Annotated in this window: 37 protein-coding genes, 1 tRNA gene and 1 pseudogene (1 of these 39 running past the window's edge); 16 read left to right on the forward strand and 23 right to left on the reverse strand. The window is 71.7% G+C overall.

Annotated elements, in window-relative coordinates:
• Both ACFVDM_RS28890 and ACFVDM_RS28895 read right to left on the reverse strand, forming a co-directional pair.
• A protein-coding gene (locus ACFVDM_RS28890) for an ATP-binding protein (RefSeq protein WP_383646555.1) crosses the window boundary here: on the reverse strand, position 1 shows a 1-nt sliver of it. Its footprint begins 1394 nt before the window's first position; only 1 of the gene's 1395 nt is visible here; the start codon is cut by the window's left edge — 1 of its three bases falls inside, at position 1; its stop codon lies beyond the left edge, outside the window.
• Positions 2-16: 15 nt separating this feature from the next.
• The gene (locus ACFVDM_RS28895; RefSeq protein ID WP_383646558.1) at positions 17-709 is read right to left on the reverse strand and encodes a response regulator transcription factor; all 693 of its coding nucleotides are present in this window, start codon (positions 707-709) and stop codon (positions 17-19) included.
• A gap of 327 nt (positions 710-1036) precedes the next feature.
• Between ACFVDM_RS28895 and ACFVDM_RS28900 the strand changes: the two genes are divergently transcribed.
• The 8 genes from ACFVDM_RS28900 (at position 1037) to ACFVDM_RS28935 (ending at position 7358) form a co-directional block, all read left to right on the forward strand.
• Positions 1037-1822, forward strand: coding sequence for an amino acid ABC transporter ATP-binding protein (locus ACFVDM_RS28900; protein ID WP_383646561.1), 786 nt, complete (start codon positions 1037-1039; stop codon positions 1820-1822).
• A gap of 69 nt (positions 1823-1891) precedes the next feature.
• The gene (locus tag ACFVDM_RS28905; protein WP_383646565.1) at positions 1892-2737 is read left to right on the forward strand and encodes a glutamate ABC transporter substrate-binding protein; all 846 of its coding nucleotides are present in this window, start codon (positions 1892-1894) and stop codon (positions 2735-2737) included.
• 74 nt (positions 2738-2811) lie between these two features.
• A complete protein-coding gene (locus ACFVDM_RS28910) occupies positions 2812-3477 on the forward strand; it encodes an amino acid ABC transporter permease (protein ID WP_383646668.1) in 666 nt (221 codons plus the stop codon).
• Positions 3474-4364 (forward strand): amino acid ABC transporter permease, encoded by an 891-nt coding sequence (locus tag ACFVDM_RS28915; protein WP_383646568.1) that lies wholly within the window; start codon positions 3474-3476, stop codon positions 4362-4364. Before ACFVDM_RS28910 ends, ACFVDM_RS28915 begins: the two co-directional genes overlap by 4 nt.
• Positions 4365-4604: 240 nt before the next feature.
• The gene (locus ACFVDM_RS28920) at positions 4605-6218 is read left to right on the forward strand and encodes an FAD-dependent monooxygenase (protein WP_383646571.1); all 1614 of its coding nucleotides are present in this window, start codon (positions 4605-4607) and stop codon (positions 6216-6218) included.
• A 32-nt stretch (positions 6219-6250) separates the two neighbouring features.
• Positions 6251-6337 (forward strand): putative leader peptide, encoded by an 87-nt coding sequence (locus ACFVDM_RS28925; RefSeq protein ID WP_311307652.1) that lies wholly within the window; start codon positions 6251-6253, stop codon positions 6335-6337.
• A gap of 77 nt (positions 6338-6414) precedes the next feature.
• Positions 6415-6951 (forward strand): cysteine dioxygenase, encoded by a 537-nt coding sequence (locus tag ACFVDM_RS28930; protein ID WP_383646574.1) that lies wholly within the window; start codon positions 6415-6417, stop codon positions 6949-6951.
• A 32-nt stretch (positions 6952-6983) separates the two neighbouring features.
• Positions 6984-7358, forward strand: a complete 375-nt coding sequence (locus tag ACFVDM_RS28935; protein ID WP_383646577.1) for a rhodanese-like domain-containing protein — start codon at positions 6984-6986, stop codon at positions 7356-7358.
• A gap of 27 nt (positions 7359-7385) precedes the next feature.
• Here ACFVDM_RS28935 and ACFVDM_RS28940 read toward each other — a convergent pair whose 3' ends face one another.
• Together ACFVDM_RS28940 and ACFVDM_RS28945 are read right to left on the reverse strand one after the other, a co-directional pair.
• Entirely contained in the window at positions 7386-9941 is a 2556-nt protein-coding gene (locus tag ACFVDM_RS28940) for an ABC transporter permease (protein WP_383646580.1), read from the reverse strand.
• Positions 9938-10690: an ArsR/SmtB family transcription factor gene (locus ACFVDM_RS28945; protein ID WP_383646583.1), complete on the reverse strand. Its 753-nt coding sequence runs from the start codon at positions 10688-10690 to the stop codon at positions 9938-9940. Before ACFVDM_RS28945 ends, ACFVDM_RS28940 begins: the two co-directional genes overlap by 4 nt.
• Positions 10691-11023: 333 nt before the next feature.
• Here ACFVDM_RS28945 and ACFVDM_RS28950 point away from each other — a divergent pair, with 333 nt between their 5' ends.
• Positions 11024-11764: a hypothetical protein gene (locus ACFVDM_RS28950; RefSeq protein WP_383646586.1), complete on the forward strand. Its 741-nt coding sequence runs from the start codon at positions 11024-11026 to the stop codon at positions 11762-11764.
• 86 nt (positions 11765-11850) lie between these two features.
• Here ACFVDM_RS28950 and recX read toward each other — a convergent pair whose 3' ends face one another.
• The 4 genes from recX to ACFVDM_RS28970 all read right to left on the reverse strand — a co-directional run bounded on the left by recX (position 11851) and on the right by ACFVDM_RS28970 (position 15636).
• Positions 11851-12597, reverse strand: a complete 747-nt coding sequence (gene recX / locus ACFVDM_RS28955; RefSeq protein WP_383646589.1) for a recombination regulator RecX — start codon at positions 12595-12597, stop codon at positions 11851-11853.
• A 4-nt stretch (positions 12598-12601) separates the two neighbouring features.
• Positions 12602-13726 carry a recombinase RecA gene (gene recA, locus ACFVDM_RS28960; protein WP_383646592.1) on the reverse strand — a complete coding sequence of 375 codons (1125 nt, stop codon included), beginning with the start codon at positions 13724-13726 and terminating at the stop codon, positions 12602-12604.
• A 227-nt stretch (positions 13727-13953) separates the two neighbouring features.
• A complete protein-coding gene (locus tag ACFVDM_RS28965; RefSeq protein ID WP_383646671.1) occupies positions 13954-15210 on the reverse strand; it encodes an AI-2E family transporter in 1257 nt (418 codons plus the stop codon).
• A 231-nt stretch (positions 15211-15441) separates the two neighbouring features.
• A complete protein-coding gene (locus ACFVDM_RS28970; RefSeq protein WP_383646597.1) occupies positions 15442-15636 on the reverse strand; it encodes a DUF3046 domain-containing protein in 195 nt (64 codons plus the stop codon).
• A gap of 79 nt (positions 15637-15715) precedes the next feature.
• Here ACFVDM_RS28970 and ACFVDM_RS28975 point away from each other — a divergent pair, with 79 nt between their 5' ends.
• Positions 15716-16630: a hypothetical protein gene (locus ACFVDM_RS28975; RefSeq protein ID WP_383646599.1), complete on the forward strand. Its 915-nt coding sequence runs from the start codon at positions 15716-15718 to the stop codon at positions 16628-16630.
• A gap of 34 nt (positions 16631-16664) precedes the next feature.
• On the opposite strand, the gene ACFVDM_RS28980 is transcribed toward ACFVDM_RS28975, so the two are convergent.
• From ACFVDM_RS28980 to ACFVDM_RS28990, 3 genes are read right to left on the reverse strand one after another with little or no spacing between them, the layout of a single operon-like run.
• Positions 16665-16970, reverse strand: a complete 306-nt coding sequence (locus ACFVDM_RS28980; protein WP_383646602.1) for an AzlD domain-containing protein — start codon at positions 16968-16970, stop codon at positions 16665-16667.
• Positions 16967-17767 (reverse strand): AzlC family ABC transporter permease, encoded by an 801-nt coding sequence (locus ACFVDM_RS28985; protein WP_383646605.1) that lies wholly within the window; start codon positions 17765-17767, stop codon positions 16967-16969. The genes ACFVDM_RS28980 and ACFVDM_RS28985 overlap by 4 nt, the downstream gene beginning before the upstream one ends.
• Positions 17768-17777: 10 nt before the next feature.
• A complete protein-coding gene (locus tag ACFVDM_RS28990; RefSeq protein ID WP_383646607.1) occupies positions 17778-18641 on the reverse strand; it encodes an AraC family ligand binding domain-containing protein in 864 nt (287 codons plus the stop codon).
• Positions 18642-18753: 112 nt separating this feature from the next.
• Here ACFVDM_RS28990 and ACFVDM_RS28995 point away from each other — a divergent pair, with 112 nt between their 5' ends.
• The 3 genes from ACFVDM_RS28995 (at position 18754) to ACFVDM_RS29005 (ending at position 25257) form a co-directional block, all read left to right on the forward strand.
• Positions 18754-23421, forward strand: a complete 4668-nt coding sequence (locus ACFVDM_RS28995) for a DEAD/DEAH box helicase (RefSeq protein ID WP_383646610.1) — start codon at positions 18754-18756, stop codon at positions 23419-23421.
• Positions 23422-23626: 205 nt separating this feature from the next.
• Entirely contained in the window at positions 23627-24460 is an 834-nt protein-coding gene (locus ACFVDM_RS29000; protein ID WP_383646613.1) for a DNA-formamidopyrimidine glycosylase family protein, read from the forward strand.
• Positions 24461-24492: 32 nt separating this feature from the next.
• Entirely contained in the window at positions 24493-25257 is a 765-nt protein-coding gene (locus ACFVDM_RS29005) for an SDR family NAD(P)-dependent oxidoreductase (protein WP_383646616.1), read from the forward strand.
• On the opposite strand, the gene ACFVDM_RS29010 is transcribed toward ACFVDM_RS29005, so the two are convergent.
• The 9 genes from ACFVDM_RS29010 to ACFVDM_RS29050 all read right to left on the reverse strand — a co-directional run bounded on the left by ACFVDM_RS29010 (position 25205) and on the right by ACFVDM_RS29050 (position 39630).
• Entirely contained in the window at positions 25205-25552 is a 348-nt protein-coding gene (locus ACFVDM_RS29010; protein WP_383646619.1) for a hypothetical protein, read from the reverse strand. The two genes, ACFVDM_RS29005 and ACFVDM_RS29010, sit on opposite strands and share 53 nt — an antisense overlap.
• Before the next feature lie 273 nt (positions 25553-25825).
• On the reverse strand, positions 25826-26203 hold the full coding sequence (locus ACFVDM_RS29015) for a helix-turn-helix domain-containing protein (RefSeq protein WP_383646622.1): 378 nt from the start codon (positions 26201-26203) through the stop codon (positions 25826-25828).
• 109 nt (positions 26204-26312) lie between these two features.
• Entirely contained in the window at positions 26313-26822 is a 510-nt protein-coding gene (locus tag ACFVDM_RS29020) for a CinA family protein (protein ID WP_383646625.1), read from the reverse strand.
• The gene (pgsA, locus tag ACFVDM_RS29025; protein ID WP_383646628.1) at positions 26819-27616 is read right to left on the reverse strand and encodes a CDP-diacylglycerol--glycerol-3-phosphate 3-phosphatidyltransferase; all 798 of its coding nucleotides are present in this window, start codon (positions 27614-27616) and stop codon (positions 26819-26821) included. Before pgsA ends, ACFVDM_RS29020 begins: the two co-directional genes overlap by 4 nt.
• Positions 27613-29094, reverse strand: a complete 1482-nt coding sequence (gene rimO / locus ACFVDM_RS29030) for a 30S ribosomal protein S12 methylthiotransferase RimO (RefSeq protein ID WP_383646631.1) — start codon at positions 29092-29094, stop codon at positions 27613-27615. The genes pgsA and rimO overlap by 4 nt, the downstream gene beginning before the upstream one ends.
• A 134-nt stretch (positions 29095-29228) precedes the next feature.
• Complete coding sequence (locus ACFVDM_RS29035) at positions 29229-30029, reverse strand: helix-turn-helix domain-containing protein (protein WP_383646634.1); 801 nt, start codon at positions 30027-30029, stop codon at positions 29229-29231.
• A gap of 203 nt (positions 30030-30232) precedes the next feature.
• Positions 30233-33001, reverse strand: coding sequence for a DNA translocase FtsK (locus ACFVDM_RS29040; protein WP_383646637.1), 2769 nt, complete (start codon positions 32999-33001; stop codon positions 30233-30235).
• A gap of 222 nt (positions 33002-33223) precedes the next feature.
• Positions 33224-33898, reverse strand: a complete 675-nt coding sequence (locus ACFVDM_RS29045; protein WP_383646640.1) for a two-component system response regulator — start codon at positions 33896-33898, stop codon at positions 33224-33226.
• Positions 33899-34143: 245 nt separating this feature from the next.
• Complete coding sequence (locus ACFVDM_RS29050) at positions 34144-39630, reverse strand: HAMP domain-containing protein (protein ID WP_383646643.1); 5487 nt, start codon at positions 39628-39630, stop codon at positions 34144-34146.
• Positions 39631-40031: 401 nt separating this feature from the next.
• Between ACFVDM_RS29050 and ACFVDM_RS29055 the strand changes: the two genes are divergently transcribed.
• Positions 40032-42662, forward strand: a complete 2631-nt coding sequence (locus ACFVDM_RS29055) for a SpoIIE family protein phosphatase (protein ID WP_383646646.1) — start codon at positions 40032-40034, stop codon at positions 42660-42662.
• 250 nt (positions 42663-42912) lie between these two features.
• Here ACFVDM_RS29055 and ACFVDM_RS29060 read toward each other — a convergent pair whose 3' ends face one another.
• Positions 42913-43632 carry a hypothetical protein gene (locus ACFVDM_RS29060; protein ID WP_383646673.1) on the reverse strand — a complete coding sequence of 240 codons (720 nt, stop codon included), beginning with the start codon at positions 43630-43632 and terminating at the stop codon, positions 42913-42915.
• Between the two features lie 46 nt (positions 43633-43678).
• Positions 43679-44314, reverse strand: coding sequence for a TetR/AcrR family transcriptional regulator (locus ACFVDM_RS29065; protein WP_383646649.1), 636 nt, complete (start codon positions 44312-44314; stop codon positions 43679-43681).
• 98 nt (positions 44315-44412) lie between these two features.
• On the opposite strand from ACFVDM_RS29065, the gene ACFVDM_RS29070 reads away from it, so the two are divergent.
• Complete coding sequence (locus ACFVDM_RS29070) at positions 44413-45387, forward strand: zinc-binding dehydrogenase (RefSeq protein ID WP_383646652.1); 975 nt, start codon at positions 44413-44415, stop codon at positions 45385-45387.
• Between the two features lie 110 nt (positions 45388-45497).
• Positions 45498-46135, forward strand: a pseudogene (locus ACFVDM_RS29075) (transposase); the annotation flags it as partial.
• A 186-nt stretch (positions 46136-46321) separates the two neighbouring features.
• Here ACFVDM_RS29075 and ACFVDM_RS29080 read toward each other — a convergent pair.
• Positions 46322-46394, reverse strand: a tRNA-Thr gene (locus ACFVDM_RS29080).
• Positions 46395-46662: the final 268 nt, after the last annotated feature.

Raw genomic sequence — 46662 nt, forward strand, 5'->3', positions numbered from 1 at the left:
ACGGGAACGGTCGCCTCTACGCGGACGGGGCGACGAGCCGGTAACCGACACCGCGCACCGTCTCGATCAGGGCGGGCAGCCGCAGCTTGGAGCGCAGTGAGGCAACGTGCACCTCCAGCGTGCGCCCCGTACCCTCCCAGCTGGTGCGCCACACCTCGCTGATGATCTGCTCGCGGCGGAACACCACCCCGGGCCGCTGGGCGAGCAGGGCCAGCAGATCGAACTCCTTGCGGGTGAGCTGCACTTCGCTGCCGTCCACGCTGACCCTGCGGGTCGGCAGCTCGATGTGCACATGGCCCAGGCGCAGCGCGGCGAGCGGGGTGGGCGCGGTGTCCTCGCCGGCCGTCTTGCGGCGGCTGACCGCGTGGATGCGCGCGAGGAGCTCACCGGTGTCGTACGGCTTGGTGACGTAGTCGTCGGCGCCGAGGTTGAGGCCGTGGATCCGGGAGCGGACGTCGGCCCGCGCGGTCACCATGATCACGGGCACGGAGCTGCGCTTGCGGATCTTCCCGCACACCTCGTAGCCGTCCTGGTCGGGCAGTCCCAGGTCCAGGAGGACGACGCCGAAGGGCTCGGTGTCGGTGGGCAGGAGCGCCTGGAGGGCCTCCTCGCCGCTGCGGGCGTGCACCACCCGGAAGCCGTGCCGGGCGAGGATCGCGGACAGGGCGGCGGCCACGTGGTTGTCGTCCTCGACGAGCAGCAGTCTCATGGGCCCCCCTCTCCGAAGGCGTGGTCTCGGTGTGCCGTGTACGGTCGCGTACGCCTCTGGTCACTTCCCCGTATCGGGGCGTTTCACGTCAGGGTGTACCAGGGCATCCACTCCGATGAGCGGTGGGCCAGTCAAGGGCCCGCCCGTTGCATCCGGGTTTCCGTTATGCACCCGGTACGCCCCGGGGGTTCCACGGGTCGTCCCGTTCACGCATAGTGTCCGGTTGCCGCCGGATCGTTATGCTCAATTTCCGCTCAGATGTAATGACGCTGGTCGCACTGCGTCACTAAGGTCCTTGCCAACCGAGGAGGACGGAGCAAGAAGCCGATGAGCGGAGTTTCAGTGACCAAGGGCGTCGAGGACGCTGCACCCGCGGCCGGCGACCTGGTGGTGCTGAGCAACGTCAACAAGCACTTCGGCGCGCTGCATGTGCTCCAGGACATCGACCTGACGATCGCCCGCGGCGAGGTCGTGGTCGTCATCGGGCCGTCCGGGTCCGGGAAGTCCACGCTGTGCCGCACGATCAACCGCTTGGAGACGATCGACTCGGGCGCGATCACGATCGACGGGAAGCCGTTGCCCCAGGAGGGCAAGGAGCTGGCGCGGCTGCGCGCCGACGTCGGCATGGTCTTCCAGTCGTTCAATCTCTTCGCGCACAAGACGGTGCTGGAGAACGTGACGCTCGGCCAGCTCAAGGTCCGCAAGGCGGACAAGAAGGCGGCCGAGGAGAAGGCGCGCGCGCTGCTCGACCGGGTGGGCGTCGGCGCCCAGGCCGACAAGTACCCCTCCCAGCTCTCCGGCGGCCAGCAGCAACGCGTGGCGATCGCACGGGCGTTGGCGATGGACCCCAAGGTCATGCTCTTCGACGAGCCGACCTCCGCGCTCGACCCGGAGATGATCAACGAGGTGCTGGAGGTCATGCAGCAGCTCGCCCGGGAAGGCATGACCATGGTCGTGGTCACGCACGAGATGGGTTTCGCCCGGTCCGCCGCGAACCGTGTGGTCTTCATGGCGGACGGGAAGATCGTCGAAGAAGCCACGCCGGACCAGTTCTTCAGCAATCCGCGCAGTGACCGCGCCAAGGACTTCCTGTCGAAGATCCTGCACCACTGACGAGGCTTCGGCACCGGTCCCACGGACCGGCTGATCACTCACATCGCGTCAACCCTAGGGAATTTCACCATGCAGCTTCGTAAGGTCACCGCCGCCTCGGCCGCCGTGCTCGCGCTCGCCCTGACCGCCACCGCCTGCGGTTCCGACGACAAGAAGGACGACTCGTCCGGTTCGGGCGGCGGCGGGAAGATCACGATCGGCATCAAGATCGACCAGCCCGGTCTCGGTCTGAAGACGCCGGACGGCAAGTACACCGGTTTCGACGTCGACGTCGCCACGTACGTCGCCAAGGAGCTCGGCTACGCCGCCGACAAGATCGAGTTCAAGGAGACGAAGAGCGCCGACCGCGAGACGGCGATCTCGCGCGGTGACGTCAAGTTCATCGTCGCCTCCTACTCGATCAACGACGAGCGTCTTCAGAAGGTCGACTTCGCGGGCCCGTACCTCCTCGCCCACCAGGACATCCTGGTCCGCGCGGACGACAACTCGTTCAAGTCGCCGTCCGACCTGAACAACAAGAAGCTCTGCTCGGTCACCGGCTCGACCTCGGCGAAGAACGTCCACGACAAGCTGGCCCCGAAGGCGCAGCTCCAGGAGTTCGGCGGCTACTCGGAGTGCCTGACCGGCCTGGAGAACAAGGTCGTCGACGCCCTGACCACGGACGACAGCATCCTGGCCGGTTACGCCTCGCAGGACGCCAACAAGGGCAAGTTCAAGCTGGCCGGCTTCAAGATGACCAACGAGAACTACGGCATCGGTCTGAAGAAGGGCGACGCCGACCTCAAGAAGAAGATCAACGACGCGCTGACCAAGATGGTCTCGGACGGCTCGTGGAAGAAGGCCGTGGACGCCAACTTCGGTCCGGCCGGCTACAAGAACGAGGAAGCGCCGAAGATCGGCAACGTCGTCAAGTGAAGCAGGGCTGACCGGGCGCGCCGCCGCTGACGGCGGCGCGCCGTGCCCTCCTACACGTGGAAGCACGGGAGATCGTGTTCGACTTTCTTGAAGGTTATGACCTGTTGGGGGCCTTCTGGGTGACGGTGAAGCTCACCGTCTACTCCGCCCTCGGCTCCCTCATATGGGGAACGCTGCTGGCCGGCATGAAGGTCAGCCCGGTCCCCCTGATGCGCGGCTTCGCCACCGGCTACGTCAACGTCGTCCGGAACACCCCGCTGACCGTGATCATCATCTTCGCATCGCTGGGCCTGAACCAGACGCTGGGTGTGAACCTCGGGGCCAGTGACTTCACCGCCATCAACTTCCGGCTCGCGGTGCTCGCCCTGGCGGCCTACACGGCCTCCTTCGTCTGCGAGGCCCTGCGGTCCGGCATCAACACCGTGCCGGTCGGCCAGGCCGAGGCGGCTCGGGCCCTCGGCCTGACGTTCACGCAGGTGCTGCGGCTGATCATCCTTCCGCAGGCGTTCCGTTCCGTCGTCAACCCGCTCTCGAACGTGCTGATCGCGCTGACGAAGAACACCACGGTCGCCTCGGCGATCGGTGTGGCGGAGGCCTCGTACCTGATGAAGGGCATGATCGAGGCGGAGGCCCAACTGCTGCTGATCGCGGGCGTCTTCGCCTTCGGCTTCATCGTTCTGACCCTCCCGACCGGCCTCCTCCTCGGCTGGGTGAGCAAGAAGGTGGCGGTGAAGCGATGAGTTCCGTCCTCTACGACGCCCAGGGCCCCCGCGCCAAGCGGCGGAACATCCTCTACACGGTCCTCTTCCTGGTCGCCGCGGCGGCCGTGGTGTGGTGGGTGTACGACGGCCTCAACTCGAAGCACCAGCTCGACTGGGTCAAGTGGAAGCCGTTCTTCACCAGTCCCCAGCCCTGGGAAACGTACATCTGGCCCGGCCTGGAGAACACGCTGAAGGCCGCGTTCTACGCGCTGCTCATCGCGCTGCCGCTGGGCGCCCTGTTCGGGATCGGCCGGCTGTCGGACCACCGGTGGGTGCGGATCCCGGCCGGGGTGGTCGTGGAGTTCTTCCGCGCGATCCCGGTGCTGATCCTGATGATCATCGCGAACGCGGTGTACTCCGAGTACACGGACATCAGCACGGACACCCGCCCGCTGTACGCCGTCATCACCGGGCTGGTGCTCTACAACGCCTCGGTGCTCGCGGAGATCGTGCGGACCGGCATCGAGACCCTGCCGCGCGGCCAGACGGACGCGGCCAAGGCGATCGGCATGCGCAAGGGCCAGATCATGGTCTTCGTGCTGCTGCCGCAGGCGGTCACCGCCATGCTGCCTGCGATCGTCAGCCAGCTCGTGGTCATCGTGAAGGACACCGCGCTGGGTGGCGCCATGATGACGTTCCCCGAACTGCTGGCCTCCGTCCGGCCGATGTCGGCGAACTACGGCGCGAACACCATCGCCTGCTTCACCGTCATCGCGCTGATCTACATCGCGCTGAACTTCTCCCTCACCTCGTTCGCGAGCTGGCTGGAGCGCTGGCTCCGGCAGCGGAAGAAGAGCGGGGGCAAGGGGGGCGCACCGACGACGGCCGGTGAGCCGGTGCTGCTCATGGACTCGAACGAGAACTGACGCCGCGTCGGCGGACGTCGCACGAGGGGCAGGGGCACGCACGCCCCTGCCCCTCGCCGCGTCCGGGTGTCACTTGACGCACGCACCGGCAGTAGGTTGCATACGTTCTGTGATCGCGCACCGAGCTCCCGCCGCCGCATCCCCGTCGACACCGCCCCCCGCCCGGGGGGCCGTCACGGCCCCTTCGCTCCGTACGTGCGCCACCCCGCGTCCGGCCACGGGTGACCCGGAGGCCGCGCCGTGGACCCGGTGATCGTCGTCGGTGCCGGGCCGGTCGGCCTGGTGCTGTCGCTGGCACTCGCGGCCCAGGGGGTTCCCTCGGTGCTCCTCGACGAGGACCCGGAACGCGAGGAGATCCGTCCGGCCCGCACCGTCGTGCTGCGCGAGGACACCGCCGACCTGGTGGAACGGCTCGGCTGCAAGTCGCTCCAGGACGAGGGGCTGCGCTGGTCGGGCTGGCGGTCGCTGCGCCGCGGCCAGGTGATGCGCCAGCTGGCACTCGGCACGGGCTCCCCGGACGGCGGGATGCCGGTCGCCCCGGTCCATGTGCCCCAGCACGCGCTGGTCCGCGGGCTGCGGGCTGCGGTCGCCGCGCACGAGCTGGTCCGAACGGCCGGAGCCAGCCGGATCGACACCCTGGAGCAGGACCGGGACGGTGTCACGGTGCACACCCGGGAGCCGGGTTCGACCTGGTGGCGCGGGAGTTATCTGGTGGGCTGCGACGGCGCCCGGTCCACCGTGCGCAAGCTCCTGGAAATCCGGTTCCCCGGGCGTACGGCGGTGGAGCGACAGGCCGTGGCCGCGCTGCGCACCGAACTGCCGTGGCCCGGCGAGGCCGTCCTGCACCGCTCGCCGCCGTGGCGCACCGGGGGCGCCGAGGTCACCGCGCGGCCGCTGCCCGACGGGGTCTGGCGGCTGGACTGGCTGCTTCCGCCGCGCGGCGAGCTGGTCACCCCGGACGCCCTGGTCACCCGGGTCAGGGACACCCTGGCCGGCTGGTGCGGCGAGACGCCGCCGTACGAACTGCTGGACACCGGGGTCCACACGCTGCACCACCGGCTCGCGCTGCGCTGGCGGGTGAAGCGGGCCTTCCTGGCGGGGGACGCGGCACATCTACTGGGGGCGCTGGGCACCCAGGGGCTCGACGAGGGGCTGCGCGACGCGGAGAACCTGGCGTGGAAGCTCGCGGTGGCCTGGCACCAGGGCGCCTCGGACGCGCTGCTCGACAGCTACCAGTCCGAACGGCGGGCCGCGGTGGCCGCACGGCTGCGCGCGGCCGACCAGTCGCTGCCGATACTGCGGGGCGGCGGCGGGCTGCGGACCCTCGTCCCGGGGAGCGCACGGGGGCACGACACGCTGCTCACCGACGGACATCTGGGCTGTGGCCCCCTTGGTGCGCCCCCTTCCTACTCCCATTCCCCCCTTGCGCCCCCGCGCGCGGAGGCGCACGTCCCCGTCGGTACGCCCCCCGGTGCGCCGGTGGCCGATGTGCGGGTGACGGCACCGGACGGAACGCGCGTACGGCTCCGGGAACGGCTGGGGCAGGGGAGGTTCCTGGTGGTGCTGGTGGCTCCGGGGACCGGGGTGTGGGACCGGCGGCACTGGATGCGGGCCGGGGTGATGCCCCGGCTCGTCGAGACGGTGGACGGGCTGCCGGTGCCCGCCGAGGTCTTGGTCGCCGAGGAGTACCCGGCCGCCTCCGCGCACACCGTGCTGCTGGTCAGACCCGACGGCCATCTCGTCGCGGCGTTCGGCGGAGTCCGGCCGGCGGAGCTCCTCGCCGCGGTGGACGCGGCGCGCGGCGGACCGCTCACGCCCTCCGTACGCTCCGACCGGACCGCAGACATCAATTGACCCCCGCGGGCGCACATGGTCTACTCCCGGTCATGACCGACACCGATGTGCGCCTGTGGCGGAGGGTCCATATGGACCTGCTCCGTTACGCGGGCTGCGTGTGTCGCCCGTCCTGCTGATTCGCCCTTCCCCGCTCCGCCGCCGCCTTTCACGGCGCACGGCCGGGGCACCCTCGCGAACTCCCAGGACGGTTCCCGTGTCTGCTCCGCTCTCCCCCGTCCCCGTGCGTCCGCCCGTGACCGGCCCGGACGCCGCACAGTTGCTCGACTTCGTCCGCCGCACCGCCGCGGACACCGCGCTCGTCGCCTCGCTCCCCCTCGACCCCGAGGGCCGCACCTGGATCCGGCTGGACGGACCCGGGGGCAGTGAGGCCTGGCTGATCGGCTGGCCGCCCGGGACCGGGACCGGCTGGCACGACCACGCCGACTCCAGGGGCGCCTTCCTCACCGCCGCCGGCACCCTGCGGGAGCACTCGCTCGCGGCCCGGCTGCCCACCGACGGCTGGAAGACCCTGGAACTGTCCGAGGGCATCGACCGCACCCGCGAACTGACGGCCGGCCAGGGGCGGGCCTTCGGCCGCCACCATGTGCACGAGGTGCTGAACGAGTCGGCCACGGAGCACGCCGTCTCCGTCCACGCGTACTATCCGCCGCTGCCACGGATCCGGCGCTACAGCCGCACGGGCGCGGTGCTCCGGCTCGAACAGACCGAGATCCCCGAGGACTGGCAGTGAGTGCCGCGCGGCACCGGAACGGAGACGGACCGATGGGCATCGACGCGCTGCTGGAACGAGTGCGGGCCGGTTACGAACGGCTCGGCCCGCACGAGGCCAGGGCCGCCGCCGACCGGGGCGCCCTCCTCGTGGACATCCGTTACGCCGCGCTGCGCGAGCGGGACGGCCTGATCCCGGGCGCCCTGGTGGTCGAGCGGAACGAACTGGAGTGGCGGCTCGACCCCGACGGGAGCCATCGCGTGCCGGAGGCCGTGGACCACGGGATCCGGGTCGTGGTGATCTGCAACGAGGGGTACGCGTCCAGCCTCGCCGCCGAATCCCTGCACCGGCTCGGGCTGCACCGGGCCACGGATCTGATCGGTGGCTTCCAGGCATGGCGCGCGGCGGGGCTCCCGGTCGAGGAATGACCGGGAGCCCCGCCGGGGGTGCGGTGTTCAGCGGCTGGCGACGGCATCCACCGCCAGGCCCTTCAGCGCCATCCGGCCGGGCAGCGCGGTGGCGATCAGTGCCAGCAGGGCGGCGGCGCCGATCACGGTCGCGTAGACGGCAGGGACCACGGAGGGGGCCGCTCCGCCGGTCATGCCGACGCTGAAGGCGGTGAGGACGGCGAGCGCGATGGCGGAGCCGAGGGCCGTGGCGACGGTCAGGACCGACAGCGCCTCGGTGCGCAGCATCCGCAGCACCTGGCGGCGGGTCGCCCCGGCCAGCCTCAGGAGGGCGAACTCCCGGAACCGCTCGGAGACCGACATGGCCAGCGTGTTGACGACGGCGATGGCGGTGAACGCCAGGACGAGTCCCATGGCCAGCAGGTTGATCCCGGCGTTCTCCTGCTGGCGGTCGGCCTGGAGCCGGTCGGCGGTCGCGGGGGTGACGACGGCGACCCCGGGGAACTTCTTCAGCGCGGCCGTCAGTTCGGTCCGGCCGGCGTCCCCGGCGACCAGGACGGTCGCGGCCAGCGGGTTGTCCATGTGCGCGGCGAGCAGGTCGTGCGGGAGCGTGAGGTCGCCGAAGCCGAGGCCGCGCCGGTAGACGGCGGCGACCTCGAGCGTGGCCGGGGTGCCGTCGCCCAGGTGGAGCGCGAGATCGCTGCCGGGGCGCAGGCCGAGGCGGTCGGCGGCCAGTTCGCTGACGGCGACGGAGCGGGGGTTACGGCTGAAGGCGTCGACGGACCCGCCCGTGACCTCGGGGTCCCAGGTGCGGGAGAGCCCTTCGGGGGTGACGCCCTGGGCCTGGTACTTCTCCAGTCCGACGCGCAGGGTGGTGCGGACGACCTCGGTCGCGGCGGTGACGCCGGGGGTGGTCCGCACGGCCTCGGCGGCGGCCGACGGGACGCCGGGGCCCTGCGCACCGAGCACCCAGGTGGCCCGGGTGCCCTCCCGGGCCTGGGCCAGGGCGGCGTCTCCCAGGGTGGGCTGGACGAACAGCACCGTGCAGGTCATGGCGATGAGCAGGGTGAGCGGGGTGACGACGGAGGCCATCCGGGCGGAGTTCCCGCGGATGTTCGCGGCGGCCAGCGCCCCGGTGTGACCGGTCGCCCGGAGCAGCCCGCCCAGCAGGAAGGCGGCGGTCCGGACCAGGAACGGACCGAGCAGGGACACGGCCGCGGCCAGGACCACCACGGCGAGGAAGGTGACGGGGGTCGACGCGGCCTCGGTGTGCAGGATGCTCAGGACGCCGACGAGTGTCCCGCCGCCGGCCAGGAGGAGCAGTCCGGCGAGGGTCCGGCCGCGGGCCGGGCGGCGGCGCTCGACGGCGGACTCGGCCATGGCCTGGGCCGGCCGGAGGCGGGCGATGCGGCGGCCGGAGATCCGGGCGGCGGCCCAGGCGCCGAAGAGGGTGACGGCCACGGCCGCGAGGGCGGGCAGGATTCCGGCCGACCGCTCCAGGGTCCGCGGCACGACACCGCCGTCGACGAACCTGCCGTGCAGCCATCCAGCGAGCGGCAGTCCGGCGAGGGCGCCCAGCACGCCGGCGACGGCCCCGACGACCAGCGCCTCGCGGCCGAGCAGGCCGCGGATCTGGCGCGAGGTGGCGGCGACCGAGCGGAGCAGGGCCAGCTCGCGGTGGCGCTGCTGGACGGAGAGCGCGAAGGTTCCGACGACGACGAGCACCGCGACCAGGAGCGAGGTGCCACCCATCGCCCCGCCCATGGACACCAGCTTGATCCGGGCGCCCGCGGCGTCCAGGAACTCGACCGGGCCCCGGTCGTCTCCCGTGGAGACCTGGGCGGTGGTGCCCTTGAGTGCGTCCGTGACCCGCCGCTTCAGATCGGCCGTGTCCGTGCCCGCCGTGGGCAGGACGCCGAGTGCGGAGACCTGGCCGGGGCGGGCGGCGAGGCGCCGGGCCTCGGCCGCGGAGAAGAACAGGGAGGTCTGCCGGCTCAGCTCGGCACCGCCCGTGGGGGCGGCGATTCCGCTGACGCGGTAGGTACGCGGGGACTGTGTGGACTGCACGGTGATCCGGTCCCCGGTCGTGAGTCCGGCCCGCCCGGCGAAGTCCCGGTCGATCACGATGTCGCCGTCGCCCGCCGGGGCACGGCCGGAGGTCAGGGCGAAGGGAGTAAGCCGGGCGGATTCCCAGGCGTGCCCGTACGTGGAGCGGTCGTCGTCCTCGGCCTCCGCGGCCGGCCCCAGGGGCTCGGCCAGGAAGGTCAGTTCGGGAACGACCGCGCGCACCCCTTCCAGACCCCGGATCCGAGCCGCGGTGGCGGCCGGCAGCCAGGCCCGTTCGGCGACCGCCTTGGCCTTGTGCTTGACCTTCGTCTTCCCGTTGCCCTTGTGCTTCACGGTGGTGCGGTGCACGTTCTGGTCGGCGGAGACGACCAGCGGGGTCGCCGCGTAGCGTTCGGTCGCGATCCGGCCGCGCAGACCGGTCTCCAGCAGGGTGCCACAGGCGGTGACGAGGGCGGCGGCGCACATGAGGGCCAGCAGCGCGCCGAGGAACCCCCCTTTGCGGTGGCGGATCGTCCGCAGGGCGTAGCGCAGCATCATGATGCGTCCGTCTCTCTTCCGTCGTTGTCGTCCGTGGAGACGCCTCGGGCGTCCGGTAACGCGTGGGGGTGGGGCGCGGATCCGTGGTGGGGCTCGGCCTCGCCGGCCGGTGGTACGGCCCCGGTGGGCGGCGGCGGACCGTCGGCGGGTTCGGGGAAGGCGAGCAGCCGGGTGTGGACGGTGCGGGCGCCCGGCGGGATCTCCCCCTCGGGGCGCTTGTAGCGGTTCATCAGGGCGATGTACTCCTCGAAGAACTCCCTGACCTCGGGGAGCGTGAGCCGCAGCGCACCGCGCGAGTACGCGTGGGCGTCGGCCCAGTCGTCGGTGCCGGCGCCGTCCGCCGCCGCGCCGCTCTCCCGCTGGAGCCCCTCGAAGAGTTCGAGGTCGGCGGCGTACGCGTGGTGGTTCAGCTCCTCCATGACGGCCCGCATCCCCGGGGTGCGCCGGGACGGCGGCGGGAACCGGAGGTCGCCGGGAACCGCCCGCCACCACCGGGCCCGGCGCGCGGCCGGGCCGGTCGTCGTTTCCGAGCGCGGTGCCTCGGCACCGGTCACGAAGCCGTACCGCGCCAGTTCGCGCAGGTGGTAGCTGGTGGCGCCGGTGTTCAGGCCCAGGGCGCGGGCCAGGATCGCGGAGGTCGCGGGGCCGTGCAGCGTGAGGTGCTGGAGGATCTGCTGGCGTCGCGGCTGGGCGAGGGCCTTCAGGGCCGCCAGCTCACTGATCTCGGTACCACCGGGCTTCTCTGGCATGCCCCACACACTGCCGTGTGCACAGATGTCTGTGCACTGGAGTGCTCCGGCGTCTGCGTACGGGGGTTATCCCCCGCATGCCGCTCCTCCGCGCCGCACCCCCGAGCGCCCCGGAGCCCCGGTCCGGCCGGCCCCGGGCTCTGCTGCCTCCCCCGCCCCGATCCCCGGAACGCGTCATGACACACCCGTATGGCCTCGCTCCGGTGGAACCGGCGGCGAACCGGACGGACATTCGCCTCAACGCCGGGGACCGCACCGGGCCGGGGCCGCCACGCGCCGCCGGCCGCACCGGGCCGATTCCCACCGGACCGCTACGACGGGGAGCCCGCACCCATGCCGACCACCGCCCTCACCCCCGAGGACCTCGACGCCCAGGCCGCCCGCCTCCATGACACGGAGGCCTGGCAGCGGGTCGTCACCGGCTGGGACGAGGTCTCCGTTCCCGCCCCCGCCCACCCCTCCCCCGCCGGCTCCGGCCCCCTCCGCCCCGAGCCCCCGCACCCGGCACCGGCCGAGCCCGGTCCCCCGAGTCACGGGGCCCCGTGCCCGCCCCCGCACCCCGCCGCCTCCCAGGGCACCTCGGCATCCCCGGTCTCGCCGGAGGGCTGGCGGTCCCTGCTGTCCGTGCCCGTGGAGCAGCTCGTCGCCGACGCTGAACGCGCCCTGCCCCCCGCTGTTCCGCCCGCACGCCCCCTGCCCGGACGGCTCGGCGCGATGCTGCCCGACCGGCTGCACAGCTGGCGGCGGATCGGTCGGCCGGACGTACCGCCCTCGGTCCACCTCGCCCACGCCCGGCGCATCCTCACCGAATGGGGCTGGCAGAACACCCCCTACCGGCTCCGCAACGCGCGGGGGGCCCGCTGCATCTGCGGGGCCATGCTCACCGCCCACCGCCTCGGCCACGGCTCGGCGCACACCGTCGACCGGGCCGGTGCCTGGATGATCGCCGAACTCCGCGCCCAGGGGTGGACCGGGCTCATCGGCCCGTGGAACCGTCACCCCGATCGCACGGCCGCCGACGCGCTCGCCCTGATCGACGCCACCATCGCCCGCGCGGCCCGCGCGGGTCAGTAGCCCCGCGAGCCACCGCTCCGGCACCGGTCCCACGCCCCCCGGGCGCCCGGTCTACCCCCGTTGTACCCCCGCGATCTCCCCGTCCGTCAGAACGGCTCGTCCAGCCCCTCGGTGTCCTCGCCCTCTTCCTCCAGTGCCCTGCGCACCACCCGCAGGGCCATGCCCTCCCCGTATCCCTTGCGGGCGAGCATGCCCGCAAGGCGGCGCAGACGCCTGTCCCGGTCCAGCCCCCGTGTGGACCGGAGCTTGCGTGCGACCAGCTCCCGGGCCGTCTCCTCCTCCTGCTCGGAGTCGAGCCGTCCCACGGCCTCGTCGATCAGGGCCGCGTCCACCCCCTTGGTCCGCAGCTCGCGCACCAGCGCGCGCCGCGCCAGCCCCCGTCCGTGGTGCCGGGACTCCACCCAGGCCCCGGCGAACGCGGCGTCGTCGATCAGCCCCACGTCCTCGAAGCGCGACAGCACCTCCTCGGCCGCCTCGTCCGGGATCTCCCGTTTGCGCAGCGCGTCCGCGAGCTGCTTGCGGGTGCGCGGGGTCCCGGTGAGCAGGCGCAGGCAGATCGCTCGCGCCTGCTCGACCGGATCGCGCGGCTCCCCCTGCTCGGCCCTCGACGAGGAGGGGGAGCCGCTGTCTCTGGACCGGGAGCGGGCACGGCGTCCCGCTCCCTCACCGAACCCGGCCCCCGGACCCGTCCCCCTGCCGCGGCGGGCCCGTGGAGCCTGCTCGCGGGCGGGGCCGGGCTCGCCGTCGGATCCGTACGGATGTCCGTCGGCGGACGCGGGGCCGTTGCCCCGGCCGGGTTCGGCGCTCTCCGGCCACTCCGTGCGACGCGTCACCGGGTCAGCTCTTGGCCGCCGCCGTCTTGGCCGGCTTGGCCTTGCCGGTCGTGGCCGCCGCGGTCTTCGCCGCACCGTCGGCCGGGGCCGCCGCTGCCGCGTCCGCGGCGGGCGCCGCGGGGTCCGCGTCGGGCCGGACGCCGACGCCCAGCTTCTCCAGGATCTTCTTCTCGATCTCGTTGGCGAGATCGGGGTTGTCCTTGAGGAAGTTGCGCGCGTTCTCCTTGCCCTGGCCGAGCTGGTCGCCCTCGTAGGTGTACCAGGCACCGGCCTTGCGGACGAAGCCGTGCTCCACACCCATGTCGATCAGGCCGCCCTCGCGGCTGATGCCCTGGCCGTAGAGGATGTCGAACTCGGCCTGCTTGAAGGGCGGCGAGACCTTGTTCTTCACGACCTTGACGCGGGTGCGGTTGCCGACCGCTTCGGTGCCGTCCTTGAGCGTCTCGATCCGGCGGATGTCGAGGCGCACCGAGGCGTAGAACTTCAGCGCGCGACCACCGGTGGTGGTCTCCGGCGAGCCGAACATCACACCGATCTTCTCGCGGAGCTGGTTGATGAAGATCGCGGTGGTCTTGGACTGGTTGAGCGCGCTGGTGATCTTCCGGAGCGCCTGGCTCATGAGGCGGGCCTGGAGACCCACGTGCGAGTCACCCATCTCGCCCTCGATCTCCGCACGCGGGACGAGGGCCGCCACGGAGTCGATGACGATCAGGTCGAGCGCGCCCGAGCGGACGAGCATGTCCACGATTTCGAGGGCCTGCTCACCGTTGTCCGGCTGGGAGAGGATGAGGCTGTCGATGTCGACGCCGAGCTTCTTCGCGTACTCCGGGTCGAGCGCGTGCTCCGCGTCGATGAAGGCCACCGAGCCGCCCAGGCGCTGCGCGTTCGCCACGGCGTGGAGTGTCAGGGTCGTCTTGCCGGAGGACTCCGGTCCGTACACCTCCACCACGCGGCCGCGCGGCAGCCCGCCGACGCCGAGCGCGACGTCGAGCGCGGTGGACCCGGTGGGAATCACCTCGATGGGCTCGTTCGGCCGCTCGCCGAGGCGCATCACCGCGCCCTTGCCGAATTGCCGTTCAATCTGTGCGAGTGCGGCGTCCAGCGCCTTCTCGCGGTCGGTTCCTGCCATGGGTTCCACCCGATTTGCTTGAGTCGATCGCTTCACGTCAAAGACGCTAACCCCTGCCACTGACAATGGGCCTCGACGTCCTCCCGGCCTGTGGACAACTCCACGGTCGGGCCCGGGAAATCCCGGCCGGAATCCCATGAGAATGGATGTTCGATTTTGGTGTCAAGCGCACCACGCCGCGCCGGGTCGCCCCCAGCGTAACGCCGTAAACCCGGACGTTCCGGGCGTCAGGAGCCGGTACCCGGCCCCACCGGGCCGTCACCGTCGCCGGCTCTCCGGCTGTTCCCACTGCTCCCACCGTCACCGCTGCCCCGGCCGTCCGCGCCGTCGGGACCATCCCCGTCGTCGGAACCGTCGGTGCGGCCCTCCGGCTCCGGCGTGTGCCAGAGCCGGCGCAGTCGCACGGCCAGGGGTTCGCCGCGGCGCCACTGGTGACGGCCCTGCACGCGGGGGTCGTCCGTGACGTCGTACCGCTTCACATAGGCCCCGAGGAAGGCCTGCAGCGTGGCCACGGCCGGGATCGCGATCAGCGCGCCGACCGCGCCCATGAGCGCCGTGCCGGCGATGACCGACCCGAAGGCGACGGCCGGATGGATGTCGACGGTCCGCGAGGTCAGCTTGGGCTGGAGCATGTAGTTCTCGAACTGCTGGTACACCACGACGAAGCCCAGCACCCACAACGCGTACCAGGGGTCGACGGTGAACGCGATCAGCATCGGCAGGGCGCCCGCCAGATACGTACCGATGGTGGGGATGAACTGCGAGACGAGGCCGACCCAGACCGCGAGCGCCGGGGCGTAGGGCACGCCGAGGGCCAGCAGCAGGATGTAGTGGGCGATCCCGGAGACCAGCGCCATCAGTCCGCGCGAGTAGAGGTAGCCGCCGGTCTTGTCGACCGCGATCTCCCAGGCGCGCAGCACCTCGGCCTGGCGGGCGGGCGGCAGCACGGAGCACAGCGCGCGGCGCAGCCGGGGCCCGTCCGCGGCGAAGTAGAACGAGAACAGGAAGATCGTCAGCAGCCGGAACAGCCCACCGAGGACGGTCGTGGACACGTCGAGCACACCGGTCGCGCTGTTCTGGACGTACTTCTGGAGCCAGTCGGAGTGCAGCAGGCTGTCCTGCACCTCGACGCGCGAGAGCTCCGTGTGGAAGGTCTGGTTGATCCAGTTGATCACCGAGTCGAGGTACTTCGGGAAGTCCTCGACCATGTCGACGATCTGGCCGGCCAGCATCGAGCCGAGCAGGACGACGAAGCCCGCGCTCGCTATCAGCACAGCGAGGAAGACGAGGAAGGTGGCGAAGCCGCGGCGCATGCCGCGCGCGGACATCCGGCTCACGGCGGGTTCGATGGCGAGCGCCAGGAAGAAGGCGATCAGCACATTGATCAGCAGCCCGATGAGCTGGTCGAACGCCCAGCTGCCGAGCCGGAAGCAGGCGTAGAGGGCCAGCGCGAGCACCATGGCGCGCGGCAGCCAGGCGGGCATGCGGGCGCGCCCGGGGCCGGGCGCGGGGACCGGTGGCGCGGCCGGCGGGACGGGCGGGCCGAGGGGCGTCTGGGTCTGAGCTGTCTCGTCTGTCGGTGCCACGGAGCAAGTCTCGCCTACCGCCGCGGCACTCCGGCGCGCACCCCGGTGGGAGCTGTGCCACGCTCCCGTGGCGGCCGGCTCCCGGACCCGGGCGGAGGACCGCGCGCCGGGCCGGGCGGCGGCGGTGCGTCAGCGCTTGTCGGCGGGGACGTCCATGGCCGTGCAGACCGCGCGCCAGACGTCCTTGGCCTCCCAGCCCGCGTCCAGCGCCTGGCGGACCGTACGTCCGCCGAGTTCGGCCATCACGTGGTCGCTCGCGAAGGAGTCGGCGTACCCGGCGCCGAAGTGGTCGGCCATCCGTTCCCAGAAAATCGTCAACCGCATGCCTTCAGTATCCCGCTCCTGAGAGTGCAGCCGGGCCGCCCGGCCCTTCCGAGAGCGCTTACCGCCCTACGGTCGGTCCATGGCTGGAACCGGAACAAGTCCCCTCGCCCGCGCCGAGCAGTTCATCTGGCTCACGGCCCGTGTCCTCGAACAGCGGCGGTTCGCCCACCATTTCCTGGGCGGAAGCGCGGACGCCGTGGAAACGGCGCTCGCCGCCTATCTCAACGAGGACGGCGGGTACGGGCACGCACTCGAACCCGATCTGCGCGGCCCCGTGAGTCAGCCGCTGCACACCGCGCACGCGCTGAGCGTCCTCGATTCCATCGACCGCTGCGGCGGGCCGCGGGTGGAACGCGTCTGCCGCTATCTGACGGAGGTGTCGACCAAGGAGGGCGCGTTACCCGCACTGCTTCCCTCGCAGCGCGGCTACCCGGCCGCCCCGTTCATCCCCGTCGTCGACGATCCCCCGGCTGAGCTGCTGGCCACCGGGCCGGTCGTCGGGCTGCTGCACCGCAATTCGGTGTGGCACGCCTGGCTCTTCCGGGCCACGGACTTCTGCTGGGCGGCCGTCGACGCCCTGGAGGTGTCGCACCCCTACGAGATCGAGGCCGCGGTCGCCTTTCTCGACGGTGCGCCGGACCGGGCGCGGGCCGAGGCGGCCGCGGACCGGCTCGGCCGGCTGGTGCGCGACCAGCGGCTCGTCGTGCTGGATCCGGAGCAGCGCGCCGACTACCCGGTCGCGCCGGGGTACGCGCCGGGCGAGCAGCACTTTCCGTACGACTACGCCCGCGCGCCCGAGTCGCTCGCGCGCCGGTGGTTCACGGACACCGAGACGGAACGCGCGCTGGACCATCTGGCGGCCGAGCAGCAGCCGGACGGCGGCTGGCCGGTGACCTGGCGGCAGTGGGCCCCGGGAACCGCTCTGGAGGGGCGCCCCCTGGTCACGCTCCGGGCGCTGCACACGCTGCGGGCGTACGGACGCGGTCTGGACTGACGCGGGGCCGCGCCCGCACGGCCGTGGGCGCGGCCTATCCGAGGGCGCGCACTCCGGCGGTCACCACCACGGCCACGCCCACGACGACGAGGAAGGGTGCGCGCAGCACCAGGGCGACCGCCGCCGCCGCGAGTCCCGCTCCCCGGGCGTCGACGACCAGGTGCGTTCCCGCGCCGAAGGTCTGCTGGGCGGTGAGGGCGGCCAGCAGGGCCACGGGCAGGAGGGCGGCGAGGCGCTGCACGAGCGGCCGTTCCAGCGCCCCGGCGGGCACCAGCAGGCCGAGGAGCTTGGCGAGGTAGCAGCCGACGGCGGTCAGCGCGATCGCGATCCAGACGTTCATCGGTGGCCCTCCGTCGCCGTGTCCGCGGGCGCCGTACGGCTCCGTCCCGTGCCTCCGCGTCCCGTGCCTCCGCCGCGTCCGCCCAGGAAGAGGACGAGGGGCGCGGCAAGGGCGGACAGCAGGACGGGAACGCCTCCGGGCAGAACCGGGAGCAGGCCGAGCGCGAGCAGGACGGCGAGCGCGGCCGTGACGCGTTCCGTGGTGCTCCGCAGCATCGGGGCGAGCAGGGCGAGGAAGACGGCGGGGCCCGCCGCGTCCAGTCCCCAGGCGGCGGTGTCGCCGAGCGCCTCGGCGCCCAGGGCACCGGCGAGCGTGGTGAGGTTCCACAGCACGTAGAGGGTGAGCCCGGTGACGGTGAAGCCGATCCGGGCGGCCCTGCGGGTGGGCTGGGACAGTGTCACGGCGGTCGTCTCGTCGATGACCCACTGGGCGGCGAGGGGGCGCACGGAGCGCGGGAGCGCGAGGAGCTGGGACAGCCGCAGCCCGTAGAACGAATTGCGTACGCCGAGGAAGAAGGCGCCGGCCGCCGCCGTGTACGGGTTGCCTCCGGCGGCGAGGGCGCCGACCAGGGCGAACTGGGAGGCGCCGGTGAAGACGAGGAGGCTGAGCGCGCAGGTCTGCAGCAGGCTGAGTCCGGATCCGGCGGAGGTGACGCCGAAGGCGAAACCGGAGAGGCCGACGGCCACGCCGACGCCGAGGGCGTCGCGTACGACGGCCGCGTCGGGCTTGTCTCCGGCGAGAGGTGTCGCGCCGGCCGGTCCGGCTGCGTCGTGCGGGGGTGCTGTCTGTTCTGCCACGCCCGGCACGCTACCCGCGCTCGTCCGGTCCGGTCTTGTACGTTCTTGCGCGTTCGCGCTGGTAGGCGCCGGGTGGCACTCCCACGATCCGGGTGAAGTGACGGTTGAGATGGGGCTGGTCGGTGAAGCCGACGGCGGCCGCCGCGGTGGCGGGCGGGGCGCCCGCGTCGAGCAGCCTGCGCGCCCGGCGTACGCGGGCGTCCGTGAGCCAGGTGTGCGGGGGCATCCCGTACTCCTTCTTGAAGGCGCGCGACAGGGCGAAAGGGCTGGTGCCGAGTTGACGGGCCAGGGCCTCCAGGGTCGGCGGCCGGGCCATCCGTTCCTCCAGGACCGCGCGTGCGCGCGCCGCGTCCCGGGCACCCGCCGCCGCGGTGGTGACGGCGGGCAGGGTGCCGCCGTACCGGGTGAGCAGGCGGGTGACCAGGACCCGCAGCACACTGTCGGCGGCCAGTGCGTTTCCCTCCTCGGCGGCCCGGTGGACCTCGCGGACGAGCCGGGCCGCGTACGGATCGGTCACGCTGGTCTCGCCGAAGCCGACGGTGCCGCGCAGACCCGTCACCTCGGCCGCGAGGGTGTCGATCACGTGCGCGGAGGGGTAGAGCGTGGAGTAGACCCAGCCCTCGGGGACGCCGGCCCTGGCGGTGTGCGGCACCTCGGGGTTGATCATGACGACGGTGCCGGGGCCCGCGTGGACCGTTCCGCCGGGCAGGGCGACGTCCTCGATGCCCTGGGTGACCGCTCCGATGACATAGCCCTCGTGGCTGTGGCGCGGGAAGGCGTGCCGGACGTAGCGGGCCCTGAGCAGGTCGAGGCCGGGCAGCTCGGCGTACTGCCAGTGCCGCGCCCACTCCGTCGTTCCCCTTGCCTCGGCCATGCCCCGATTCTCGCAGTCCGGTCCGGGCCGGGGCGTCCCGCGGGACCGTCGCGGCCCGCCCGTGCCGCGTCCGTCGGAGCCGTTGTCAGTGGCGGGGTGCACGATGGGGAACATGACCGGCTCCGCTCTCGATGCGTTCTCCCCCGCGACCCGCGGTTGGTTCACGGGGGCCTTCAGCGCGCCCACCGCCGCGCAGGAGGGTGCGTGGCGGGCGATCGGCGAGGGGTCGGACGTCCTCGTCGTCGCGCCGACCGGATCGGGCAAGACCCTGGCCGCGTTCCTCGCCGCGCTGGACCGGCTGGCCGCCGTTCCACCGCCCGCCGAGGCGAAGAAGCGCTGCCGCGTGCTGTACGTGTCCCCGCTCAAGGCGCTCGCCGTCGACGTGGAGCGCAATCTGCGCTCTCCGCTGACCGGCATCCGCCAGGAGTCGGTGCGCCTGGGGCTGCCCGAGCCCGAGGTGCGGGTGGGGATCCGCTCCGGCGACACCCCGGCCGCCGAGCGCCGGTCCATGGCGACCCGGCCCCCGGACATCCTGATCACGACCCCCGAGTCCCTGTTCCTGATGCTGACGTCCTCGGCCCGGGAGGCCCTGGCCGGTATCGAGACGGTGATCCTGGACGAGGTGCACGCGGTCGCGGGGACCAAGCGGGGCGCCCATCTCGCGCTGTCGCTGGAGCGGCTCGACGAGCTGCTGCCCCGCCCGGCCCGGCGCATCGGCCTGTCGGCCACGGTCCGCCCCGTGGACGAGGTGGCGCGCTTCCTCTCGCCGCGGCGGAAGGTGGAGATCGTCCAGCCGCCGTCCGCCAAGCGCTTCGACCTGTCGGTGGTCGTTCCCGTGGAGGACCTGGGCGAGCTGGGAGGTTCCCCCGCCGCCGACCCGGAGTCCGGGGCCCCGGCGGAGAAGCCGTCGATCTGGCCGCATGTGGAGGAGCGCATCGCGGACCTCGTCCAGTCCCACCGTTCCACGATCGTCTTCGCCAACTCGCGCCGTCTCGCCGAGCGGCTCTGCAACCGGCTCAACGAGATCGCCTACGAGCGCGCCACGGGCGAGACGATGCCCGAGGCCCACTCCCCCGCCGAGATCATGGCGGAGTCGGGCGCGGCGAAGGGCGCCCCTCCGCTGCTCGCGCGGGCCCACCACGGTTCGGTCTCCAAGGAGCAGCGCGCCCAGGTCGAGGAGGACCTGAAGGCGGGCCGGCTTCCCGCCGTGGTCGCCACGTCGAGCCTGGAGCTGGGCATCGACATGGGCGCGGTCGACCTGGTGATCCAGGTGGAGTCACCGCCCTCGGTCGCCTCCGGGCTGCAGCGGGTCGGCCGGGCCGGGCACCAGGTGGGCGCGGTCTCCACCGGCGTCGTCTTCCCGAAGTACCGGGGCGATCTGGTGCAGGCGGCCGTGGTCACGGAGCGGATGCGCGAGGGGTCCATCGAGGCGCTGCGGATCCCGTCCAATCCGCTGGACGTGCTGGCCCAGCAGTTGGTGGCGATGGTCGCCCTGGACAGCTGGCAGGTGGACGAGTTGCTGGCGGTGACCCGCCGGGCCGCTCCGTTCGCCTCGCTGCCGGAATCGGCGTTCACCGCGGTGCTCGACATGCTCGCCGGCCGCTATCCGTCGGACGCCTTCGCCGAGCTGCGACCGCGCGTGGTGTGGGACCGCGTGGCCGGTACGGTCACGGGCCGTCCCGGCGCCCAGCGCCTCGCCGTCACCTCCGGGGGCACCATCCCCGACCGGGGACTCTTCGGGGTCTTCCTCGCCGGCGCCGACCCCAAGAAGGGCGGTGGCCGGGTCGGTGAGCTGGACGAGGAGATGGTGTACGAGTCGCGCGTCGGCGACGTCTTCACGCTGGGCACGACGTCCTGGCGGATCGAGGACATCACCCGCGACCGGGTGCTGGTCTCGCCCGCCCCGGGCGTGCCCGGACGGCTGCCGTTCTGGAAGGGCGACCAGCTGGGCCGCCCGCTGGAGCTGGGCCGGGCCCTCGGCGCCTTCCTGCGCGAGCTCGGCGGGCTGTCCGACGAGGACGCCCGACACCGCCTGCTGGCCGCGGGGCTCGATGCCTGGGCCGTGGACAACGTGCTGGCGTATCTGGACGAGCAGCGCCGCGCCTGTGGTCATGTGCCGGACGACCGGACCGTCCTCGTGGAGCGTTTCCGCGACGAGCTGGGCGACTGGCGCGTCGTGGTGCACTCGCCGTTCGGCGCCCAGGTGCACGCCCCCTGGGCGCTCGCCCTCGGCGCCCGCCTCTCCGAGCGGTACGGGATGGACGCCCAGGTCATGCATGCCGACGACGGCATCGTGCTGCGGCTGCCGGACGCCGACATGATGGGCCTGGACCTCCTCGACTTCGACCCCGCGCCGAGCCCCGGGGCGGAGGACGGAGGCGCTCCGCCCCCGCCGGCCGGGGCGGCCTTCGACAGCGACCAGCCGCCGGTGGGCGCCGCCGACGTGGCCTTCGCCCAGGGCGAGATCGCCCAGATCGTCACGGACCAGGTCGGCGGTTCCGCTCTGTTCGCCTCCCGGTTCCGTGAGTGCGCGGCCCGCGCGCTGCTGCTGCCCCGGCGCAGCCCCGGAAAGCGCACCCCTCTGTGGCAGCAGCGCCAGCGCGCCGCCCAGCTCCTTCAGGTCGCCTCCGAGTTCGGTTCCTTCCCCATCGTTCTGGAAGCGGTCCGCGAGTGCCTCCAGGACGTCTTCGACGTCCCCGGGCTCACGGAGGTGATGGGCGATCTGGAGGCCCGCCGGATCCGCCTGGTGGAGGTGACCACCCAGGAGCCGTCCCCCTTCGCCCGTTCGCTCCTCTTCGGCTACGTCGCCCAGTTCCTGTACGAGGGCGACTCGCCTCTCGCCGAGCGGCGGGCCGCGGCCCTCTCGCTCGACTCCCGTCTGCTGGCCGAGCTGCTGGGCCGCGCGGAGCTGCGCGAACTGCTCGACGCCGATGTCCTGACCGAGCTGGAGCAGGAGCTCCAGTGGCTCACCGAGGACCGGCGGATCAAGGACGTCGAGGGCGTCGCCGACCTGCTGCGGGTCCTCGGTCCGCTCACCGACGCCGAGCTGGCGGCGCGCGGCGCGGAGGACGGATGGGCGGCGGAGCTGGAGTCCGCGCGCCGGGCCATCCGGGTCCGCATCGCCGGTGCCGGTCACTGGGCGGCGATCGAGGACGCGGGGCGGTTGCGCGACGCCCTGGGCACGGCGCTTCCGGTCGGTGTCCCCGAGGCATTCACCGAACCGCTGAAGGACCCTCTCGGCGACCTCCTCGCGCGCTACGCCCGGACGCACGGCCCGTTCACCTCCGCGACGGCCGCCGCCCGTTTCGGTCTCGGGACCGCGGTCACCGACGGAGCGCTGCAACGGCTGGCCGCCGCCGGCCGGATCGTCCAGGGCGAGTTCCATCCGGCGGGCATCGGCCAGGAGTGGTGCGACGCCACGGTGCTGCGCCGGCTGCGGCGCCGCTCGCTCGCCGCGCTCCGCCACGAGCTGGAGCCGGTGCCGGCGGCGGCGCTGGCGGGCTTCCTGCCCCAGTGGCAGCATCTGGGCGGCAACGGTCTGCGGGGCATCGACGGACTGGCCCGCACGATCGAGCAGTTGCAGGGCGCTCCGGTCCCGGCGTCCGCGCTGGAGAAGCTGATCCTGCCGGGCCGGGTCGCCGGCTACACCCCGGCCCTCCTGGACGAACTCACCACGACCGGCGAGGTTGTCTGGGCCGGAGCGGGCGCTCTCCCGGGCAAGGACGGCTGGCTCGCCCTCTATCCCGCCGACAGCGCGCCCCTGTTGCTCCCGCCCCCGCATCCGCTCGAACTCAGCGCCCTGCACGAGTCCGTGCTGACGGCTCTCGGCGGGGGCTACGGCCTCTTCTTCCGCCAGATCGCCGACCAGGTCCGGGCGACCACCCACCCCGACGCCACGGATCCGCAGCTGGCGGACGCCCTGTGGGACCTGGCCTGGTCGGGCCGGCTCACCAATGACACGCTCGCCCCGCTGCGGGCGCTCCTGGGCTCCGGGCGGACCGCGGGTTCGACCGCGCACCGCGCGAGACGCGCGGTGCCGCGCGGACGGTACGGCTCGCTGACCGCCGCGTCCCGTCCGGTCTCGCGCACCGGGCCGCCCACGGTCTCGGGCCGCTGGTCGCTGCTGCCGCCCCTCGTCCCCGAGCCCACGCACCGGGCCCACGCCCTGGCCCGCACGCTGCTGGACCGGCACGGGGTGGTGACCCGGGGCGCCGTCCAGGCCGAGGGTGTGGAGGGCGGCTTCTCCGCCGCGTACCGGGTGCTGTCCGCGTTCGAGGACAACGGGCAGGCGCGCCGCGGCTATGTCGTGGAGGGGCTGGGGGCGGCCCAGTTCGCGATGGACGGCGCGGTCGACCGGCTGCGCGCCGTCTCCACCGCGCTCGACCGGCGGGAGCCGGGCGCCGAGGCGCGCGCCCTGGTCCTTGCCGCGGCGGACCCGGCCAACGCCTACGGCGCGGCCCTGCCCTGGCCCGAACCGCCGGCCGGTGCGGGGCACAAGCCGGGACGCAAGGCGGGTGCCCTGGTGGTCCTCGTCGACGGCGCGCTGACCCTGTACATGGAGCGCGGCGGCAAGACCCTGCTCTCCTGGCCGGCCGATCCGGACGACCCCGCACTCCGCGCGGCCGCCGCCGCACTGGCCGCCGCGGCCCGCGCGGGCGCCCTCGGCACGGTCACGGTCGAGCGCGTCAACGGCGTCTCGGCGCTGACCTCCCCCCTCGGACGCACGTTGGAGGCAGCGGGCTTCCTCGCCACACCCAGGGGGCTGCGCCTGCGCGCCTGACACAGGGGCCCGGGGCAGGATCCCGCCCCAGCCCCACACGCACCGCGCCCGCACGCACCGCCTCCGCGCGTCCGGACCACGCCCCACACGCACACACCGGGGCCCGCCGCGAAGCCACGCCCCGCCCCCACCGGGCCGCGCCCCGTCAAACCGGCTGCTCCCGTGCCACGCCCCCGCCCCCGCCCATCCCACGCATCATGGAGGCATGCCCGAGGGAGACACCGTCCTGCAGACCGCGAAGCGCCTCCACGGCGCGCTGGCCGGTCAGGAGCTCACGCGGTCCGATCTGCGCGTGCCGCGGTTCGCCACGGCGGATCTGAGCGGCCGCGGGGTCCTTGAGGTCGCCGCGCGCGGAAAGCACCTGCTGACCCGCGTCGAAGGCGGTCTGACGCTCCACAGCCATCTGCGCATGGACGGCGCCTGGCGGGTCTTCGCGCAGGGCGAGCGCTGGCGCGGCGGGCCCGCGCACCAGATCCGCGCGATCCTGTCCACCGCCACGCACACGGCCGTCGGCTACCGTCTCCCGGTCCTCGAACTGCTGCGGACCGAGGACGAGGAGCGGGCCGTCGGCCATCTCGGCCCGGATCTGCTGGGACCCGGCTGGGACCCGGACCTCGCGCTGCGGAATCTGCTCGCCGCCCCCGCACGGCCGCTCGGCGAAGCCCTTCTGGACCAGCGCAACCTGGCAGGCATCGGCAACATCTACAAGTGCGAGCTCTGCTTCATGGCCCGCGCCACGCCCTGGCTGCCGGTCGGTGAACTGCCGCCACGCACGGCCGCCCTCCTCGTGACGACGGCCAAGCAGCTCCTCGAAGCCAACCGGGACCGCCCGGTCCGGATCACCACCGCCGCCGTCCGGCCCCGTACCGGAACGGGCCCGGCGCCGCGCCCCCGGCGTCCCGTCGACGACCTCTGGGTCTACGGCCGCGCCCACCGCCCCTGTCTGCGCTGCGGCACCCCCGTCCGCACGGCGGAGCAGGACGCCCGCCCCACGTACTGGTGCCCCCACTGCCAGACCGGGCCCGCTCCCCACAGTTGACGGACCGTCAGATCCAGTCGTACGGTCCGGTCATGCCACTCGCCGCGTACGACCTCACCGGCCGCTCCGCGTTCGTCACCGGCGCCGCCGGCGGTATCGGCCGCGCCACCGCCGTCCTGCTGGCGGAGGCGGGCGCCGCCGTCCACTGCGCCGACCTGGACGAGAAGGGCCTCCGGGAAACCCTGGAGCTGATCACCGCGGCAGGTGGTGAAGCCCACCTCCATCCGCTCGATGTCACCGACCGCAACCGGGTCCGGGCCGCCGTCGCGGCCGCGGGCGATCTGGACGTACTGGCGGCCGTGGCCGGGATCATGCACTCCAGCACCGTGCTGGAGACCGCGGACGAGGATCTCGACCGGGTGCTGGCCGTCAACTTCAAGGGGGTGCTGTACGCCTGCCAGGAAGTGGCCCGCACCCTGGTGGCACGGGGCGCGCCCGGCTCACTGATCACCATGGCCTCGGGCGCGGTGGACTCCGCCGGCCCGGGCCTGCTCTGCTACAGCGCGGCGAAGGCCGCCGTGGTCCAGCTGACCAAGACCCTGGCCACCGAGCTGGGCCCGCACGGCATCCGCGTCAACGCGGTCGCCCCGGGCTGGATCCGCACCCCCATGACCGCACGCCACGACAGCGAACAGCAGCACCGGGCGGAGGCGACGATGGCGCGCGTCGCGCCGCTGGGCCGGGTCGGCGAGCCCGACGAGGTGGCGCACACGGTGCTGCACCTGGCATCGGACGCCTCGTCCTTCATGACGGGCCAGATCCTCCGCCCGAACGGCGGCGTCGCCATGCCCTGGTAGCCCGCCACGCCCGTCCGGGGGCCCAGGACCGCCCCGTAGCCACCCTCGTACGCCAGGACCGTCCCGCCTCGCGCACGCCGTCGGCGCAGCGCCTGAGCAGACGCGTCCCGGCGTCGAATATGCCGATCGGCCGGGCCGTCGCGGCCACGTGCACGGGCAGCAGGCTGAGCCCCCAGCCGCCCGCCGCCACCGCACCCTCGACGACCCCCGCGTGCGCCGGTTCCAGGACGAGGCGCAGCACGGCCCACCACCACACGCCGCCGAGCACGAGTGCCGGCACCCATCGCCGCACCATGGCCGCCTCCTCCACCGAACGTAATCCGGCGCGATCGCCCGAGGGGAGAGCGCACCGGTGCAGTACCGGCGCGCACGGCGCGGCCGTACTCCCTCACGCCGTCCGCTCCGCCCCGGTCGGCCGGGCGCGCAAGCCCGCGGTCGGCACGCACCACGATGGCATAGATCAGGCAAAACAGTCATTCGGGGAATTCTTTGGAGCCGGGCACGCGGAAGCCCCGGCCCACCCCTGAGGGAGGACCGGGGCTTCCGGCTTCACACCGGACCGAACGGGTCAGGCGGCGACGACATCCACCGCTTCCGCGGGTGCCTTGATGGTCACCCGCCCCGTCGGTACACCCGTCACCGAAGAGACGGAATTGAGCATGGGGCGCACCGGTACAGGTACCGGATCGCTGGCCGCTGCCGACTCGGCCAGCTCCGCCAGGGACAGCTCATCGCTGACTTCACGCATGAGCTCGGACATCCGTACGTCAAGCGCGTCGCAAATGGCGGAGAGCAGTTCGGAGGATGCCTCCTTCTGCCCCCGCTCCACCTCGGAGAGATAGCCGAGCGAAACTCGGGCGGACGAGGAGACTTCGCGCAGAGTACGGCCTTGGCGCTGGCGCTGCCGACGCAGCACGTCACCAAGCAGGCGACGGAGCAGAATCATCGGTGGCTCCCTCCTCGGACCGCGTAGCCGCATCCTTCACGCCCCACCGTACCGCCTAGCGCTGCGGCCGTGCGGGGAGCGATGTCGTGTTCACTCAGGGCTGCAAACATCAATTCCCCCCGTTGTGTTCCGTATCCTGTGCCCTCGCGTACCCGCCGAGTTCGCCGGAGAGCAGTTCGAGCACGCTCCGTACACTCTCTCTACGGATGTCCGCCCGTCCGCCGTTCAACCGCAGTACGGCCACTTTCCCGACGTCAGCGGGCCCGCTGACAGCGACGAACACCGTTCCGACCGGCTGTCCGTCCTGGGGGTCGGGACCCGCGACACCGGTCGTCGCCAGCCCCCAGTCCGCGCCGAGCACCCGGCGTACGCCGGTCGCCATCCGGCGCGCGACCTCCGCGTCCACCGCCCCCCGCTCGGCGAGAAGGCCGGCGTCCACTCCCAGGACTTCACTCTTGAGGGGGGTCGCATAGGCCGTCACGGACCCGCGGAACGCCCGGGAGGCTCCGGGGACGGACGTCAGCTCCGCGGCCACCAGCCCGCCGGTCAGCGACTCGGCGACGGCGAGGGTCTCCCCCCGTTCGACGAGCAGCCGCAGCACGCGGGCCGCGGGTGTCACCGCTCGGCCTCCGCGGCGCCGGAAGCGGCATTGGGAGCCGGGTCACGGTCCGGGTCCCCGGAGGACGCCCGGTCCGTGCCCCGGGGCGGCTCCTGGGACGCCTGCGGGGCGGAGGAGTCGTCCGAGGGCGCTCCGGCCGCCGCCGCGGCCTTCTCCGCCGCGATCCCCTGGCGCCTCAGCACGATCGCCTGGCGGACGTAGTCCAGACCGGTGACGACGGTGAGCACGACGGCCACCGCCATGACCCAGAAACGCAGCGTGGCCAGCGGACCGACCAGTGCCAGGACGTACATCCCGACGGCGGTCCCCTGGGCCAGCGTCTTCATCTTGCCGCCGCGGCTGGCCGGAATCACTCCGTGTCTGATCACCCAGAACCGCATCAGCGTGATCCCCAGCTCCCGGAAGAGGATCACGCCCGTGACCCACCACGGAAGATCACCGAGGTACGACAGGCAGATCAGCGCGGCCCCCATGATCGCCTTGTCGGCGATCGGGTCGGCGATCTTCCCGAAGTCGGTGACCAGGTTGTACGTACGCGCCAGATGTCCGTCGAACAGGTCGGTGATCATGGCGACGGCGAAGGCCGCCCAGGCGAAGGAACGCCAGGCCGGGTCGTATCCGCCGTTGTGGAGCAGGAGCACGACGAATCCGGGAACCAGGACCAGCCGGGCCATCGTCAGCAGATTGGCGATGTTCCACAGACTGGCCTGATTGACGGCCGCAGCACCCAGCTTTCCGCCGCGGACCGGCGTCGCGCCGGACCCACCTGCCGCGGATGCCGGGACTCCGGTCATCTGCCTACCTCCGCGAGTTCACAGCATTCGGCCACCAGGTCCACGCCCTCGGTGCCCACGACCTTTGCCTCGACCATACGGCCGGGGACGAGCCCCTCGCGTGCGGTGAAGAGCACCTGACCGTCCGTTTCGGGCGCCTGATGGGCCGCACGGCCGATGGCGCGCGACTCGTCCTCGGTGGGGTCGACCGACTCGACCAGCACCTGGACCGACTCCCCGACGCGCTCCTCGGCCCGCTGCGAGGTCAGCTCCTCGGCCAGCTGCGAGATGTGCGCGAGGCGCTCGGCGATCGTGTCGGCGTCCAGCTTGTCGTCGTATCCGACCGCCTCGGTGCCCTCCTCGTCGGAGTAGCCGAAGACGCCGATGGCGTCGAGACGGGCGTGCGAGAGGAACCGTTCCAGCTCGGCCAGGTCCTCCTCGGTCTCACCGGGGAAGCCGACGATGAAGTTCGACCGGGCTCCGGCCTGCGGGGCCTTGCCGCGGATGGTGTCCAGGAGCTCCAGGAAGCTGTCGGTGTCACCGAAGCGTCGCATGGCGCGCAGCACGCCGGGGGCGGAGTGCTGGAAGGAGAGGTCGAAGTAGGGCGCGACCTTCGGCGTCGACGTCAGGACGTCGATCAGGCCGGGGCGCATCTCGGCCGGCTGGAGGTAGCTGACCCGGATGCGCTCGATGCCGTCGACGGCCGCCAGCTCGGGCAGCAACGTCTCCAGCAGCCGGATGTCGCCGAGGTCCTTGCCGTAGGAGGTGTTGTTCTCCGAGACCAGCATGACCTCCTTGACGCCCTGCTCGGCCAGCCAGCGGGTCTCGCCGAGGACGTCGGAGGGGCGGCGGGAGATGAAGGAGCCGCGGAACGAGGGGATGGCGCAGAAGGAGCAGCGCCGGTCGCATCCGGAGGCCAGCTTCACCGAGGCGACCGGGCTGGTGCCCAGTCTGCGGCGCAGCGGCGCCCGCGGACCGGAGACCGGGGCGACACCTTCCGGAAGGTCGGCGGGGGCGGGGGCGGCGGCCTGCTGGGCGTGTCCGGGCAGCGCCACGGCGGCGTCCTGCCGGTCGGCCGGGCTGATCGGCAGGAGCTTGCGGCGGTCGCGCGGCGTGTGGGAGGCGTGGACGCCCCCGCTGAGGATGGTCTGAAGGCGGTCGGAGATGTCCGCGTAGTCGTCGAATCCGAGGACTCCGTCGGCCTCCGGCAGGGCCTCGGCGAGGTCCTTGCCGTAGCGCTCGGCCATGCAGCCGACGGCGACGACGGCCTGGGTGCGGCCGTGGTCCTTCAGATCATTGGCTTCGAGCAGGGCATCGACGGAGTCCTTCTTGGCGGCCTCGACGAAGCCACAGGTGTTGACCACGGCGACATCGGCATCGGAGGCATCCTCGACGAGCTCCCAGCCGTCCGCTGCCAGGCGGCCTGCGAGCTCCTCCGAGTCCACCTCGTTACGGGCGCAGCCAAGAGTGACAAGGGCGACGGTACGGCGTTCGGGCATGGGCTCAAGACTACTTTGTCCCGACGACAGCCCCGCCGCGCAGGGTTCGTCAGTGACAGCGAGTGACAAAGACGGCGGGCGCCGGGCCCGAAGGCCCGGCGTCCGCCGTGGTCCGTCCGTCCGCGGCCGCGGGGTCAGCCGACCTCGGGGTCGCCCTTGGTGTAGGAAAGCCGTTCGACCTGTCCCGGCTGGAACTGGTCCTCGACCTTCTTGCCGTTGACGTACAGCTCGATCGAGCCGGCGTTGCCGAGGACGAGGTCGACCCGCTCCTTGTCCTGGAAGGTCTTCGACTCGCCCTGCTGGAGGGTGCCGTCGAAGAGGGACCGGCCGTTGTGGTCCTTGGCCGAGATCCAGCTCTTGCCCTGGGTGGCGCTGAGCCGGACCGTGACCTTGTCCTGCGGAGCGGCGGCGATGGCGCTGTCCGAGGGGGCGGGCTTGGGGTCGGCGTGCTTGCTGCCGGCCGGTTTCGGGGTGATCTTGTCGGAGGTCGGGCCCTCGGCGACACGGCCCGCGGTCGGGGAGTCGTCGCCGCCCTTGAAGAAGGTGAAGCCGACGAAGCCGACCACGGCGACGATCGCCGCGACCATGGCCGCGGTCCAGTTGGGCCGACGGGGTTCGGAACGGATCCGTTCGGCTTCGAACAGCGGCGCCGCGGGGGTGGGTGCGGGACGGCCGCCGTGCTCGCCGTCGTACTGCGAAACCAGCGGTTCCGGATCGATGCCGACGGCCCGTGCCAGCGTGCGGATGTGCCCGCGGGCGTACACGTCGCCGCCGCAGCGGGAGAAGTCGTCCTCCTCGATCGCGTGCACGATGGGGATGCGCACCCGGGTGGACGTGCTGACCTCTTCGACCGTGAGACCTGCGAGGATGCGGGCCTGCTGGAGCACTCGACCGATCGAAGGCCGGTCGTCTTGGGGGGAGTTGCCGATGGACACGGGGGCGCCTTTCGAGCGTGAGCCACCTGCTGGGTGTTCAGTCTAGGGGGGGTGCGAAAGAGTGGGGCAACCGGGAGCACGACTTTGTACGCCATCAGATTCGAACAGAGTCGGTCTCGCCGGAACGTCCCGGGGCGGGACGTCGTAGTGTCCCTCCCTTCAACTTGACGTACGGCTTCACGAAACGGTTGCCCGCGAAATCCTCACGAACCCGTATCCCCCCGGATCAGTGCCAGCACTCCGTCGAGCTCGTCCGGTTTGACGAGGACATCGCGCGCTTTGGACCCCTCGCTCGGTCCGACGATGTTCCGCGACTCCATGAGGTCCATCAGCCGGCCCGCCTTCGCGAAGCCCACCCGGAGCTTGCGCTGGAGCATCGAGGTCGAGCCGAACTGGGTGGACACGACCAGTTCCGCCGCCTGGCAGAGCAGGTCGAGGTCGTCGCCGATCTCCTCGTCGATCTCCTTCTTCTGCTTGGTGCCGACCACGACGTCGTCGCGGAAGACGGGCGCCATCTGGTCCTTGCAGTGCTGGACGACCGCCGCGACCTCGTCCTCGGTCACGAAGGCGCCCTGCATGCGGGTCGGCTTGTTCGCGCCCATCGGGAGGAAGAGCCCGTCGCCCTTGCCGATGAGCTTCTCGGCTCCGGGCTGGTCCAGGATGACGCGGCTGTCGGCCAGCGAGGAGGTGGCGAAGGCGAGCCGCGAGGGCACGTTCGCCTTGATCAGGCCGGTGACGACGTCGACCGAGGGACGCTGGGTGGCGAGCACCAGATGGATGCCGGCGGCGCGGGCCAGCTGGGTGATCCGGACGATCGAGTCCTCCACGTCCCGGGGGGCCACCATCATCAGGTCGGCCAGCTCGTCGACGATCACCAGCAGATAGGGGTACGGAGCCAGCTCGCGCTCACTGCCCTCCGGCGTCTTGAGCTTGCCGGTGCGCACCGCGTGGTTGAAGTCGTCGATGTGGCGGTAGCCGAAGGCGGCGAGGTCGTCGTAGCGCAGGTCCATCTCGCGCACGACCCACTGAAGGGCCTCGGCGGCCTTCTTGGGGTTGGTGATGATCGGGGTGATCAGATGCGGGATGCCCTCGTACGCGGTCAGCTCGACGCGCTTGGGGTCGACGAGGACCATCCGGACGTCCTCGGGCGTCGCGCGGACCATGATCGAGGTGATCAGGCAGTTGATGCAGGACGACTTGCCGGAGCCGGTGGCGCCCGCGACCAGGACGTGCGGCATCTTCGCCAGGTTGGCCATCTCATAGCCGCCCTCGACGTTCTTGCCGAGCGCGACGAGCATCGGGTGGTCGTCCTCCGCCGCGTCCGCGAGCCGCAGCACGTCACCGAGGTTGACCATCTCGCGGTCGGAGTTGGGGATCTCGATGCCGACGGCGGACTTGCCCGGGATCGGCGAGATGATCCGGACATCGGGGCTGGCGACGGCGTACGCGATGTTCTTGGCGAGGGCCGTGATCCGCTCGACCTTCACGGCCGGGCCCAGCTCCACCTCGTAGCGCGTGACCGTCGGCCCCCGGGTGAAACCGGTGACGGCGGCGTCCACCTTGAACTCGGTGAAAACATTGGTCAGGGACGCGACGATCGCGTCGTTCGCGGCGCTGCGGGACTTGCCGGGGCCGCCGCGCTCCAGCAGGTCGAGCGAGGGCAGCGCATAGGTGATGTCGCCGGAGAGCTGGAGCTGCTCGGCCCGGGGCGGCAGCGGCGTGGACTCCGCGCGCTCGGGGACCGGCTTCGTCAGATCGGGTACGCCACCGGCGGGCGTCGCGCTGCGCTCGCCCGGCCGCCGGGCGGGCTCCGCCTCCCGGGCGCCCGGCACCGGAGTGCCCGCGCGCTCGCGGTCGACCGAGACGCCCTGGGTGAGGTCGGCGACGACCGGTGAGGGCGGCATGCCGTTGAGCACCGCGCCGTCGAGCGCGGCCGCCGCGGCGGCGGCGACGTCCACCGCGTCCATGGTCCGGTTCATCGCGGGCTGTACGGAGGGCCGGCGCGGCCGGCGCCGCTTGGAGAGCGCGTCCTCCTCGGCCCGGTCGGGGTCGTACGCCTCGTCCGCAGGGCGGGCGGCGGACCGGCGGGAGCGGGCGGGCAGCGACTCGCGCCACTGCTCGTCGTACCGCTCGTCGTCGTCCCCCTCGTACTCCTCGGGGCCGGGCAGCGGGTCGATCAGGCCGAGTTTGGTGCCGAGCAGGCGCAGCCGCTGCGGAATGGCGTTGACCGGGGTGGCGGTGACGACCAGCAGCCCGAAGACGGTCAGCAGCAGGAGCAGGGGGACGGCCAGCACCTCGCCCATCGTGTAGATCAACGGCTTGGAGGCGGCCCAGCCGATGAGCCCGCCGGCGTCCTGCATGGCCGAGGTGCCGTCCTCGCGGCCGGGGGCCCCGCAGGCGATGTGGACCTGGCCGAGCACGCCGACGACGAGCGCGGAGAGCCCGATGACGATGCGGCCGTTGGCCTCGGGCTTCTCCGGGTAGAGGATCAGCCGCACGGCGACCGCGCCCAGCAGTATCGGGACGAGCAGGTCGAGCCGGCCGAAGGCCCCGGTGACGAGCATCTCGACGAGGTCGCCGACCGGTCCGCGCAGATTGGACCAGGTTCCGGCGGCGACGATCAGCGCGAGGCCGAGGAGCAGCAGCGCGACGCCGTCCTTGCGGTGGGCGGGGTCGAGCCCTTTGGCGCCGCGCCCTATGCCGCGGAACACCGCGCCGACGGCGTGGGCCGTGCCGAGCCAGACGGCGCGGACCAGGCGCACCACTCCGCTGGTGGGCGAGGGTGCCGGTTTGGGCGGGGCGGCCTTCTTGGCCACCGCTTTCTTCGCGGGCGCCTTCTTGGCGGGCGCGGACTTCTTCGCCGCGGTCTTCTTGGCGGGCGCGGCTTTCTTCGCCGCACCCGGGCCACCGCCGACGCGCTTCGCGGTGCCCGCCGTGCCCTGGGAACCCTTGCCGGACGTACGTGAGGCCATGGGGCCGAGGTTACCGGTGTCTGCTGCGGTGAACACGTGCGCGTGATGGTTCACCCGACCGTGTCGCCCTGCGGGGGACGCGAACTGACGCGTCCTCACGGAGCCGGTACGGCCGAAACGCCCTGACGGCACGGCCCGTTCCTCGAAGAGTGCTGCCGTACGGCGTCGGCCTGCGGTCAGTTGACGCCGCGGACCGGGCCCCGCCCGGAACAGGGCCGGACGTTACGTGGTGAGGGGCGCCGGTCCGCCGCCCGTGCCCGGCTCCAGCGCGTCCAGCGCCCGGCGCAGACCGGTGAGCTTGCGCTCCAGATGGGCGGCGGTGGCCACGGCCGCGGCGTCCGCCGATTCGTCGTCGAGCTGCTTGGAGAGCGCCTCGGCCTGCTCCTCGACGGCCGCGAGGCGCGCGGAGAGTTCGGCGAGCAGCCCGGCGGGCTCCTTCTCGTGGTCGGCGCCCGGCTGGCCGCCCTCCAACTGGAGCCGCAGCAGCGCCGCCTGCTCGCGCAGCTGGCAGTTCTTCATGTACAGCTCGACGAAGACCGAGACCTTCGCCCGCAGCACCCAGGGGTCGAACGGCTTCGAGATGTAGTCCACCGCGCCGGCCGCGTACCCCCGGAAGGTGTGGTGCGGACCGTGGTTGATCGCGGTGAGAAAGATGATCGGGATGTCACGGGTCCGCTCGCGGCGCTTGATGTGCGCCGCGGTTTCGAATCCGTCCATGCCCGGCATCTGGACGTCCAGCAGGATGACCGCGAAGTCGTCCGTGAGTAGCGCTTTGAGCGCCTCCTCCCCTGACGATGCCCGGACCAGTGTCTGATCGAGCGCAGAGAGGATGGCCTCCAGCGCCAGCAGATTCTCCGGTCGGTCATCGACCAGGAGGATCTTGGCCTTCTGCACCATGGCCCGTCCTCCTCGCCCCGGAATTGCACCGGGCGCCGCCCCAGGGGACGACTCCCTTACGCCGTCCGTCCTTGTGCCGGTCATGGTAGCCGCACCCCGCCCGTCACCACACCCTGTCACCGCGATGTCACTGTGCACACAGGGAAAACGCGGTGGGAGACGAGAAGGTTCCCCGGAATCCGTCTCCCCACACTTCTTCGGACACAGCCGGTCAACAAATCACGATTGATTCGCCCAATTGACGATCACTCTCCGCGCATCCACTGCTCCATAACCGAAAACAGATGATCGGAATCGACCGGCTTGGTGACGTAGTCGGATGCGCCCGACTCAAGCGCCTTCTCCCGGTCCCCCTTCATCGCCTTCGCGGTCAGCGCGATGATCGGCAGCCCCGCGAACTGCGGCATCCTGCGGATCGCCGTGGTCGTCGCGTATCCGTCCATCTCGGGCATCATGATGTCCATCAGTACGACCGTCACATCGTCGTGCTGCTCCAGGACTTCGATCCCCTCACGCCCGTTCTCCGCGTAGAGCACCGCGAGTCCGTGCTGTTCCAGCACGCTGGTCAGCGCGAAGACGTTGCGGATGTCGTCGTCGACGATCAGCACCTTCTCCCCGTTGAACCGGAACGTCCTGCGGCTCTCCGGCTCCTCCTGGCCCGCGGCCGGCCAGGCCTCCTGCCCGGCCTGCTGGGGCTCCGCGGCGGCCGGCCGGGCCGGCAGCGCGGGCTGCGGCGCCGGACCGCCCAGGGCCTTGCGGCGGCGCCGCAGCAGGCCGGCCGCGCCGCCCTGCTCGGTCCCGCCGCCCGAGGAACCGCCGGACCCCGGCCCGTAGCCCTGCGCGCCTCCGGGCAGGCCCTGTGGCGGCGTCTGGCCCGGCGCCGGCGGCCTGCCGCCCTCGACCGGTGCGCCGTGCACCTCCAGCGGGCCGGGAGCGATCTGCGGGTAGCCCTGCGGCGGGAGTTCGCTCGGGTGCAGCGGCAGGTACAGCGTGAACGTGGAACCGCGGCCGGGTTCGCTCGCCGCATGGATCTCGCCACCGAGCAGCCGGGCGATCTCACGGCTGATGGAGAGCCCGAGGCCGGTGCCGCCGTACTTCCGACTGGTCGTCCCGTCCGCCTGCTTGAACGCCTCGAAGATGACCAGCATCTTGCTCGACGCGATCCCGATGCCCGTGTCGGTCACCGAGAACGCGATGAGGTCGCCGTCCGCGTCCCGCAGCGAACCGGCCTCCAGCAGCTGCTCCCGGATGGCGTCCGGCACCTCGGCGCCCGCGTGCCGGATCACCAGCTCCACGGCGCCGCTGTCGGTGAACTTCACCGCGTTGGAGAGCAGGTTGCGCAGCACCTGGAGCAGCCGCTGCTCGTCCGTGTGCAGCGTCGCCGGCAGTTCCGGCGAGACGCGGACGGAGAAATCCAGCCCCTTTTCCGCGGTGAGTGGCCGGAACGTCGCCTCCACGTAGTCGACCAGCTGGACCAGGGCGATCCGGGTCGGGCTGACGTCCATCTTGCCCGCCTCGACCTTCGACAGATCGAGGATGTCGTTGATCAGCTGGAGCAGGTCGGACCCGGCCCCGTGGATCGTCTCGGCGAATTCGACCTGCTTGGGCGAGAGATTGCCCTCGGCGTTGTCGGCGAGCAATTTGGCCAGAATGAGCAGCGAGTTGAGCGGGGTGCGCAACTCGTGGGACATGTTGGCCAGGAACTCCGACTTGTAACGCATCGAGACCGCGAGCTGTTCGGCACGCTCCTCCAGGACCTGGCGCGCCTCCTCGATCTCGGTGTTCTTGACCTCGATGTCGCGGTTCTGCTGGGCCAGCAGCTCGGCCTTCTCCTCCAGTTCGGCGTTGGACGCCTGGAGGGCCTTCTGCCGGTTCTCCAACTCCTGCGACCGGTCGCGCAATTGCTCGGTCAGCTCCTGCGACTGCTCCAGGAGCTTCTCGGTCGTGGTGTTGACGCTGATCGTGTTGACGCTGGTGGCGATCATCTCGGCGAGCTGGTTGAGGAAGTCCCGCTGGATGTGTGTGAACGGCTGGAACGAGGCCAGTTCGATCACACCGAGGACCTTGCCCTCGAAGAGCACCGGCAGCACGATCACATGCGCGGGCGGCGCCTCGCCGAGTCCGGAGGAGATCTTCAGGTACCCCGGCGGCACGTTGTCCACCTGGATGGTCCGCTTCTCCTCGGCGGCCGTGCCGATGAGCGTCTCCCCGGGCCGGAAGGACGTGGGCATGGAACCGGCCGAGTAGCCGTAGCTGCCCCGCATCCTCAGCTCGTACGAACCGTCCTTGTCGCTCTCCGCGCCGAGCGCGTCGGTGTCGCCGGTCGCCATGGCCAGGAAGAAGGCCCCGTGCTGCGCGGAGACGACCGGGGTCAGCTCGCTCATGATCAGGGAGGCCACGTCGTCCAGATCGCGCCGGCCCTGCATCAGGCCGGAGATCCGGGCGAGGTTGCCCTTGAGCCAGTCCTGCTCCTTGTTGGTCGCCGTGGTGTCGCGCAGGTTGGCGATCATCGTGTTGATGTTGTCCTGGAGGGCCTGGATCTCGCCCGCCGCGTCGACGTCGATCTTCAGGTTGAGGTCGCCGCGGGTCACCGCCGTGGCGACGGCCGCGATGGCCCGCACCTGGCGGGTCAGGTTCCCGGCCATCTCGTTCACCGACTCGGTGAGGTCGCGCCAGGTGCCGTCCACGTCCCGCACCCGTGCCTGACCGCCCAGCTGCCCCTCGGTGCCCACCTCACGGGCCACCCGGGTCACTTCCTCGGCGAACGACGAGAGCCGGTCGACCATCGTGTTGATGGTGTTCTTCAGCTCCTGGATCTCGCCCCGGGCGTCGATGTCGATCTTCTTGGTGAGGTCGCCCTTGGCGATGGCCGTGGTGACGGTGGCGATCTGACGGACCTGACCGGTCAGGTTGGAGGCCATCGAGTTCACCGACTCGGTGAGGTCCTTCCACGTACCGGAGACGCCGGGCACCCGGGCCTGACCGCCCAGCTCGCCCTCCGTGCCCACCTCGCGGGCGACGCGGGTCACCTCGTCGGCGAACGATGACAGCGTCGTCACCATCGTGTTGACGGTGTCGGCCAGCTCGGCGACCTCGCCACGCGCCTCGACGGTGACCTTCTTCGTGAGGTCGCCGTTGGCGACCGCGGACGAGACGCGGGAGATGTTCCGCACCTGACTGGTCAGATTGTTGGCCATCAGGTTGACGTTGTCGCTGAGGTCCTTCCAGATGCCCGTCGCACCGCGCACCCGGGCCTGGCCGCCGAGGATGCCCTCGGTCCCCACCTCTCGGGCGACCCTGGTCACCTCGTCGGCGAAGTTGAGCAGCTGGTCGACCATCGTGTTGACGGTCGTCACCAGTTCGAGGATCTCGCCCCGGGCGTCGACCGTGATCTTCTTGGAGAGGTCGCCGTTGGCGACGGCGGTGGTGACCTCGGCGATGTTGCGCACCTGGAGGGTGAGGTTGTTCGCCATGCCGTTGACGGACTGCGTGAGGTCCTTCCACGTACCGGAGACGCCCTGCACCTCGGCCTGACCGCCGAGGATGCCCTCCGTACCCACCTCGCGGGCCACCCTCGTGACCTGCTCCGCGAAGTTCGACAGCTGGTCGACCATCGTGTTGAGCGTGTTCTTGAGCTCCAGGATCTCGCCGCGCGCGTCCACGTCGATCTTCTGCGACAGGTCACCGCGCGCGACCGCCGTGGCGACCTGCGCGATGTTGCGGACCTGGGCGGTGAGGTTGCCGGCCATGCCGTTCACCGAGTCCGTCAGATCACGCCACACCCCGGCCACACCTGGCACCTGGGCCTGCCCGCCGAGCCGTCCGTCGGTGCCCACCTCGCGGGCCACCCGGGTCACCTGCTCGGCGAAGGCGGAGAGCTGATCCACCATCGTGTTGATGGTGTTCTTCAGCTCCAGGATCTCGCCGCGCGCGTCCACGTCGATCTTCTGCGACAGGTCGCCCCGCGCGACCGCCGTGGTCACCTGCGCGATCTGGCGGACCTGGGAGGTGAGGTTTCCCGCCATGAAGTTGACGGAGTCGGTCAGTTCCTTCCATGTGCCGGAGACGCCGTCGACCCGCGCCTGACCGCCGAGCCGGCCCTCCGTACCCACGTCGCGCGCCATCCGCGTCACCTGGTCGGCGAAGGACGACAGCTGCGCCACCATCGTGTTGACGGTGTTCTTCAGCTCCAGCATCTCGCCGGCCACGTCCACCGTGACCTTCTGCGACAGATCACCGTTGGCGACCGCGGTGGTGACCTGGGCGATGTCGCGCACCTGACCCGTCAGGTTGCGGAACGCCGTGTTCACGGAGTCCGTGAGGTCCTTCCACGTACCCGCCGCGCCCGGCACCTCGGCCTGCCCGCCGAGCCGCCCCTCGACGCCGACCTCACGCGCCACCCGGGTCACTTCCGAACCGAAGGACTGGAGTTGGTCGACCATCGTGTTGACGGTGTTCTTCAGCTCCAGCATCTCGCCGGCCACGTCCACCGTGACCTTCTGCGTCATGTCGCCGCTGGCCACCGCCGTCGTCACCTGGGCGATGTCGCGCACCTGGATCGTCAGGTTCCGGAAGACCGTGTTCACCGAGTCGGTGAGGTCCTTCCAGGTCCCCGCGGCGCCCGGCACCTGCGCCTGGCCACCGAGCACACCCTGACCGCCGACCTCGCTGGCCACCCGGGTGACCTCGTCGGCGAAGGTGCGCAGCGTCTCGGTCATCTGGTTGATCGTCTCGGCGAGCTGGGCGACCTCGCCGCGCGCGCTCACCCGGACCTTCTGCGACAGGTCGCCGTTGGCGACGGCCGTCGTCACCTCCGCGATGCCGCGCACCTGGGAGGTGAGGTTGCCCGCCATCGTGTTGACGGAGTCCGTGAGGTCCTTCCACACGCCGGCGACACCCGGCACGGTCGCCTGACCGCCCAGCTCGCCCTCCGTGCCCACCTCACGGGCGACGCGCGTCACCTCGGAGGAGAACGAGGACAGCTGGTCGACCATCGTGTTGACGGTGTTCTTCAGCTGGGCCATCTCACCGGCCACATGGACGGTGACCTTCCGCGACAGGTCCCCCTTGGCGACCGCCGTCGTCACCAGCGCGATGTCCCGCACCTGCGCGGTCAGCCGGTACGCCATGGTGTTGACGGAGTCCGTGAGGTCCTTCCAGGACCCGGACATCCCCCGCACCTGGGCCTGCCCGCCGAGCTTGCCCTCGGTGCCGACCTCGACGGCCACGCGCGTCACCTGCTCGGTGAAGGCCGAGAGCTGGTCGACGAGGTTGTTGACCGTACGGGCGACCTTCAGGAACTCGCCGCGCAGCGGCCGTACCGTCTCGTCCGCCGTGTGCGAGCGCAGCTCCATCCGCTGCTCCAGGTCACCGTCGGCCACCGCCGACAGCACCCTCCCGACCTCCGAGACCGGGCGGGCGAGATCGTCGACCAGTTCGTTGGACGCGTCGATCGCGGCGGCCCAGGACCCCTCGCAGGCCCCCGTCTCCAGCCGCTCGGTGAGCTTGCCCTCGCGGCCGACCACGCGCCGTACGCGCGCCAGCTCGCCCGTGAGGTGCACATTGCGGTCCGCGACCTCGTTGAAGACCGCCGCCAGCTCGGCCATGATCCCGTCGCCCGACACGGTCACACGCCTGCGGAAGTTGCCGTCGCGCATGGCCACCAGACCGGACAGCAGTCTGTTCAGTGCGGCGGCGTCGACCTCGACCGTTCCATTGCGCTGCTTCTTCACGGACTGTCCGCCTTTACTGCGCGTACCTGATCCCCGCGCCGCCACGTCAGACTCCACCGTGTCCCTCCCGCAGGGGTTGACCGAATCGCTCGGGCCTTGTCCGAGAGCTTGCCCAGATCCTCTGGGGCTCATCGCCACCGCCCACCGTCGACGGGTGACCATGTGGACGTCAAATCGTTGAAACGTACCAGGCCGGAACCGGTCGGGGTGGAACCTCCCGGGGTTGTCCCCCATCCCCGCATGAGGAAGCCCACACTTGTCCGGTCACAGGCCTCTTCCTGCCCGTCCTTGCCCGAACCCGCCCCTCGTGTATCCGGCACGCGGAGCGAGCGTCTAGCCTGGCAGGCGAATCGAAGCGGCGAGAAACGGGCACAGGACTCGGGGAAGCGACGAGACACCAAATGGGGAGTGCTGTGATCACGGCGCGCGCGGCTGCCACCTTCGAACCGGTGGGGCGCTCCGTCGCGACGGCCCGCGCCTTCGTCCGGGACACACTCCAGGGCTGGGGGTACACGGACGTCGTGGACGACGCCGTCGTCCTCACCAGCGAACTCGTCACCAACGCCGTCGTCCACGCCGGTACGGCGGCGAACGTGCTGTGCCTGCGCACCGAGGACGGCGTCCGGATCGAGGTCTCCGACCACTATCCGGAACGGGAGATCCCGCTCCAGTCCACGGGTCTGGACCTCGGCAGCCCCGACCGCGAGAACGGCCGGGGTCTGCTGCTGTGCGCGGCCCTGGCCTCCCGCTGGGGCGTCGAGTACTCCCCGACGCACAAGCACGTCTGGTTCCAGCTCGACCTCCCCGACCGCCCGGTGGGCATCCGCTCCGCCGGCCCGCTGCTGCCCGTCGGCCTGCTCCCGGTGACCGACGACCGGGTCAGGGTCGCCGTCGCCCAGATCGACAGCGCGGGCGCGGTCTCCGCGTGGAACGACGACGCGGCGTATCTCTTCGGGCACACCGCGGAACAGGTCCTCGGCACACCCTTCACGGACTTCACCGCCTGGCCGCAGACGCCGGGCACCAACACCGGCATCGCGGACGCGCTGCGCCTCTCCAGGTGGGAGGGGAGCTACGGCCTGCGCGGCGCCGACGGACGCATCGTCCCGGTCTACGGTTCGCACCTGCGCGTCCGCGACCCCCAGGGCGAGCCGTCGACGGTCTGCCTGCTGGTACGCGACTACGAGCGCGCCGTCCTGCAGACTCCGGTACGCGCTCCGGTCTCCGACGCGGCCACCGAGAGCCGGTCGACGGACCCCTTCGAGGTCTTCATCGGCTCCCCCGCCCCCGACGACCTCGACGGTCTGCTGCAGCGCACGGTCGAACGGTCCCGCGACATGCTCGACGCGGACGCGGCGTTCCTGCTGCTGGCCACGGACGACGAGACGGAACTGGAGGTACGGGCCACGACGGGCCTGCCCTCGGCCCGTCAGCGCTTCGCCCGGGTGCCCGTGGAGGCCGGCACGGGACGGTACGGCTCCGCGCGCATGCCGGCCGTCCACGAGGACCTCGACGCGGTTCCGGGTGCCGTCCCCCTGCTCGTGGACACGGGCATGCGCTCCGTCGTCACCGTCCCGCTGAAGGTCGAGGGCCGGCTGACGGGCTCCCTGGGTGTCGCCGCCGAGGCCGCCGGACGGTATTCGAACGAAGAGGCGCTGCGGCTGCAGTTCGCCGCGGACCGGATCGCCCTGGCCGTGGAGTCGGCCCGGCTCGGCGAGCTGGAACGGCTGCGCCGCGGTTCGCTGTCGTTCCTGGTGGAGGCCTCCGACCTGCTGGCCGGCACGCTGGACCGGGACCAGACGCTCGCCCTCATGGCACAGATGACCGTGCCGACGCTGGCCACGTGGTGCGCGGTGTACACGATCGCGGACCAGGCGTCGGAGCCGTATCTGTCGTACGTGCTGCACGAGGACGAGGAACGGATCGACGGCCTCAAGGCCCTGCTCTCCAGGATCGCTCCGCCGGACCCGGTCCCGACCCCGGGCGCCCGGGTGTGGGCCGCTCCGTCCGAGGCCGCGCACCAGGCGGCGCTGACCTCCTCGATGCGCGAACTCGGCCTCGGAGACACGGGCGGGCTCGGCACGAGCATCCGTACGACGCTGGCCACGGCGGCCGCGGTCGGCGGGGAGACCGTGGTCCTCCCGCTCGTCGCCCGCAACCGGGTGATCGGCATGCTCACGCTCGGCAAACCGTCCGACGACCACTTCCGCCAGGAGATCCTGGAGCTCGCCGAGGACCTGTCCCGGCGAGCGGCGCTCGCCCTGGACAACGCCCGCCTGTACTCGGAGCGCATGGCGATCAGCCAGTCCCTCCAGCGCAGCCTGCTGCCCCCGGGCCTGCCCGACGTCCCGAACGTCGAGATCGAGGTCATCTACCGCGCGGCCGGCGAGGGCAACGAGGTGGGCGGGGACTTCTACGACGTCTTCCCGATCCGTGACGGCGCCTACGGCTTCGCCATCGGCGACGTCTGCGGTACGGGACCGGAGGCCGCCGCGGTCACGGGCCTGGCCCGCCACGCACTGCGGCTGCTGGCCCGTGAGGGCTTCGGCGGCCCGGCGGTCCTGGAGCGCCTCAACGCGGCGATCCTGGACGAGGGCGCCCGCAGCCGCTTCCTCACCCTCCTGTACGGCGAGCTGTGGCCCCAGGAGGACGGCAGCGCCCTCCTGAAGGTGGTCTGCGCCGGTCACCCCCTGCCGCTGCGGCTCCGCCAGGACGGCTCGGTCGAGGCGGCCGCCGAGCCCCAGCCCCTGCTGGGCGTCATCGAGGACCTGGAGCTGTACGAGCAGTCGGTGACCCTGGAGCCGGGCGATGTCCTCCTCTGCGTCACCGACGGCGTCACGGAGCGCCGCGAGGGCACGCGCATGCTGGGCGACGACGGCCTGGCCGACGTACTGACCAACTGCACCGGCCTGACGGCGGGCGCGGTGGCGGCACGCATCCTGCGTGCCGTGGAGCGCTTCGCGGCCGAGCCCGCCTCGGACGACATGGCCATCCTGGCCATGCGCGTCCCCGAGCCACCCCACACGGACTGAGACCCGCCTCCCGGCGGTGCGGCGGCAACGTCCCGCCGCAGGAATTCCACCTGCCGGACCCGGACGAGGCGCCCCCGTGCCAGCGCAGTGTGAACGCCCTCGCACGGGCTCTGCGCCACTACCACTTCGAGGGCGACGGCTGCCTCCAGGAGGACAGGCCTCCGATCCGTCTCATCGGCGCCCTGGTCACAGCACTCACGGCAGGGTCGTTCCGAACATGCCCACTTGCCGTTGGGAATGGGCGTGTGGGTCAGGGCGTCAGCGCGGCTGCCACCCGGGCCAGGCGATCGGATGACAGGGCGAAGCGGTTGGTGGGGTTGCGGAAGGAGTACTCGCCGTCGTTCACGGAGAGACCGTGCCCGGCCATCGTCCAGCGCGCGGGGCCGGGAGTCCCTTGGTCCTGCAGGAGAACAGAGGCGAGGGCTTCAGGGTCTTCCACGCTCGTGCGGGCGTGCAGCGCACCTGCCAGACGGCCAACGGCATCGTCGGGTACCGCATCGTCGCCGAACGCAGGCAGCAGGAGCAGCAGGCGACAGTGGGGATCGGTGGTGCTGCCGCCGGGCAGGGTGTTGTCCGCAGCCGCCACGAGCTCGGGCCAGGACAGGCCCGGTCCCATGAAGTGCCCGTCATCCCTGGCGAGGAGTTCGGCCCGGTCCCAGTCGGGGTGGTGGAGGAGGTAGTCGGTGCCGGTGTCGTCGGCGACCGTGCGGTAGGCCACGTGAAGACGGTGATCAGCAGCGAGGGGAACCGTGAATGCCGGCCACTCGGCCCGCGCCCACAGCCGCCGCTGGAAGTCGCCGGCCGCGTCGTAGTCCGCGCCGAACAGCAGTTCCTCGGCATCCTCGCTCTGGATGCACGAGTAGAGGTGCCCCAGCCAGAAGAGCGGCTCGTCCAGGAGCCCGGCCTGGTACGTGAGGGGGCCGCCGTCGTAACCCGGTATCCGGGCAGGCTGCAGGTCTGCACCGTTCATCACGATGCCATCATGCCACCCTGGCTCCGTGCCCTTGAGGGGCTCTTCACGATCGAGGGTGTGGTCGCGGTCTGGAGCTTCCTTCGCCCTCCGCGCTACTGGCCCGGGTGCCTGCCTCGGTGTCGGCGACGCGGAGGCCGTCGATCATGAAAGCCGCGAAACGGCGTGCCGCTGCGTCGCGCGTGGAGGCGGGTGCGGCGGTGAGTCCGCGGCCGGCGAGGAGAATCACGACGAAGTCATCGAACACGAAGTCCGGACGTAGCCGACCTGCAGCCTGCGCGCGGCGGATGATGGTCGAGACGGCACGGCCCAGCTCCTCGCGGTGTGCCGCGAGGTCGACGACGTCGGGGTGTGCCGACATGAACGCGTCCGTGAAGCCCTGGTTGCGTGCGTTGAGGAGCAGGGTGCGCTCGACGACGTCGCAGAACCCGCGCCACGGATCCGGGTCGGCGGTGCCGTCGTAGACGATCGAGCTGCACTCGGCGAGCTCGTCCTCGAACGCTTCGAGCACCAAGTCCTGCTTCGTCGGGAACCGTCGGTACAGGGTCGCGGGCCCGACGTCCGCACGCCGGGCGATCTGCCGCATCGTCACCTCCAGCCCGGACTCCGCGAAGAGCTCCCGGGCCGCGGCGAGGACACGGTCGCGATTCTCCCTCGCGTCGACACGCAGCAGGTGAGTCATCTTTCAGGCGATCTCTCTCACAACAGCAAGTGGACGCATGCGTCCGTTACGTTCGATCGTACGGGAGCCAACCGGCTCGAACCAGTCAGGAGCGATGCATGCGAGCAATCTCAATCCGTACCTTCGGCACCCCGGACGGCATGGAGGTCGTCGATGTCCCGGTACCCAGCCCAAGCGCAGGCGAGGTCGTCATCCAGACCGCGGCGATCGGGGTCGGCGGAGTCGACGCGGTGATCCGGCGCGGCACGCTGGGCGCGCTCGGACCGGCCATGCCTCGCGACGGTCTGGTGCCGGGAAGCGAGGTGGCTGGGACGATCACGGCCGTGGGAGCGGGCGTCGAGGCGTCGTGGCTCAACCGACGCGTCTGGGCGTTCACCGGCGTCTCTGGCGGCTACGCCGAGCACGCGGTCGCGCGGATCGAGAACGTCACGCCACTTCCCGCCGGCTTGACGCCCGTCGACGCGGTGACACTCGGCAGCGCGGCCCCGGTGGCGCACTTCGCCCTGCGGCAGGCACACTTCGCCAAGGACGAGACTGTGCTGGTACGTGGCGCGGCCGGCAGCATCGGCATCGCAGCCGTCGAGATCGCAGCCCGAGCCGGCGCACGGGCAGTCGCGGTGACCACATCGTCAGCCGAGCGGGGCGAGCGGCTGATGGAGTACGGCGCGACACACGTGCTCGACCGTGACGGGAACAGTACGCGTGGTCCCGAGCCAGCCGGCTTCGATGTGATCGTCGACATCGTCGCCGGGCCGGCGCTGCCCTCGTTCCTCGCGCGGCTCGCACCCAATGGCCGACTAGTGCTGGTCGGCCTCGTCGCCGGACCTCCTCCGGCGGACCTTGGGTCGGCGCTGCTGAGCCGGTTCCGGCAGTCGGTGTCGGTCGCGACCTTCAGTCTGGACACGGTGCCGCGAGCTGACCTGGCCCGGATACGCGCCGAGCAGTTCGAGGCCGCGGCGCGGGGCGACCTCAGCGCCGTCGTCCACGCCGTCCTCCCGCTCGAAGCCGCAGCAGACGCCCACCGGCGGATGGATGCCGGCGAGGTCTTCGGGCGTATCGTCCTGACACCGTGACATGCTGCCGTCCGGTCTCTGGCTGGTGCACAGCCGATCGACACAGCGGTGCGCCGCGCGCTGTGTGAGCACCGAAGTTGTCTACGGGCACGCGCGCGCGAGCTCCTGAAGTGTGCAGCGACTGGGCAGGACACGCGTCGGCTACCGCCTGTCCCGACCTGACCAGTTCGCCCGGCTCGACGAGCTCGGTCTGGAAGTCGCCGGGCAGCGAGTTGAACCCGATCGTGCTGTTCTCGCCTGCCGGGCCGTCGGGGCCGATCAGTGGTGCCGCCGCTGCGGCTGCGAAGCGTACCGTGCGACACGGTCACTCGCCGTTTGGCGCATGAGCCGCTCGGCCGGCGGCCGACGACGCTGCCGGTCACGATCCGCCGCTACCGGCGCAACCGATCTGACTGGCATCCGCGACGGAACCGGTCCCGCGCGGCTGTTGGACATGCTCGAAGGGCGCTCCAAGCAGGTCTTCAAGACCTGGCTCGCCGACCGTGACAACGCATGGCGGGACAAGGTGGAGGTCGTCGCGATGGACGGGTTCACCGGGTTCAAGACCGCGGCTGCCGAGGAGTCACCCGACGCCGTGGCGGTGATGGATCCCTTCCACGTGGTGCGGCTGGCCGGCGACGCACTGGACCGGCGCTGGGGCATCTACCAGCGGTAGATCGCGGCTAACCGCGAGCCCGACAAGGGGCTGGGCAGGGAGCTGATGAGCAATCTGATCGAATCGGTGAGCACAGGCGTCCCGAAGGCGCTGCCGGCGGATTCAGACCCCAGCTACACCCTCGCTTGTGAAGAGCCCCTCAAGGCCGGGCGCACCAGACGATCTTTGTGGGACAGTCCTTAGGCTCTGGCGGTCCGTCAGCGCCGTGCGCGTATGCGTACGTACGTCCGTCCGGGCATGCAAAAGGCCCCCGCCTCGTGGCGGGGGCCTTTCTGTCTGAGCCCCAATGCGGAATCGAACCGCAGACCTTCTCCTTACCATGGAGACGCTCTACCGACTGAGCTATTGGGGCCTTGCTGCCCTGCGGCAACGAGCTAAAGCATACCCTGAATCAGGGGGTCTGCAAAACCGTCTGTCGCCCCGTCATGGCCCCGCCCACCAGCGGTGATTCAGGGGGCATCGGCACGGGGCGGGCCGGCGGAGCCGAACACGGTCCTGAAACGCAGGAAAGCCCCGCGCCAACGGCACGGGGCTTTCCCACAAAGATTGTTCGGCGGCGTCCTACTCTCCCACAGGGTCCCCCCTGCAGTACCATCGGCGCTGAAAGGCTTAGCTTCCGG

Source organism: Streptomyces sp. NPDC057682, from assembly GCF_042799575.1.
Classification (GTDB): Bacteria; Actinomycetota; Actinomycetes; order Streptomycetales; family Streptomycetaceae; genus Streptomyces.

What these genes read in the sequence shown, in the direction of transcription:
- ACFVDM_RS28990 (WP_383646607.1), bottom strand. Translation starts at nt 18,641, where the DNA reads ATGGCCGAGGCAAGGGGAACGACGGAGTGGGCGCGGCACTGGCAGTAC.
- ACFVDM_RS29060 (WP_383646673.1), bottom strand. Translation starts at nt 43,632, where the DNA reads ATGAACGGTGCAGACCTGCAGCCTGCCCGGATACCGGGTTACGACGGC.
- ACFVDM_RS29065 (WP_383646649.1), bottom strand. Translation starts at nt 44,314, where the DNA reads ATGACTCACCTGCTGCGTGTCGACGCGAGGGAGAATCGCGACCGTGTC.
- ACFVDM_RS28980 (WP_383646602.1), bottom strand. Translation starts at nt 16,970, where the DNA reads ATGAACGTCTGGATCGCGATCGCGCTGACCGCCGTCGGCTGCTACCTC.
- ACFVDM_RS28975 (WP_383646599.1), top strand. Translation starts at nt 15,716, where the DNA reads ATGGCTGGAACCGGAACAAGTCCCCTCGCCCGCGCCGAGCAGTTCATC.
- ACFVDM_RS28900 (WP_383646561.1), top strand. Translation starts at nt 1,037, where the DNA reads ATGAGCGGAGTTTCAGTGACCAAGGGCGTCGAGGACGCTGCACCCGCG.
- ACFVDM_RS28895 (WP_383646558.1), bottom strand. Translation starts at nt 709, where the DNA reads ATGAGACTGCTGCTCGTCGAGGACGACAACCACGTGGCCGCCGCCCTG.
- ACFVDM_RS28905 (WP_383646565.1), top strand. Translation starts at nt 1,892, where the DNA reads ATGCAGCTTCGTAAGGTCACCGCCGCCTCGGCCGCCGTGCTCGCGCTC.
- pgsA (WP_383646628.1), bottom strand. Translation starts at nt 27,616, where the DNA reads ATGACCGGAGTCCCGGCATCCGCGGCAGGTGGGTCCGGCGCGACGCCG.
- ACFVDM_RS29045 (WP_383646640.1), bottom strand. Translation starts at nt 33,898, where the DNA reads ATGGTGCAGAAGGCCAAGATCCTCCTGGTCGATGACCGACCGGAGAAT.
- ACFVDM_RS28915 (WP_383646568.1), top strand. Translation starts at nt 3,474, where the DNA reads ATGAGTTCCGTCCTCTACGACGCCCAGGGCCCCCGCGCCAAGCGGCGG.
- ACFVDM_RS29070 (WP_383646652.1), top strand. Translation starts at nt 44,413, where the DNA reads ATGCGAGCAATCTCAATCCGTACCTTCGGCACCCCGGACGGCATGGAG.
- ACFVDM_RS28970 (WP_383646597.1), bottom strand. Translation starts at nt 15,636, where the DNA reads ATGCGGTTGACGATTTTCTGGGAACGGATGGCCGACCACTTCGGCGCC.
- ACFVDM_RS28940 (WP_383646580.1), bottom strand. Translation starts at nt 9,941, where the DNA reads ATGATGCTGCGCTACGCCCTGCGGACGATCCGCCACCGCAAAGGGGGG.
- ACFVDM_RS29055 (WP_383646646.1), top strand. Translation starts at nt 40,032, where the DNA reads ATGGGGAGTGCTGTGATCACGGCGCGCGCGGCTGCCACCTTCGAACCG.
- ACFVDM_RS28935 (WP_383646577.1), top strand. Translation starts at nt 6,984, where the DNA reads ATGGGCATCGACGCGCTGCTGGAACGAGTGCGGGCCGGTTACGAACGG.
- rimO (WP_383646631.1), bottom strand. Translation starts at nt 29,094, where the DNA reads ATGCCCGAACGCCGTACCGTCGCCCTTGTCACTCTTGGCTGCGCCCGT.
- ACFVDM_RS29000 (WP_383646613.1), top strand. Translation starts at nt 23,627, where the DNA reads ATGCCCGAGGGAGACACCGTCCTGCAGACCGCGAAGCGCCTCCACGGC.
- ACFVDM_RS28995 (WP_383646610.1), top strand. Translation starts at nt 18,754, where the DNA reads ATGACCGGCTCCGCTCTCGATGCGTTCTCCCCCGCGACCCGCGGTTGG.
- ACFVDM_RS28925 (WP_311307652.1), top strand. Translation starts at nt 6,251, where the DNA reads ATGACCGACACCGATGTGCGCCTGTGGCGGAGGGTCCATATGGACCTG.
- ACFVDM_RS28950 (WP_383646586.1), top strand. Translation starts at nt 11,024, where the DNA reads ATGCCGACCACCGCCCTCACCCCCGAGGACCTCGACGCCCAGGCCGCC.
- ACFVDM_RS29010 (WP_383646619.1), bottom strand. Translation starts at nt 25,552, where the DNA reads ATGGTGCGGCGATGGGTGCCGGCACTCGTGCTCGGCGGCGTGTGGTGG.
- ACFVDM_RS29015 (WP_383646622.1), bottom strand. Translation starts at nt 26,203, where the DNA reads ATGATTCTGCTCCGTCGCCTGCTTGGTGACGTGCTGCGTCGGCAGCGC.
- ACFVDM_RS28965 (WP_383646671.1), bottom strand. Translation starts at nt 15,210, where the DNA reads ATGCCCGCCTGGCTGCCGCGCGCCATGGTGCTCGCGCTGGCCCTCTAC.
- ACFVDM_RS29040 (WP_383646637.1), bottom strand. Translation starts at nt 33,001, where the DNA reads ATGGCCTCACGTACGTCCGGCAAGGGTTCCCAGGGCACGGCGGGCACC.
- ACFVDM_RS28945 (WP_383646583.1), bottom strand. Translation starts at nt 10,690, where the DNA reads ATGCCAGAGAAGCCCGGTGGTACCGAGATCAGTGAGCTGGCGGCCCTG.
- recA (WP_383646592.1), bottom strand. Translation starts at nt 13,726, where the DNA reads ATGGCAGGAACCGACCGCGAGAAGGCGCTGGACGCCGCACTCGCACAG.
- ACFVDM_RS29005 (WP_383646616.1), top strand. Translation starts at nt 24,493, where the DNA reads ATGCCACTCGCCGCGTACGACCTCACCGGCCGCTCCGCGTTCGTCACC.